We start from the raw sequence: 57,671 nt of genomic DNA on the forward strand, positions 1-57,671 counted from the left end.
ATTACGGATGCAAAAGGAACGCGCGTGTTTGAAAAGACTTTGCAACCCGGTGAGCAATATACTCTGCCTGCGGATGTTGACGCTCCGCTGTTGCGGGCGGGTAATTCAGGCGCGCTCTACCTCAAGCTTGGTGACGCGCTGGTTGGTCCTGTTGGGTCCGGTTCGGCAACTGCGCGCAATGTCTCGCTTACGGCTTCAGATATCAGTGCGAAATATTCGGTGGTGGACACGGACGCATCACCGTCATTGAAAGCGCTGCTTGATCAATAGACCGATTTGTAATGTGCCAAATTCCACTTTTCTCTGGCGTAAAATTTCGTATCACTGTGCAAGAAATCCGCTTGCGGTGAACTCTGACGTGGCGCTTGCCCGCGCGGCACTGTAAGGTAAGGTTGACACTTAAAGAAGGCCGCCAGATGTCCATCAATCACGTTCGTCCATGGAAAAACATTTACCGTCGTAAGAGCCGCCAGATTATGGTGGGCTCGGTTCCGGTGGGGGGTGATGCGCCGATTGCCGTGCAAACCATGACGAACACGCTGACCACGGATATCAAAGGTACTATCGCGCAAGTACAGGCGGCGGCTGAGGCGGGTGCTGATATTGTGCGCGTTTCGGTGCCTGACGAGGCGTCGTCAAAAGCGTTGAAAGAGATTTGCCGCGAAAGCCCCGTGCCGATCGTTGCGGATATCCACTTTCATTATAAACGCGGCATTGAGGCGGCTGAGGCCGGTGCCGCGTGTCTGCGCATTAATCCGGGCAATATCGGCGATGAAAAGCGGGTCAAGGAAGTTATCAAAGCGGCACGCGACCACAGTTGTTCAATTCGGATTGGTGTCAACGCGGGTAGTCTGGAAAAGCATTTGCTTGAGAAATACGGCGAGCCGTGCCCCGATGCGATGGTGGAAAGTGGTCTCGATCATATCAAAATTCTGCAAGACAACGACTTTCACGAATTCAAGATCAGCTGCAAAGCCAGCGACGTCTTTATGTCTGCTGCCGCCTACCAAAAGCTGGCGGATGCAACGGATGCGCCGATCCACCTTGGGATTACTGAGGCAGGTGGTTTGGTCAGTGGCACGATCAAATCGGCGATTGGCTTGGGCAATCTGTTGTGGATGGGCATAGGTGACACCATCCGCGTTAGCCTGTCTGCCGATCCTGTTGAGGAAGTAAAAGTCGGTTTTGAAATTCTAAAATCACTGGGTCTACGCCACCGCGGCGTTAATATTATCTCGTGCCCGAGTTGTGCTCGCCAAGGCTTTGACGTGATCAAAACCGTTGAGACCCTTGAGCGCCGCCTTGAACATATCAAAACGCCGATGTCGCTGTCGATTATTGGATGTGTCGTGAACGGGCCCGGCGAAGCGCTGATGACTGATGTCGGGTTTACCGGCGGCGGCGCGGGTAGCGGTATGGTTTATCTGGCGGGTAAGGCCAGTCACAAGATGAACAACGCGGAAATGGTCGATCATATCGTCGAGCAAGTTGAAAAGCGTGCAGAGGCAATTGAAGCGGACCAACCTGCCGCCGAATAACTTTCAAATTGCGCGTAATTAACATCTGACAGCTGTCAAAGCGGTGTATAAACTGCTGCGTGATGGTAGTTAATTTAGTGCAGCGTCGCTTTGATTTGCGCGGCGTAAAGTCCAACGATAATTTTAGCAATCCCGAAATGTGGCTGCGCCTTCTGATCATGGCGACGGCCTCAATCATGTTGTCTTTTTGGCTGGACGATGCGGCGTTTGTGCTGATGTTCGGCGCCTACGGGATTGCGGTTGTTGTATATGCCACCACGGTGAGTTTGATGCCGAGGTACGTCAACTTTGGGCTGTTTGTGTGGGTTGGCTTTTTGTTTGCGGTCACGGTCATCATCCTGCTTGGTCTGATCTTGTATCTTTTCGCATATCCGCAACCCACGGCACAGGTGTTGGGGATGCTGTTGTTTGCGGGTGAGACTGCGCGACTGGTGTCCATGAGGGCGATGAAAACGACGTTTTTGCGCCTTGAACTGATGCTTTTGATTTTATGTGCGGCTGGCATGGGAGCTGTGCATTCAGCGCGGGTTGGGTTTTACCCAAATGGTCTCATCATGGCCGTTTCAGTGGCTGGCTTTGGGATGTATCTTGCATATGCAGTGCTTAGATTATCGAAATTTCGCGACACCATCACCATCGTTCAGGAAGGTGAGCGTGACGCAGACCGTTTGCGTGCGGTGGGTCAGCTGACGGGGGGTGTCGCCCATGATTTCAACAATTTGCTCGCAGTGATTTTAGGCAACCTTGAGATGCGCAATACGGCCAAGAACCCGTGGGAGTTGGAAATACTGCTGCGTGAGGCTGAGGACGCGGCGTGGCGCGGGGCAGATCTGACAAGCCAGTTACTGGCCTTCTCGCGCCGTTCAACCCTTTTGCCGCGCAAGACCTCTGTTAGTGAGATTTGTGATACAGTCACCACCCTTGCGGCACGTTTGCTGGGCGACCGACATCAGATTGTACTTGGCATCTTTACGGGACTGCCCGCGATTTACGTGGATGCAGGTAAGCTTGAAACCGTGGTGCTAAACCTGATCCTCAACGCCCGCGATGCCATGAAAAACGGGGGGCACATCATGATTGATGCCAGTGCAACGCGCCTGCTTGATCAAGAAACACTCAGCCTTTGGATTAGTGACACCGGAAACGGGATCGAGCCGCATTTGCTGGAAAAAGTGTTCGAGCCGTATTTCACAACCAAGCCAGTCGGCGAGGGGTCCGGTTTGGGTCTGTCCATGGCGCGCGGCTTTATGGAGCAGTCAAATGGACGCCTAGATCTGGTCAGCACAGTGGGTGAGGGTACCCGTGTAGGCCTGCATTTTCCCGTCTACACCGGTGATGAACTTCCGATGCCCGTGTCCGCCGCTTAGCTGCGTTCTTGGCCCACGATATCGCGCATCCCGTCCAGTGGGACATAACCGCGTACCATTTGATCACCCATCACAAAAGTCGGCGTGCCCGTAATAGATAGACGCTGGCCTAGCAGACGGTTGTCGTCGATGATTGCCTTGACCTCTACACCGTTCATCTTTGCCAGCACCTCATCACCGTTGAAGCCAAGGCTGCTTGCAAGACGGCTCAATGTGGTGTCAGAGGTGCCTTGCTTTAGGCTAATCAGCGCATCATGGGCCAGTTTGTAGGCGTCATTTCCGTGCAGCAGTTTTACAGCAATCGCAAATTGCGAGCTGCGTAGACTGTCTTTGCCCAAGATCGGAAATTCTTTCACGATGAGGCGGATGTTTTTGTCCGATTGGACCAGTTGCTCAACTTCTGAGTGTGCTTTGCGGCAGTAGCCACAGCGGTAGTCGATAAACTCAACGATCGTCACATCACCCTCAGGGTTGCCGCCGACCCATGCGTTGGGGTCTTCATAAAGCGCCTTGGCGTTTACGGCTAAAAGCTGCGCATCGTTTTGAGCGGCTTGTTGCGCTTGGCGTTGCTCCAAAACTGCAAAAGCTTCCATCAACACATCTGGGTTCTCGAGTAGGTAGGCGCGAACTTCGGCCCGAAAATCAGCCCGTTCAGCGGCGGTTAACGCAGATAAATCAGTCGCCTGCGCGGCAGTTCCCAGTAGGGCGGTTCCCACCGTAAAGGCGAGGGCTTTGGCAGTTTGGCGGATCATCAACGTTTTCCTTTTTCTGAGGTCTTGGCAGCAGCAAGCACATCATTGGCTCGTTGCCAAGGGGCAGAGCCACGGGGCAACAACCCTGCAGCGCGGTTTGCATGTATGGCGGCGTCTTTCAAACGGCCCCGCAACGCATAGCGTTCGGCAATGCTAAGGGACGCCATCCCGTTGTTTCCGGTTTTGGCGTAAGCGGTGCCAAGATCACGCAAAATGCGCCCATCAAGAGGGTCGCGTGCGCGCGCCCGTTCAAGTGTGTCGCGGGCCTTTGCATTTTGGCCAACCGCCAACAGAGCACGCCCGTAGCCGCCCAGAATAAGTGGCTCATTTGGTGCAAGGCGCACAGCGCGGCCGTATGCAGCAACGGCCGCGTCAAAGTCACGGCCTTCCAGTTTCAGTTGCCCGTCAAGTTCGTGCACGTACGGATTATCCGGTGCTTTGGCGACAAGTCGCTTTAGTGTGGCGCGGGTTTTGTCGCGGTCGGGTTTGCGGTGGTGGGCAATTGCTTGGCGCATCAGCGCGACGTGGTCGTTTTGGCCGCGGGTCCGGCGCAACGTCCAGCTTGGTGCGCGGGAGTAGGCGCTGATCTTGCCTTGGATAATCTCGAACCACGCGGCGTTTAGTGCAGGGGTCGGGTAGTCGCCCGCGTTGCCTGCGGCAAATGCTTCAAGGGCCCGAATACGGTCACGGGTCAGCGGATGGGTGCGCACATAAGGGTCCTGACGTCCAATGTTTAGCGCCTCTTGCCCGCGAAAAAGGCGCATCACATCAACGGCGGCACTTGGGTCAATCCCTGCGCGCACCATATAGCGGCCTCCGGATTGATCTGCGCTGCTTTCTTCGGCGCGGGTGTGGCCGAAAAAGCGGCGAAGCGCGGACCCTGATGAACCGACAGCGGCAGCGGCACCTGCCTCGGGGCTGCCTGCTGCGGCTCCGACGATCAATGACAAAGCCGTTCCAATGCCCGCAGCGGTGCGCGCGTTTTGAAAGTTGGCGGCGCGGCGTGCCAGATGCCGGTTGGCAATGTGGGCCGCTTCATGGGCGATAACGGCCTGTAATTCCTCGACGCGGCCCATGCGCATGATCAGGCCTGAATGGATAAAAATAGCCGAGCCATCGATCACAAACGCATTGAGCGATTGGTTGTCGACCAGCAGAATTTTGGTCCGTGACGCGCTTAGGCCGGCGGCTTGGAAAATAGGTTGGGCAATCGACCGCAGGCCGCGTTCAACTTCTGCGTCGCGCAGCAATGTCACGGCGTAACTGGGGATGGCGGCAATACACAACGCACACGCCAAGATAACTTTCGCCCACATGATGATTGACCTTCGCGCATGGGTTTGGTCTTGAACTCACAAGCAGTATCGGAGGGCATCATGGGAACTTCAAGACAAGGATCGGTGCGAGGCACGGTTGATCCCTTTATTGTGATGGACGTGATGGCAGAAGCCGCAAGCCTTGAGGCCGAGGGCCGGACTATTATCCACATGGAGGTCGGCCAGCCCGGCACAGGTGCACCTGCGGGCGCACGCGCCGCAGCGGCAAAAGCGATGGAAGACGACGCGCTTGGCTATACTGTCGCCAAAGGCTTGCCCGCGCTTCGTGCGCGTATCAGCCAGCTATACATGGATTGGTACGGTGTTGCGGTAGATCCAGAACGCATCATCATCACCCCCGGTAGCAGCGGCGCGTTTGTCTTGGCATTTACAGCGCTTTTTGATGCAGGTGACCGCGTGGCGATTGGGGCGCCGGGCTATCCAAGCTACCGCCAGATTTTCAAAGCCCTCAACGTGGAACCTGTTGATCTGCAAACCCGCGCGGAAAACCGCCTGCAGCCCGTGGCGCACGATATTTTAGACGCTGTCAAAGACGGTGGGCGTAAGTTTGATGGCATGTTGGTGGCCTCGCCGGCCAACCCGTCTGGCACCATGTTGGACCACGATGCGATGCGCGCGCTCATCGAGGCCTGCGCGGCAGAGGGCGCTGCCTTTATCAGTGACGAGATTTATCACGGCATTGAATATGAGGCCAAAGCGGTAACGGCGTTGGAGATCAGCGACGACGCGTGGGTCATCAACTCGTTTTCCAAATATTTCAGCATGACCGGCTGGCGCGTGGGCTGGATGGTTGTGCCCCAAGATCAGGTTCGCCGCGTAGAACGCTTGGCCCAAAACCTGTTCATCTGTGCCCCTCATGTGGCCCAAGTTGCTGCTTTAGCCGCGATGGATTGTGACGAAGAACTGCAGGCGAATATGGATGTGTACCGCGAAAACCGCCGCTTGATGTTGGATGGGTTGCCCAAGGCGGGCTTTGACAAGATTGCACCGCCCGATGGTGCGGTTTATGTTTACGCGGATGTCAGTGAGTACACAGACGATAGCCGTGCATTTGCGTCAGAAATTTTGAATGAGGCTGGCGTTGCCGTAACCCCCGGTTTGGATTTCGACCCTGTGCGCGGTGCGACCACCTTGCGGTTTTCATATGCACGCGGCACGGCCGACATTATCGAAGGGTTGGCGCGACTGACTGCCTTTATGTCCGCGCGTGCGGGCTAAGCTTTGCGCCCACGCTGCATGTCCGCTACATTTGAAGAAACATCAGCACGGTTAGTCATGCCCCGTTTTTCAAACTGTATCTTTTTGGCAATTATTTTTTGTCTCGCTTTGGTTGTGCAGCCATTCGGCCTGTTGGCGCAAACGCTGACGGCGCGGGCGGATTTGCGGGTGCAGGACAGTTCTGTTTCTCCGATTTGGCGCGGTGTTGATGTGCAATTGTCACTAACCCAAGGTGTCCCTTTTCGTATTAAACATGTGAACGAACCTCATAGAGTTATAATTGATTTCAATGGCCTGTCTGGCGAAGCTAATGTTGATGATATGATCCGCTCACAACGTGTAACGGATGTTGGGTTCGGCCAAATTCGGGCTGGATGGTCGCGGATGGTGCTCACACTGGATGGGCCGATGATCGTTGGCAAATCGCAGATGCGGATCAAACAAGACGGCAGCGGCGCGATGCTTAGCTTTGTTCTACGCCAGACGGATGAGGACGGTTTTGCCGCAGCTGTTGAAGCAGATGGGCGCGGAGTTGCGTTGGCAATTGAGGGCACGGCAGGTGTCCAAGACAGCGATGCCAATGTGGCCGATCAGGGCCTGACCATTGTTTTGGACCCCGGGCACGGCGGTATTGATCCGGGCGCCGAGGTAGGATCCTACCAAGAAGCAGCTCTTATGTTGGGCTTTGCTCGGGCTTTGGGCGAGGCGCTGATACGCGATGGGCACCACGTTATTTTGACCCGCAACGATGATGTGTTTGTGTCCTTGCGCGAACGGGTTTCGATTGCCCATAAAACGCAAGCGGATGTGTTGATATCGCTACATGCAGACGCGCTAAGCGGCGGTGGGGCGCGGGGTGCTACGGTGTACACCCTTGCTGATGAGGCGACCGATGCGGCCAGCGCACAGTTGGCCCGCGGCCATGACCGAAGTGATATTTTGGGCGGCGTGGACCTTGTGGGGCAAGACGACACTGTAGCCGGCGTTTTGATTGATCTGGCGCGGCGTGAAACCCAACCGCGCGCGGATCGGTTGGCGGAATTATTAGTGGGCGGCATCAAAGCCAGCGTTGACGGGATCAACTCGCGCCCGCGCAGACAGGCGGGCTTTGCAGTGCTAAAGGCGCCAGATATTCCATCAGTCTTGGTCGAGTTGGGGTTCATGTCGGACGCCCAAGACCTTGCAAATTTAACCAACCCTGAATGGCGCGCCCAGGCAATTTTGGGGCTGGTGGCTGGGGTTCGCCTTTGGGCGGCTGAGGATGCGGAATTGGCCAAACGGACACGTCAGTGAGCGGCGGTCTTTCGCACAACTGTGATGCGGGTTGTTTTGACGCGCCTGCGCCCCCACTATATACCCTATTCAGAGTTCAGGGCATTCAGGTGGATTAAATGCTGCGGTCGATTTTTTCTTTCTTTGGTGCGATTTTCAGCAGTGTGACTTTGGCGCTTTTCTTTGGGGCGCTGACCATTGGGGCTGTCTTTTGGATGTACGGCCGTGATCTTCCCAGCCACGAAAGTCTTGCGCAATACACACCACCGACGATTAGCCGGATTTATTCCGGCGAGGGCCGCGTGATTGATGAATTCGCGCGCGAGCGGCGGTTGTTCTCGCCCGCAGATGAGATCCCTGAGCTGGTCAAGGGTGCGTTTATTTCGGCGGAAGATAAGAATTTCTACACCCATGCGGGCTATGATGCGCGCGGGATGGCGGCGGCTGCGGTTGATGCGGTGAAATCGCGTGGCTCTGATGTGCGCGGGGCTTCGACGATCACGCAGCAGGTGATGAAAAACTTTTTGCTGTCGGGGGACAGGTCGGCTGAGCGCAAGATCAAAGAGTTGATCCTTGCCACGCGCATCGAAGACACACTTAGCAAAGACGAAATTCTTGAGCTTTACCTGAACGAAATTTTTCTTGGGCAAAACTCATACGGTGTTGCCGCTGCGGCGCAGACCTATTTCAACAAGGGTCTTTCTGAACTGACTGTCAGTGAGGCGGCCTATCTTGCAGTGCTGCCAAAAGCGCCGTCGCGCTATCATCCGGTGCGGCAGGTTGAGCGCGCTGTGACGCGCCGCAATTTTGTCCTGCGCGAGATGATGGAGAACGGCTACATCACCCGCGATCAATATGAGTTGGCCAAAGAAGAACCCCTTCGCACGGTACAAAGTGGCGATTACGAAGGCTTTAAGGCGCAACTTCCGGACCGCGATTATTTCACAGATGAAATTCGCCGCCAGTTGAGCCGCGATTTTGGAGAGGACGAGTTTTTCAGTGGCGGCATGTCAGTCCGCGCCACAATCGATCCCGAGATGCAGGTTGAGGCCGCTGATGCCCTGCAGCGCGGTTTGGAAGCCTACGATCGCAACATCGGTATCTGGCGACCTACGGGTAAAACACTGCCTGAAGAAGTACTGGAAGATGAGGCGGCGTGGCGCGAGGCGCTCAGCAACGTTGATATTTCGCGCGATATCTCGCTTGAGAACAAATGGTATCCGGCGGTGGTCCTTAGTGTATCTGGTGACAGTGCACGTCTTGGGATCGAAGGGGTCGCAGATCCTGAAGCGGGTGGTGTGATCGCGGCCAATGACGTGACATGGGCGCGCCGCCAAAATGCCGATGGCAGTACCGGCCGCCAAGCCCGCGTGCCTGCAGACTTGCTAAAGGTGGGTGAGGTTGTGCACGTCCGCCGCATGACCGCAGATGCAGATGGCAGTTTTATCCGCTGGACCCTGCGCCAAGTACCCGAAGTGCAGGGCGGCTTTATGGCAATGGACGTCAACACGGGCCGCGTTCTGGCCATGCAGGGCGGGTTTTCATACCAGCATTCTGTGTTCAACCGTGCCACCCAAGCCAAGCGCCAGCCTGGTTCTTCATTTAAGCCGTTCGTCTACGCAGCAGCCTTGGATAGTGGCTACACGCCCGCAACAATCGTGGTGGATGCGCCAATTGAAATTGATACCCCCCAAGGGCTGTGGCGCCCGCAGAATGCCTCGAAGCAATTCTATGGCCCGACGCCTGTGCGCACAGGGATTGAGCAGTCTCGTAACTTGATGACGATCCGCCTGGCCCAAGAAACGGGTATGGATGTTGTGGGTGATTATGCGGAACGCTTTGGCATCTACGGCCCCGATGAGATGCGCCGCTTTTTGGCAAACTCTTTGGGCAGTCAGGAAACAACGCTGTTCAATGTGGTCGCGGCCTATGCAATGTTTGCCAACGGCGGTGAGCGTGTTGAGCCGACATTGGTTGACCGCGTGCAAGACCGGTTTGGGCGCACAGTTTATAAGCATGACCAGCGCGTCTGTGAGGATTGTCAATTTGCTAGCCTTGAGGCCGGTTTTGCCCCGCGGATCACTTCAAACCGCGAGCGGGTACTTGATCCTATCACCGCCTATCAGCTGACATCGATGCTGAGCGGTGTGGTTGAGCGGGGCACAGCGCGCTCAACGGTAAATCTGTCGGTGCCCGTGGCAGGTAAGACCGGTACGACAAATGACGCCAAAGACGTCTGGTTTGTGGGGTTCACGTCGAACATCGTGGCGGGGTGCTACATCGGGCATGATACACCGCGCGGCCTTGGGCGTGGGGCATCAGGTGGCGGTATGTGCGGACCGGTTTTCAATCAGTTCATGACAAAAGCGGTTGAGAAATACGGTGGTGGTTCTTTTGATGTGCCAAGCAGCTGTCAGTTTCTCAAGATCGACCGGATCACGGGTGCGCGTTTGCCCCAAGATGCGTCTGGTGAGGGTATCGTGTCGGAATGTTTTCGCGAGGGCGAAGAGCCGCTCTTTGGGGTGACGTTTGATGGTGGCTTTGCAATGGGCAGTGATCTTCCGCTCTTTGATGATGTGGCGGAAGCGACCAGCCGTGAGGTTACCACATCCAGCGGCAAAAAGGCCCGTGTTGCGCCCAAAGCGAGCTTTGGCTCACTCTCATCTGGTGGTCTGTATTAGACAAATGACTGCCGCCTGCGGGCGGCGCCTCTGCGGGTCCGGCTTGTGGGGCGCGCGCCCCTAGGCTAGAGCAGGGGCAGACAAGTTGAAGGCCTGAAATTTTATGCGCGCAGAAATCCAGAACATCGTTACTGAAATCGAAAAGTCCCTTGAGTTGGTCCGCCAACGTATGGATATCGAGACTGCGCCGTACCGCCTTGAAGAGTTCAATGCCCGCACGGAAGATCCAGACCTCTGGAATGATCCGGACAACGCGCAAAAGTTAATGCGCGAACGACAGGTTCTGGTTGATGCCATGACCGTTGAGAAAAACCTGACCCAAGCCTTGGCAGATAACATTGAGTTGATTGAATTGGGCGAAATGGAAGACGACGCGGATGTGGTGGCAGAAGCCGAGCAAGCCCTGCGCGACCTGAAAGAAACGGCCGCTGCGAAGGAGCTTGAGGCATTGCTGAACGGCGAGGCGGACGGCAACGATACCTTCCTTGAAATTAACGCAGGTGCCGGCGGAACAGAGTCGTGTGATTGGGCAAGCATGCTGGCGCGGATGTATGTCCGTTGGGCTGAAAAGAAGGGCTATAAAGTGGAGCTGCAATCGGAATCGGCAGGTGACGAAGCGGGTATTAAATCTGCGGCTTACAAGATCAGTGGTCCGAACGCCTATGGCTGGTTGAAGTCCGAGAGCGGTGTGCACCGTTTGGTACGCATCAGCCCGTTTGATAGCGCCGCCAAGCGGCACACGTCCTTCACGTCTGTCTGGGTTTATCCGGTTGTGGACGACAACATCGACATTGAGGTGAACCCCGCTGATATCCGGATTGATACGTATCGTTCATCTGGGGCGGGCGGACAGCACGTGAACACCACTGACTCGGCCGTCCGGATTACACACAACCCGACAGGTATTGTTGTGACCAGTTCTGAGAAATCCCAACACCAGAACCGCGATATTGCGATGAAGGCGTTGAAATCACGCTTGTATCAAATGGAATTGGATCGCCGTAACGCGGCCATCAACGAAGCGCACGAAAACAAAGGCGATGCAGGATGGGGCAACCAAATCCGCTCGTATGTGCTGCAACCTTACCAGATGGTGAAAGACCTGCGCACCAGTTTTGAGACGTCCGACACAAAAGGGGTTCTCGACGGTGATCTCGATGGCTTGATGGGGGCGACGCTGGCGATGAATGTTTCGGGTAAATCGCGCGCAGAAGCTAACGCAGAAGACTAACGTAGCCCCGCAGTTAGCTGGCCAATAGACGCTGCTCCGTGGCAAAGATTGACCGCTTTATCCACTGCGCGCTACGCTCGTCTTATGGATGACTACCTGAAAAATAGACCGCATGGTGTGACGAAGTTTCGTGCCCCTAAGCGCCGTGATTTTCTGCGTGCGCTTCGGGCAGGGGCGGTTGATATGGTGCGCTACCCAGCGTTTACACTGGTGTTTGCGGGGGCCTTTGTAATCATCGGCCTTGCGATTTCCACGCTGACATATGCCGCAGGACACAGCTATTGGTTGGTGCTTGCGGTTATGGGATTTCCAATGGTTGGCTCTCTTGCGGCACTTGGGTTTTATCTGATCAGTTGGCAACATCATCGTGGGCGACCCATCACAATGTGGGGCATTTTACGGGCTATCTGGGCGCTTAAAAATGGACAAGTGCCGTGGCTTGCGGTGATCATTGTGGTGATGCTGCTATTTTGGTTTTTCCTTGGGCATATGCTTTTTGCGCTGTTTTTGGGGCTACAGCCGATGGTCAACATTTCGTCCAGTGCAGAGGTGTTTCTAAGCGCCAACGGCCTTACGATGCTGGCACTCGGCACAGGCGTTGGCGCTGTCTTTTCGACGCTGATTTTCTCAATGACGCTTTTCGGATTGCCGATGCTTATTGATCGCGACGTTGATTTCATGACTGCGGGTCTAGCATCAATTGCTCAGGTGATGGCGTATCCCGTGCCCTATATGATCTGGGGGGCGGTGATTGGCTTGGCTACGGTTGCGGCTATTATCCCCGCATTTCTAGGAATGTTTATTATGCTGCCACTTTTTGGGCACGCCACATGGCACCTGTATAAAATCCAACAGATTTCAGATCATGCCTGCCCGCAAAAGTCCGGCTGACTTTCAGTGAAGGATAATAAGAAAAAGGCGCCCCGAAGGACGCCTTTTGAAACTGTATGTCGTCGTCTGTTATTCAGGTTTGGTTGGCGCAGGCTTTGGCGCGGGCGCTGATTTTGCACCGGCTGCCAGCGGGTCGTCCTGACGTTGAACAGAGCCCTCGAAATGCGCGCCGCTCTCGATTGCAATTGTCTTGTGGATGATGTCACCCTCAACGCGTGCAGTTGATGTCAGGCGCACTTTCAGACCGCGTACGCGCCCTACGATGTGACCGTGGATGACAACGTCGTCAGCAATCACTTCGCCGCGGATTGTCGCACTCTCGCCGATGGTCAGCAAATGGGCGCGGATGTCGCCTTCGACTTCGCCTTCAACTTGTATATCGCCAGCGGTGCGCAGGTTGCCTTTGACGTGCAGATCGCTTGAGATCAGTGATGCCGGCGCTTTCGGTTTGGGCGCAGACGGCTTGAATTCGGGCGTTGGCGCTTTGGCTGCCGCAGGAGCGGGGGCCGCAGTTGTGTCATCGCTTTTGGGTGCAGGATCGTTGATTTTGCTTTTAGAAAACATTTTGACCAGCCTTGATATAGATCATTGGGTTGATGGGACGCCCGCCAACGCGGATCTCGTAGTGTAAATGCGGTCCAGTGGACCGGCCAGAATTGCCAATATCACCGATCCGGTCCCCGCGCGAGACCCTTTGGCCTACTTTTACGCGAATTCTGGATTGGTGGGCGTATCTTGTCTCGATGCCGAAGTCGTGTTTGATCTTCACCAAACGTCCATATCCTGACGACCAGCCAGCAAAAGTTACTACACCGTCTGCCGGTGCATAGATCGGTGTGCCAACCGGTGCCGCAAAATCTGTGCCGTTGTGCATGCGGCCCCAGCGGGGGCCAAACCCAGAGGTAAAGCGGTAATTGTTCTTCACGGGCATGGTGAAAGGCGCTTTTTGTGCAGCGATTCGATAGAGGTTCAGCTCATCGAGTTTGCCGATGATGCTGTTGGCACGCTCGGTACTTGGATCAATCTCCCCGCGGGTCGAGAAGGACAAAGGGGCGAGGAGGCCGCCTTGTCCAGAATACCCGCGACGCACTTGTTTGAGAAGATTGTCCGTCGACAGGCCTGCCTTGCGGAACATTTTGTCTAGCGGCTCAACTGAAACTGTCATCGCTTCTTCTAGGGTGCGGAAAATCTCGTTGTTGCGGTCTTCAAGGATTTTAAGCTCTGCTGCCATTTCATCGGCGGCAATTAGCGCGGCCTGCGCGTCTGCCACAACTGTGTCCCGCTCGCCTGCGGTTTCAGAAAGTGCACCGGCTAAATAATCGACGGTGGTTTCAAGGTCGCGCGCAGCGCTCAGCGGGTTCTGTCCGGTTTCAGTTTCACCCTCAAGGGACGCGTTCAACTCTTGCAGCTTTTCACGGGCGTCTTCGCGCTCTCCGCTCACACGGCGCAGCGTTTCTTGGAAAGCTTCCATCCCAATTTCAAGCTCACGGCGCCGTTCCTGGGTTTCCAACAATTGCGTCTGCATCACAGAAATCTGGCTCAGGGCAGTGTTGAACCGTTCTTGAGAGGCAAGTGCTTCAGCCGCGCGGGTGTCACGTTCATCCGCAAGCGCGTTCAGCCGTTCAAGATAAAACGCCTGATCACGTTTCGCCTGCTCGCGGAAATTGCCAGCGCCGATGTTATCCATGATCAAAATTGAGGTGGCGATGATTGACCACGCGACAACGGCCGTACTGCCAACAATGCCAACCAATTGGGTCACGGGTTTGAGCAGAATGTAGCGGGTTTCATTGTCTGAACGCAAAAACAACCGCCGCTCTGGGAAGACGTTTTCAAGGCGGTGGTTCAAACGGTTCATCAAAGGTAGCGCCAAAAAACTGTTCCGTTTCTGTTTGTTACGTCACGATCGCTCTGCGACCTGTCTGCAAAGTACATCTTTCACAATGGTTTAAGGCTGTGGTTAATGGACCGCAAACAATTTTGGCCTCATGCAAAGGCGCTTGGGCTTGGGGCGGCTCAAAACTGGCGGGTTCTTGCCGAATACTAAAGTCAGCGTGCAGATACTCAGCGCACTGCAGCACTTTCGCTGAGCGGCCAGTAAAAATCCGGTGGAATACCTGCCTCCGCACGCTTTTCTTCGTTGAACGGGGGCTTTAGCGCGCTGTGGAAGTATTTGCGCACAAGGCCGTGAAATGTTGGCGTCGGATCAAGGTTTTGGCGGCCACACATAAAGTGAAACCATTTGGAGCCGTAGCTGACGTGGTGCACTTCTTCGGCGTAGATGACTTCCATCGCTTCAACGGCGGCGGTGTCTTTTGCCTGTTTGAATAGCTTGATCATACCAGGTGTGACGTCGAGACCGCGTGCCTCAAGCACCATAGGAACCACGGCGAGGCGGCCCAGAATGTCATCGGCTGTATCCTCGGCGGCGGACCACATACCGGCGTGCGCATCAAGGCTTCCGTAGTGCGCGCCGTAATTGGCCAAACAATCACTCATGAGGCCGAAATGTTTGCTCTCCTCATCGGCAGATTTCACCCAATCATCGTAAAAGCCGATGGGGAAGTCGACCCGCCCACCAAAGCGTGCAATGATATCCCAGTGTAGATCAACGGCGTTAAGCTCGATGTGGGCAACGGCATGCAACATGGCAACGCGGCCTTCGGGTGTGCCGGGTTTGCGGCGGGGCACATCACGCGGATCAAGCAGCGCGGGTTTTTGTGGGCGCGCGGGGCGCAACGGCGGCGTTGTCGTGCCAATTTCAATGGGAGCGCCCGCTTCGCGTGAGGCAAACCATTGCGCCGCATACTTGCGGGACAGGGCCGTTTTTTCCGCGCCATCTGCTGTTTGCAAAACATCTGTCGCCATTTGCGTGAGAGGGATCATGGGCGCTCCATTTATGTGGTTTTGGCCGTTTAGCGTCAGGGTTATTCGGCGTCTAGGGCGCGCGCGGCCTCAAGCACTGCTTCGACATGCCCCGGCACTTTCACTTTCCGCCAAATTTGCGCGATTTTCCCATCGGGCCCAATCAAGAATGTTGCACGTTCAATCCCCATGTAGGTTTTGCCGTACATGTTTTTCTCGGTCCAAACGCCATATGTCTCACACAAATCACTTTCTGCGTCAGATACCAACACAACGCCAAGGCTGTGCTTGTCGCGAAACTTGTCATGCTTTTTCACGCTATCCTTTGATGCGCCAATCACCACCGTGTTTGCGGCGGTAAACTCTGCGGCCATTTCGGTGAAGCCAATCGCTTCTTTGGTACACCCCGGCGTGTCATCGCGCGGATAAAAATAGAGCACGACAGCTTGGCCCGCATAATCAGCTAAAGAGACTTGTTTACCGCCATCGCGGGGCAAGGTGAAAGTAGGTGCGGTGTCGCCGATGTTGAGTTCTTTTTGTGTCATGATTTCTATCCTGTGTTTGTTTGTATTCGCGGGTGCGGATGCTACGGATACCGCTTAGTCGCGTGCAATGCGTTTCTGGTCTTTTGTTTTAGGTCATCAGCGGCGAATATAAAGACCACGTCACAGCGCAGCGGCCGTCTTTTCGATATGAACACTTCTCCCGATCCTGATTTGACCGACACTGCCGCCGTCGATGTGTCAAAGCGACGTGGTTCGTTCTTGGGAACGTTGCGTGGTATTGCCGCGATATCGTTCTTATTCGTCGTGGGTTTGGGGATCGCGGTTGGGGCCAATCTGGACCGTGCGATTACTGCGCCTGATTGGGTTCGCAAGGACGTCGAGGCCCGATTGTCCGAGATATTACCGCGCGCGAACGTCGCTGTACGTGGTCTTCAGGTGACACTTGATCGGCAATTGCACACGCACATAACCCTTCAAGACATGGAGCTGAAAACAGAAGACGGTGCGCGCCTTGCTGTGTTAGCGGATGTTCGTATTGATCTTTTGCGGCGAGCTTTAGCGCGGGGGGAGCTGGCGGCGAAACGTCTTGAGGTAAGCGGTTTACGCGCGCGGGTCAGCCGTAACATCGACGGTCGCTTTAACCTTGATTTCGGTTCGCAAAGTGTCTCGGATGCCTCTTTCGGTGGCCTTATGCTTGATCTTGCGACTGTGTTTGAACAGCCAGGGCTAACGACGCTTGATGCGATTGAGGCGAGTTCCCTGAGTGTTCGATATGAAGATGCGATCAGCGGCCAAGTACTGACCGTGGACGGCGCACGCGTCCTGCTTGAGCAAGATCGGACAGGTGTTCGAATGCGTGCGGATGCAGCCGTGCTAACAGGGGGGGCGGACGTCACCACGCTTACTGCCACATATGATGTGCCAAGGCGGGTTACGGAGGCAGAAACAGAGGCACCTTTGCCACTTGGCACTGTCGGGTTGAGCTTGACTGACGCGCGGGCCAGTCTTGTTGCGGGGCAGGTGCCAAGCCTCGCGTGGCTCGGCGTTCTTGACGCGCCAATTTCAGGTGCGCTTCGATTTGCGATTACGTCAAATGGCGAGGCTGCGGATGTGTTTGGCACACTTGATTTGGGTGCAGGGGCGCTGGCGCCTGTGGCGGGTAGCGAACCTTTGCCCTTTAACTCAGCGCGGGCGTATTTTCAGTATGATGCCCCTGCTGAAAAGCTGACGTTTGATGAGGTGCGCGTTGCTAGTGATTTGGTCACGGCCGTCGCGTCTGGAACGGCATATTTGCGGGATCAAACTAATGGTGTGCCCGAAACGCTTCTGGGGCAATTTGCATTCTCTAAATTGCTAATTGATCCGCCTGACGCGTTTGATGCGCCGATTGAAATTCAAGACGCGGGTATTGATTTTCGTATGGAAATTGATCCGTTTGCAGTTGATATTGGGCAACTTTACGGCAGGCCACAACCACTGGGAAATAATGCCGCTGTGGCACCAATGGTGCGAAGTGATGGGCGTGTTGCATCAAACATGGATGGTTGGTCTGTGGCCCTTAACCTTGAAGGGGACCGAACGGATGTTGCGACGGCCCTTAGCCTTTGGCCATTGACGGCCCTTCGACCTACCCGCAATTGGTTGGTTAACAATCTCGATGGGGGCACACTTGAAAATGGCCGCGCGGCAGTTCGAATTTTGCCGAACCAAAAGCCGATTGTGCAAGGCGGTTTTGATTTTTCAGATGCTACTGTTCACTATCTGCGGCCGATGGAGCCGATCAAAAATGGTGTCGGCGTGGCGAGCTTTGAAAGTGCTGCGTTTGCGTTAGCGCTTAGCAGTGGTGCCGTTTTGGCGCCCCAAGGCGGGGCCATTAATGCGGGTGGCTCTACCCTGTGGGTCGGTCCGAAAGACGGCAGAGCTTTGCTTTCGCTAGACCTGAAATCAGACAGTACAATAACCGCAGGGCTGGCCTTATTAAACCAAGACCCGCTGGAGATATTGAAGGATGGCGCTTTGCCTGTGACATTTTCGGATGGGCGCGCAGACGTAAATACGAGGCTCGACGTCCCGCTTGTAAAAGACCGCAGCAGCGACCCAATCACCTTTGGCGCTGAGGGCGTCCTGACTGGTGTTACCAGCGATACTCTTGTTGCGGGGCGTCGCCTTTCTGCAGATCGATTAGACATTAAGGTCTCTCCACAAAGTATTGAAATAAAAGGGCAGGCTAAGCTTGATGGTGTAAACTTCGGTGGAGTTTGGCAGCAACCCATTGGGAAGCCACAAGAGGATGATGCCGCTTCCCAACCAATTCTGCGTGCTGTCATTGATCTTACGGGCGACGCGTTGGCGGAGTTCGGGATCGTACTGCCTGAGGGGCTTTTTGTTGGGGCCACTAAAGCAGATATTGAAGTGGCGTTAGACGAAAACGGGGGCAGTTTTACGCTGCGCTCCGATTTGCGTGGTGCGAAACTCTCTATTCCTGAATTGGGCTGGCAAAAAGGCGCGGCTTCAACGGGCAGCTTGGTCGTGGAAGGCAGGCTTGCAACAGCAGACACTCCCGCAATTGTGGACCGGTTTGAGTTATCCGGTAGCGGACTTCGTGTAGCAGGGCAGATCACACTTGATAAAAGCGGCACACTTTCGGTGGCATCGTTTTCAAGTGTTGAGGTCGGTGATTGGTTCGCGGGCGCAGTTGAGCTTGTCGGGCAAGGTGTTGGCCAGCCTCCAAAGGTTAACGTGACCGGCGGACGGCTGGATTTGCGCCGTGCCCGTCAGGCTGTTGAAAGCGGCGGTGTGAATGGGGCGAGTGGTGGCGCGATGAACATTGCCCTTGACCGAGTGATCGTGAGTGACAGCCTTTCATTTACAGACCTACGGGGCGAATTAACTCCCCGTGGGGGACTTAATGGAAGTTTCAGAGCACGCGTGAATGGCGGTGCTGTAGTCACGGGAACTTTGGTTACGGTCGCCAATGGAACAGCTATTCGGCTGCGCAGTGATGATGCGGGCGGCGTTGGTGCTGCGGCAAAGTTAATAGAAACCGCTAAAGGCGGTGCGCTTGATCTGATATTGCAGCCAACGCCGAGGTCTGGGGTGTATGACGGAACGCTTTTGGTGACAGATACGCGCATTTTGGAAGCGCCCACGCTCGCAGGATTATTGAACGCGATTTCGGTCGTTGGATTGCTGGATCAAATGGCGCAAGGCGGCATTTATTTTAGCAATGTTGAGGCATCATTTCAGCTCTCACCTGCAGGGCTCACGCTTTATTCTAGCGCAGCAACAGGTCCGTCGATTGGGCTTTCCATGGACGGTGTTTACCGCTTTTCCGATCGTGCGATTGATATGCAGGGCGTGGCATCGCCGCTCTATGTTTTGAATGGGATTGGTCAGGTATTTACCAGAAGGGGCGAGGGGCTGTTGGGCTTCAATTTCGATTTGTCTGGCAATGCACCGAACCCCTCTGTGCAAGTCCAGCCATTGTCGATATTCACGCCTGGAATGTTTCGTGAGATATTTCGCCGACCACCGCCGCAGCGTGAAAACGACTAAAGGATTAAGACAAATTGAAACTCTCTGATTTTGACTTTGATTTGCCGGACAATTTGATTGCAACACGTCCTGCGGTGCCTCGAACAAGCGCGCGGTTGTTGGTGGCAAGCGGTGCAAACACAGGCGCCATTACGGATGCGCGGGTCTCCGATTTGACCAAATACCTGCGCAAAGGTGACCGCTTGGTTTTGAACAACACCAAAGTTATTCCGGCGCGCTTGACGGGGACACGGACGCGCGATGCTGGGCAGGGGCCGGTGAGTGCTAAGATTGAGATTACATTGTTGACACCACAGCCCGATGGTGGATGGTCGGCACTTATCAAACCTTTGCGCAAAGTGGCAGAAGGCGAAGTTATCGTATTTACCGATGATCTCACCGCGACACTTACCGCCAAGGCCGACGGTCAGGGGATTTTGGAGTTTAACCTTACTGGTGATGACTTTGACGCGGCGCTGAACGCGGCCGGTACCATGCCTTTACCACCATATATTGAGGCAAAGCGGAAGGCAGACGCACAGGATAAGACGGATTACCAAACTGTGTTTGCACGTCATACCGGTGCCGTTGCTGCCCCGACGGCCTCGCTTCACTTTGATAAACCGTTGTTGGAAGCGCTGGCCGGACAGGGCGTCACCTTTACCGAAGTAACGCTTCACGTGGGGGCGGGCACGTTCTTGCCCGTCAAAGTTGACGACATTTCAGAGCATAAGATGCACGCGGAGTGGGGTGAAATTACCAAAAGCGCGGCAGCCGAGATCAATCAGACCAAGGCAGAAGGCGGCCGCGTCATTCCCGTTGGGACCACAGCGCTTCGGTTGATCGAGAGTGCAGCAAAAAACGGCACTCTGGCTGAATGGCGGGGCGAGACGGACATTTTCATCACGCCAGGTTTTGAGTTTCAGATCACCGACGGTCTGATGACAAACTTCCATCTGCCGAAGTCGACGCTGATGATGCTTGTATCGGCCCTGATGGGACAAGAGCGGATCGTAGAAATTTACGACCACGCAGTGCACACGGGATATCGGTTTTTCAGTTACGGTGACAGCTCGCTTTTATTGCCAAACGGCTGAAACGGCGCTGCTTGCATGCAACGAAGCTTCTAAAACGACACTAAATGTCGATTTTGATTGTTGATTGTTGACGCGACTCAGATAGGGCGGGCCTCAACGGCAGCACTGTGTAAAGAGAGGCGTCATGCTACAAGTTTTTAAAGGGTCGTGGGCACTTTTGCTCGGAATGATGCTGCTGATGGTGGGCAACGGTCTTCAGGGGACGCTTCTTGGTGTGCGGGGCGGGCTTGAGGGCTTTGGCACGTTCGAGATGTCCATCGTGATGTCGTGTTATTTCGTTGGCTTTCTGGGCGGCTCCAAAATGGCGCCCGAAATGATCCGCCGTGTGGGGCACGTTCGGGTCTTTGCTGCGCTTGGAAGTTTTATCTCAGCCGTTTTGATCCTTTATCCGGCTTTTCCACATCCCGTTGCGTGGGCGCTTGGCCGCATCGTGATCGGGTTTTGCTTTTCCGGCGTGTACGTGACGGCGGAAAGCTGGCTTAATAATTCTGCAGACAACGCGCACCGCGGCAAAGCGCTGTCGCTTTACATGATCGTGCAGATGTTCGGGATTGTGGCCGCGCAAGGTATTTTGCTGACTGGCGATCCATCGGGCTTTGTTTTGTTCATCATTCCGTCTGTGTTGGTTTCCATCAGCTTTGCGCCAATTTTGCTGTCGGTTAGTCCAACGCCCGCTTTTGAAACCACCAAACCTATGACTTTGCGCGAACTGACGCGTATTTCGCCGTTGGGCTGTGTTGGCATGTTCTTGATGGGGGGCGTGTTCTCGGCACAGTTCGGGATGGCTGCGGTTTATGGCACGGAGCGGGGTCTAACGGTTGCTGAAATTTCAATTTTTGTGACGGCAATTTATCTGGGGGCGCTGTTGTTGCAGTACCCAATCGGCTGGCTTTCTGACCGGATGGACCGGCGGGTTTTGATCCTTGCTGTTTCTGTGTTGGGTGGCCTGGGTGGTTTCGCAGGCTTTCTTTATGACGATGTGTTTATCCTTTTGCTGGGGTCCGCTTTCATTATTGGGGGCATGTCGAACCCGCTTTATGCGTTGCTGATTGCCTACACGAATGACTTTTTGGAGCATGAAGACATGGCCGCTGCGAGTGGTGGTTTGATCTTTATCAACGGTATTGGCGCCATTGCGGGGCCGCTGATCACGGGGTGGATGATGGGGTTGGTGGGACCTGAAGGGTTCTTCTTGTTTGTGGCGGTTCTGTTGCTTGGGCTTGCCGCTTACGCAGGTTTCCGAATGACCCAACGCGCATCAACGTTCGATGTGGACGAAGCCACGCCGTACTCGCCCATTTTGGCTACGGCCAGCCCGGTGGCTGTTGAGGTTGCCCAAGAAATCTACATCGAAGCAGAGCTGGAAGAGGCGGAAAGTGCCGCAACGGAAACTCCTGCGGCCTAAATGCATCACTGCAGTAGGGATTAATTGAAAGATTGCGCAAAAGGGGGTTGTGCGGTTCTTTTATTACAGTAACGATTTGGTAACAGGCATGCATAGGAGCAGCTTCATGACCTCACCAGAAACCGTTCTTTCTTTTTGGCTTGATGAAATCGGCGAAAAGGGCTGGTACGCGGGGGGCGAGGCACTTGATGCCAAAGTCCGCCTGAAATTCAAACCCGCTTGGGATGAAATGATGGCTGGTGGGATGTCTATGTGGCTGACCTACCCGAGTGGGGCGCTTGCCTACATTATTCTTGCGGATCAATTTGCCAGAAATATGTTTCGCGATACTGCCCAAGCATTTGCAAGTGACCGCATGGCCTTAGCCGCTGCAAAGGCCGCTTTGAACAAAGGCTGGGATATGAAAATAGATGAGCCAGCGCGTCAGTTTTTCTACCTGCCTTTGATGCATTCCGAAAACCTGTGTGATCAGGAGCGGTCTGTGCGCTTAATCATGACGCGAATGCCAGAGACTGGCGCAGATAATTTACTGCACGCGCGGGCGCACCGCGATGTTATCCGCCGCTTTGGTCGCTTCCCCTTCCGCAACGCAGCACTGGATAGAGCTTACTCCGTTCACGAAGAAGCGTTTGAAGCAGAGGGTGGATATGGTGCGGCTGTCCGCGCAATTGCGGGATAATCACACGAATTCAGTGGCTTAAACGCCCATTCACAATCCTCGTGAGAGTGTTGCGATTTCTGGCGAATAAATATAGTTTAGCGTTAAACTATATTTGCCGGAGATATTATTATGGCCGCGACGTCCTTTGATTTAATCGTAATTGGTGCTGGCCCGGGCGGGTACGTGGCCGCTATACGTGGCGCGCAGCTTGGGTTGTCCGTCGCAGTTATTGAGCGCGAGCATCTGGGCGGCATTTGCCTGAACTGGGGGTGTATCCCGACGAAAGCGATGCTTCGCTCGTCCGAGGTTTTCCATTTGATGCACCGCGCCAAAGAGTTTGGGTTGTCTGCGGGTAACATTGATTACGACCTTGATGCGGTCGTAAAGCGTAGCCGTGGTGTTGCAGGGCAATTGGCTGGTGGTGTTGGTCACCTGCTGAAGAAAAATAAGGTAACTGTCATTATGGGCGAGGCGTCAGTCCCCGCGAAAGGCAAGGTGACGGTCAAGACTGACAAAGGTGTGCAGGACCTGACGGCCAAGAACATCATCCTTGCGACTGGTGCACGGGCGCGTGAATTGCCAGGTCTTGAAGGGGATGGTGATCTCGTTTGGACATATAAAACGGCGCTAACACCACCGCGCATGCCAAAGAAATTGCTGGTCATTGGATCTGGCGCAATCGGGATCGAATTTGCGAGTTTTTATAACACGCTTGGCGCGGACACGACTGTTGTCGAAGTGATGGACCGCGTATTGCCTGTTGAGGATGCTGAAATCAGCGCTTTTGCGAAGAAGCAATTCGAAAAGCAGGGAATGAAAATACGCGAAAAGACCATGGTCAAACAGCTTGATCGCGGCAAAGGAAAAGTTGTTGCCCATATTGAGAATGGTGGGAAAGTTACAACTGAAGAGTTCGATACGGTCATTTCTGCAGTCGGAATTGTTGGAAATGTGGAAGGCCTTGGCCTTGAGAAGTTGGGCGTAAAGATCGACCGCACCCATGTCGTTACGGATGAATTCTGCCGCACGGGTGTTGAGGGCGTCTTTGCAATCGGTGATATCGCAGGTGCGCCGTGGCTTGCGCACAAGGCCAGCCATGAAGGCGTTATGGTCGCGGAAATGATTGCGGGCAAAAAAGTTCACGCAATTAAGCCCGAAACAATTGCCGGATGTACCTATTGCCACCCGCAAGTCGCATCAGTTGGCTATTCTGAAGCCAAGGCAAAAGAGCTTGGTTATGATATCAAAGTGGGACGGTTCCCGTTTATGGGCAACGGCAAAGCCATCGCACTTGGCGAACCAGAAGGCATGGTCAAAACCGTGTTTGATGCAAAAACGGGCGAATTGTTGGGCGCACATATGATCGGTGCAGAAGTCACCGAGCTGATCCAAGGCTATGTGGTGGGCCGCAAGTTGGAGACCACCGAAGAAGACCTGATGGAAACAGTCTTTCCGCATCCAACTCTGTCCGAAATGATGCACGAAAGTGTGCTGGACGCCTATGGTCGTGCGATGCATTTCTAAAGGCGCACCCTTTCGTTTTGAACATCTGATGGGCGGTTGCAGTTTGCAGCCGCCCCTGTCATTTCACCGCCATGAAAATGAACATTGCGCAGGCAAGCGCCCCCTCTGAACGAAGTGATTGGACGTTGGTAGCGCTTGTGTTTGTCACAGGGCTTTTTGCAGCGGCGCAATTCGGCAAAATCTCTCTGACGCTTGCCCCATTGGCTGAACTCTACGGCACTGACATTGCCGGTGTTTCGTTTTTTGTCTCGCTCGTTGGGTTTTTGGGTATCTTTTTGGGTGTGATAAGCGGTGCCGTTGTTGCGCGTGCCGGCCCGACGCGCGTGTTCATTTGGTCGGCAGGTATTGCCGCGATTATATCTATCCTTCAGGCGTTGTTGCCGCCGTTTGCGGGTATGATCGTGTTGCGACTGCTCGAAGGGCTTACCCATTTGGGCATCGTCGTCGCAGGTCCAACGCTGATGGCGGCGGTGACCAATGACCGTGATCGTCCAATCGCGATGAGCTTATGGGCCATGTTTTTTGGCGCATCTTTTGCTGCTGTAGCACTTGTGGTGCCGCCACTGATGCAGGCCGGTGGTGTGGGGTTGGTTTTTGCAGCACACGGTCTGGGTTTTGCGGTAATTTGTGCGGTTTTGATTTGGCGCTTGCCGGTTGTTCCCGCAACACCGGGTAAAATTGCGTTTTGGGGCACTCATGTGGCCATTTACAGCAGCCCGCCGGTCATGGCCCCAGCGCTGGCTTTTGGAGCATACACGTTCATATATTTGGCGATCATCACATTTTTCCCTGTCACGCTTGAACGCCCTGAGTTGTTTCAGATTATCCCGCTGATTAGCCTTGTTGCCACGTTTACCACAGGCTGGGTCGCCCGCCGCGTGGCCCCGTATACTTTGGCGGCCGTTGGGTATGTTTGGATCATCTTGGCGGGGCTGGCGGTATGGTCGGGTGCAGGTTGGATGATCTATCTGCTGGCGTTCGGTTTGGGCATTGTGCCTGCTGCGTGTTTTGCTGCGATCCCGTCGTTGAACCCCTCTGCAAGTGACCGATCAAGGGCCGCGGGGGCGTTGTCACAGATGGGGAATATCGGCACCACACTGGGCACGCCGGTGTTTGCCTTTACCATGCTAAGCGCAGGAATGTCGGGCCTGTGGGTCGTCATCATGGGGGCCTGCGCGATTGGTTTGGGCCTGATCTATTGGATGACTGCAAAGATTGTTGCCCCGCAGAATTGACGTTCACTTTTCGTTCGCATTTTTCCCTTGGCCGTTTTGACCACGCCGCCTATGTAATACTTCAGACTTAAGGGGGCGATATGCCAGAGCTGAAAAATATCGAAGTACGCGGCGCGCGTGAACACAATCTCAAGAACATTGATGTTGATATTCCACGCGACCAATTGGTGGTAATTACGGGCCTCTCTGGCTCTGGTAAATCCAGCTTGGCGTTTGATACGATCTATGCGGAGGGACAGCGGCGTTACGTTGAAAGCCTTAGCGCCTATGCCCGCCAATTCCTTGATATGATGGAAAAACCTGACGTTGATCACATCTCAGGTCTAAGTCCCGCCATTTCGATTGAGCAGAAAACGACCTCAAAGAATCCGCGCTCTACTGTTGGTACGGTGACCGAGATTTACGACTACATGCGGCTGTTGTTCGCCCGTGTCGGGACGCCGTATTCACCCGCGACGGGACTGCCTATTGAAGCGCAGCAAGTCCAAGACATGGTCGACCGCGTTATGGCAATGGAAGAGGGCACCCGTGGTTATCTTCTGGCGCCGATCATCCGCGACCGAAAGGGGGAGTACCGCAAAGAGTTTCTAGAGCTGCGCAAGCAAGGCTTTCAGCGCGTCAAAGTAGACGGCACGTTTTATGAGCTTGATGAGCCTCCGACGCTGGATAAAAAGTTCCGCCATGACATTGACGTGGTTGTTGATCGTATTGTGGTCCGCGAAGGGCTTGAGACGCGGCTTGCGGATAGTTTCCGAACCGCGCTTGATCTGGCGGACGGCATCACCATTCTGGAAACCGCCGTTGCCGAAGGGCAGGAGCCTGAGCGTTTTACGTTTTCTGAAAAATTCGCGTGTCCTGTTTCGGGCTTTACGATCCCTGAGATTGAGCCGCGTCTGTTTTCATTCAACGCGCCGTTTGGTGCGTGTCCTGCGTGTGATGGTCTGGGGCACGAGCTCTTTTTTGACGAACGCTTAGTGGTCCCTGATGCGACGCTCAAAATTTATGACGGTGCGCTGGCGCCGTGGCGCAAAGGTAAATCGCCTTATTTTCTCCAAACAATTGAGGCCATTGCCAAACATTACGAGTTTGACAAGAACACCCGCTGGAAAGACCTATCTGCCAAGGTGCAGCAGGTTTTTTTGCGCGGGTCTGGCGAGGAAGAAATTAGCTTTCGTTATGATGAGGGCGGCCGCGTCTATCAGGTCAGCCGCACGTTTGAAGGTGTGATCCCCAACATGGAGCGTCGCTACCGCGAGACAGACAGCTCTTGGGTCCGCGAAGAATTTGAGCGTTACCAGAACAATCGCCCATGTGGCGCGTGTGGTGGATACCGCCTGCGTGAAGAGGCGCTAGCAGTCAAAATTGCAGGGCTTCACGTGGGGCAAGTCGTTCAGATGTCCATCCGTGAGGCTTTTGAATGGTGTCAAAGCGTGCCTTCTGAGTTGAGCAAACAGAAGAACGAAATTGCAAAAGCAATTCTGAAGGAGATCAGCGAGCGCCTTGGATTCCTCAATAACGTTGGCCTTGAGTATCTGACGCTGTCGCGCAACGCGGGTACGCTTTCCGGCGGGGAAAGCCAGCGGATCCGTTTGGCCAGTCAGATTGGGTCGGGCCTGACAGGTGTTCTTTACGTGCTGGATGAGCCTTCTATCGGGCTTCATCAACGGGACAACGACCGGCTTTTGACGACCCTGAAAAATCTTCGTGATCAGGGCAATACAGTGATCGTTGTTGAGCACGACGAAGAAGCTATCCGCGAAGCGGACTATGTCTTTGACATTGGGCCTGGGGCCGGTGTCCACGGCGGCCAAGTTGTTGCTAAAGGCACGCCAGCGCAGATTGCGAAGAACAAAAACTCCGTGACAGGTCAGTACCTTACGGGTGTGCGCGAAATTCCTTACAGCACGGACCGGCGTAGGGGTAACAAAAAGAAAATTACCGTTCGCAAGGCGACGGGCAACAACCTGAAAGATGTGACGGTTGATTTCCCGCTTGGTAAATTTGTCTGCGTTACGGGTGTGTCGGGGGGCGGTAAATCTACGCTGACGATTGAGACGCTCTTCAAGACGGCCTCCATGCAGCTAAACGGTGCGCGACAAACGCCGGCACCTTGTGAAACCATTCGTGGCCTCGAACACCTAGATAAGGTGATCGACATCGATCAACGGGCGATCGGGCGCACCCCGCGCAGTAACCCTGCCACCTATACAGGTGCTTTCACGCCAATCCGTGACTGGTTTGCTGGACTTCCCGAGGCCAAGGCGCGTGGCTATAAACCAGGGCGCTTCAGCTTCAACGTGAAGGGGGGACGCTGTGAGGCGTGCCAAGGTGACGGTGTCATCAAAATCGAAATGCATTTTTTACCTGACGTTTACGTGGAATGTGAGACGTGCCGTGGGGCCCGCTATAACCGCGAAACTCTTGAGATTAAGTTTAAGGGTCAGTCGATTGCGGATGTTTTGAACATGACAGTCGAAGATGCGCAGACGTTCTTTAAGGCGGTGCCATCAATTCGTGAGAAGATGGACGCACTTATGCGGGTTGGCCTGGGCTACATCAAAGTCGGGCAACAAGCGACGACCCTGTCGGGGGGCGAAGCGCAGCGCGTCAAGCTGTCCAAAGAGCTGGCAAAACGCTCTACGGGCCGCACGCTCTATATTCTTGATGAGCCGACAACGGGCCTTCACTTTGAAGACGTGCGCAAGCTGCTCGAGGTGCTTCACGAGTTGGTAGAGGCGGGGAACACTGTCGTTGTGATTGAACATAACCTTGATGTCGTAAAGACGGCGGATTGGATCATCGACATTGGCCCCGAGGGTGGGGACGGTGGCGGCACGGTTGTTGCCACCGGCACGCCCGAGGATGTGGCGGAAGTCGACGCCTCGCACACGGGTCGCTATTTGAAGCCCATGTTGCAACCGCGTTCCGCACCAAGCTAACCCCTAAGGTATCCAAACGAGGCTGCTCCATAAACCGCTTGCGGTTATGGTGTGGCTTGGTGCAGTTTGAGGCACAATTGACGACAAGGCGGCCCCCATGCGCATCGGACTTTACCCCGGCACTTTTGATCCCATCACATTGGGCCATATGGACATCATCCGGCGCGCGGCGGCCCTTGTGGACCGGTTGGTTATTGGGGTTGCGATCAACCGTGATAAAGGACCGATGTTTAGTCTTGAGGAACGTGTCGCGATGGTCGAGGCCGAAACCTCACCCTTGGCGCAAGCCGCGGGCGTTGAGATTATTGCTCATCCTTTTGATAACCTTTTGATTGATTGTGCCCACGATGTTGGAGCAGGTGTCATCATTCGCGGGCTACGCGCTGTTGCCGATTTTGAGTACGAATATCAAATGGTTGGGATGAACCGACAGCTTGATGACAGTATTGAGACAGTATTTCTGATGGCCGAGGCACAGCACCAAGCGATCGCAAGCAAGCTTGTCAAAGAGATCGCGCGTCTTGGTGGGGACGTGAACAAATTCGTCACACCAACTGTCGCAGAGGCTCTGTCCAAAAAACTGGCCTAGACCGCGTTTTAGCAAAGAAAAAGCGCGCATCCAAAGTTGAACACGCGCCTTTTGCATTGATCTGGTGCAGTAGTCTTAGAGAAACTTGCCCATAGCAACTGCCGTGTCGCTCATGCGGTTCGAGAAGCCCCATTCGTTGTCATACCATGTCAGAATACGGACCATGTTGCCGTCCATGACTTTGGTTTGATCGGTTGCGAAAATTGATGAATGTGGGTCGTGGTTGAAGTCCATGCTGACAAGCGGATCATCAGTTACGCCCAAAATACCCTTAAGCGGGCCCGAGGCCGCAGCTGCGCGGATCGCATCGTTCACTTCTTCAGCTGTCACATCGCGGGCCGCTTCAAATGTCAGATCCACAACCGATACGTTTGGTGTGGGGACGCGGATTGCAACACCGTCCAGTTTGCCTGCAAGCTCTGGCAATACAAGGCCAACTGCTTTGGCCGCACCTGTTGAAGTAGGGATCATGGACATCGCCGCTGCCCGCGCGCGGTAAAGGTCCGAGTGCATCGTATCAAGCGTTGGCTGATCACCGGTGTAGCTGTGCACGGTTGTCATCATGCCTTTGACGATTCCGAAGTTGTCGTTCAGCACTTTTGCAACGGGGGACAGGCAGTTCGTAGTGCAGGACGCGTTTGACACAATGATGTCATCTGCGGTCAATTCACCGTCGTTTACGCCATAAACAATTGTTTTGTCTGCATCTTTACCGGGGGCCGAGATCAAAACGCGGCTTGAGCCGTTTTCAAGGTGCGCTTGGCACGCTTCTTTTGAGGTGAAGATGCCTGTGCATTCCATGACAACATCGACGTGTGCCCATGGCAAATCAGCGGGGTTACGCATTGCCGTTACTGCGATGGGGCCGCAGCCTACGTCAATGCTGGTGTCGGTTGTTGTGACGGTCGCAGGGAAGCGGCCGTGAACACTGTCAAAACGCAGCAAATGCGCGTTTGTCGCAACAGGGCCGAGGTCATTGATGGCAACAACTTCGATGTCAGTGCGGCCAGACTCGACGATGGCACGCAATACATTGCGACCGATGCGACCAAATCCGTTGATGGCTACTTTGATTGTCATGGAACCCATTCCCTTACTGTTCGAATATCTGTTACCGCTAACAAAACGAGTTGAGACCAAAGGTCAAGGCTGAACCCCGTTTGTGATCAATTGTAAGCAAAGATTAGCGCCAAAAAGCGAGGTATTCGATAAGCTCGATACCTTTTTGCGCCATAAACACGGTCGCGGCACTATCGTTACGCAACACATCCCACGTGATGGCGCCAATGATCACAGCACCAAGAAGTATCGCCAGCCTGTTGGTCATTTGTCGTCTGCCACGTGCCGGCCGCCCTAAATATTCAGGCGCTCCGGCATGCTGTAAATAAGCGGAAAGAACCGAGGCGCTGGTTAGTGAACCAGACGTCCCATCATGCCTGCCACATCGGCCATACGCACAGAGAACGCCCATTCGTTGTCATACCATGCCAGAACGCGCACAGTGCGGCCACCCACAACTTTGGTTTGGTCAGGCGCAAAGATGCATGAGTGAGGGGTGTGGTTAAAGTCGATCGAGACTTTTTGCTCAGCATCATAAGCCAGAACGGCGCTCATTTGTCCGGCTGCAGCGTCGGCCATGATGTCGTTGATCTCTTGCTCGGTAACGTCGCGGCCCGCTTCAAACGTCAGATCAACCGCTGATACGTTTGGCGTGGGAACGCGCATCGCTGTGCCATCCAATTTACCCGCAAGCTCGGGCAGTACTTCGCCCAATGCTTTGGCGGCACCTGTGGATGTCGGGATCATTGCCATGGCCGCTGCGCGCGCGCGGTAAAGGTCTTTGTGGCGGCGGTCTAGAGTTGGTTGATCGCCTGTGTAGCTGTGAATGGTCGTCATCATGCCGCGCTCAATCCCAACAGTGTCATTCAGCACTTTGGCCAACGGAGCCAGGCAGTTGGTGGTGCATGACCCGTTTGAAATCATCCGCTCGTCCGCTTTTAGATCGCGGTGGTTCACACCGTATACGATGGTGCGATCTACATTTGTGCCAGGGGCGGACAGCAGCACTTTCTTGGCGCCGCGCTCAAGGTGGATCGCGGATTTATGGCCGTCGTTGAATTTGCCTGTGCATTCCATCAAGACGTCAACGCCGCTCCAGTCCAGCTCTTCCGGGTTATAGGTGCTTTGAACGTCAATCGGACCGCGGCCCAGATCAATAGAATTAGCGTCAGTGGTAATCGTGCCGTTGTAGCGTCCGTGAACGCTGTCATAACGCAGCAAGTGGGCGTTTGTCTCAATCGGGCCAGTGGCGTTGATCTTTACGACCTGCACATCGTTACGGCCCATCTCGTGAATGGCCGCCAAGGTGCACCGTCCGATACGTCCAAACCCGTTAATGCCTACTTTAACTGTCATGACCCGATCCTTTGGTTAGTGGCTCGTCTTACCATGGGCTTAGGGGGTCTGGGGGCAGGGGCCAAGACAAAAGGCGTTTTGCATCAACATGTTAGCGATAAAGGTGGCTTGGTGGTGTCTGTTCGCGCTAACGGTTTGCGCTAACGGATGCGGTCGTGTGTGAAGTTACGTACGGCGGCGGTAGATTTTGTATGCATTTGTATGCGATTTGTGCTGTTCGATAGAATCACAAACGGCGACCCCATGGTGAGGCCGCCGTAGTGTGTTGTGTCATCGAAAGTGCGAGACGTGCCGCGCTTATCGTCGTGTGATCAAAGAAGTGATTTTGCTTTGTCGGCCACGGCCTGTGCTGTGATGCCGAACTTTTCGTAAAGCACTTCTGCAGGTGCCGACGCGCCGAAGCCTTCCATACCGACAAAGCCAGCTTTTGCTGCTTTGCCGCGCTCACCGCTCAGCCATTGATCCCAACCGAATTGTACGCCTGCCTCAACGGCAACGCGCACGGGACCACCGGGCAGCACGCGCTTGCGGTAGCTTTCCTCTTGGGCTGCGAAAAGCTCCCAGCAGGGCATGGAAACAACGCGTGTGCCGATGCCTTCAGCTTGCAAAATATCCCGTGCTGCCATTGCGATCTCAACTTCTGAACCCGTTGCCATCAAGATCACTTGGCGTTTGCCCTCTGCATCAGCCAAAACATACGCGCCCTGGGATGTAAGGTTCTTGGTTTTGTGCTCGGTGCGTAGGGTTGGCAGGTTCTGACGGGTCAACGACAAGGTTGCTGGTGTCTTTTTGCTGCTCAGCGCAAGTTCCCACGCCTCGGCGGTTTCAACTGTGTCGCATGGGCGGAACACGTGCATGTTGGGCGTGGCGCGCAACATGGCAAGATGCTCAACCGGTTGGTGTGTTGGACCGTCTTCACCAAGACCGATGCTGTCGTGGGTCATGACGTATGTCACCGGAATTCCCATCAACGCAGACAAACGCATAGAAGGGCGTGCATAATCGGTGAAGCACATGAACGTCCCGCCGTAGGGGCGGATGCCACCGTGTAGCGCCATGCCGTTCATTGCAGCGGCCATGCCGTGCTCGCGGATACCGTAATACACGTAGCGGCCTTTGCGGTTGTCCGTATCAAAAACGCCCAGATCGGCAGTCTTTGTGTTGTTTGAGCCAGTCAAATCAGCTGAGCCGCCGATTGTCTCGCTGCAGATCGGGTTGACCGCAGCCAGCACCATCTCGGAGGATTTACGTGTCGCGACACTTGGGGCTGTTTCGCTGATGCTCTTTTTCAGCGCCTTGATCGTGGCCGATAGTTTCTTTGGGGCGTCACCGGCAAAAGCGCGATTGAACTCGGCTTGCTTGCCGCCTGACAGGGTTGCGAAACGCGCTTGCCACGCGGTGAAGTCTGCGTTGCCGCGGCTGCCGATGGCTTCCCATGCGGCTTTGATATCTGCGGGCACTTCGAACGGACCTGTGGTCCAGCCATAACGTGCTTTGGCTTCTGCCATTGCAGCGGCGTCCGTAAGCGCGCCGTGTCCTTTGGATGTGTCTTGTGCAGCGTGGCCCAATGCGATGTGGGTTTTGCAGGCAATCATAGATGGTTTGCCAGATTTCTTGGCAGCAACAATAGCCGCATCAATGGCAGCTGCGTCATGGCCGTCGATATCTTGGACGTGCCAGCCTGCAGATTTGAAGCGCATCACTTGATCTGTGCGGTCTGACAGCTCAACGGTGCCATCGATAGTGATGTTGTTGTTGTCCCAAAACACGATCAATTTGCTTAGCTCTTGACGGCCAGCAAGGGCGATAGCCTCTTGGCTGATACCTTCCATCAAGCACCCGTCACCGGCGATAACATAGGTGTGGTGGTCCACAACTTTCTTACCGTAATGTGCACGCAGGCTTTCTTCCGCCATGGCAAAACCGACAGAGTTTGCGATACCTTGACCAAGCGGGCCGGTGGTTGTTTCAACGCCTTTGGCGTGGCCGAATTCAGGGTGACCTGCGGTGATCGCGCCCCACTGGCGGAAGTTTTTTACCTGATCAAGGGTCATGTCCTCGTAGCCCGTCAGGTGCAACAGCGCATAGACCAGCATGGAACCGTGGCCTGCCGACAGAATGAAGCGGTCACGATCGGGCCAATCAGGGTTTTTTGCGTCAAACTTCAGGTGCTTTTCAAAAAGCACAGTTGCCACGTCCGCCATGCCAATGGGCATGCCTGTGTGACCGGAATTCGCTGCTGCAACACCGTCCAAAGCAAGCGCGCGGATCGCGGCGGCTTTCTTCCAGTGGTCAGGGTTCGCGCTGGCGAGCGTTGCAATGTCGACGGGCTCAAAGCTTGTATCAGGCACTGGGTGAATTCCTTTGAAGTGGCGTTGATAGTGGCATTCCCGTTCCCGATAGGCCGCAGATGGGTGAATATCAAGCGCGCAGGCCCGCTTTGGGCGCAAAAACTGGCGAATTGCTTGCAATTTCGTTGATCTTAGCAAAGATATTGAGGCGATAAGAAAAACAAGGATGCGAGCAGATGAGCGACATCGAAGATCTTGACCGACGCCTAAAAGCGGCCCTTGAGCGTATTGATCGCGCGATTGAAAGTGGTACGCCAACGCAACCTCAAGCTGAGCCTGCAACCGAGGCGGCCATTGATCAAGCGGCGCTTGATAATGCGATTGTACAAGCCCGTGATGCAGAAGCGCAGGTAGTTGCACTTCAATCTGCGGTAGATGCCGCGCACGCACAAAATGCGGAGCTGTCTGCACACGTTGCACAACTTGAGGCGGCCCAAGCCGAACATGTACCTCAGGTGAGCCATCCTGACATGACCGCAGATGTGGCGCGGCTCAGCGCGGATGTGCAAGCGTTGCAAGCGGCGAACCAGCAGTTGCGTGACAACAACACCGCATTGCGGGCCGCCAATGAGCAGAGGCTGGCGGATGCAGAACTGATTAACCAATCCGCCGAGGCCGAGTTAACGGCTTTGCGCGCGGCGCGTGCTGCAGACCGTTCTGAATTGGATATGATTTTGACCAACCTGCGCCCGATCATTGAGGAGACCGTATAATGGCTACAGTTGATATCACCGTTGGTGGCCGCACGTTCGAAGTGGCATGCCAGGTCGGCGAGGAAAGCTATCTGTTGGCGGCGGCGGGCATGCTCGACGTTGAGGCGAACGTATTGATCGAACAGATCGGACGGCTGCCCGAGGCGCGGATGCTTTTGATGGCTGGCCTTATGTTGGCGGACAAAACCGCGGCCCTTGAGGATAAGACCAAAACCCAAGATGCCAAAATCGCGGAGTTGGAAGCAGAATTAGCTGAGCTGAAGGGCCGTCCGGCGCCTGAGCCCGATCGGATTGAAGTGGCGGTCGTGCCGCCGTCCATCACAGACACTTTGCAAGAGCTTGCGGCCCGTGCTGAAAGCCTTGCCCAGAAAGCCGAGGAACGTGCGGCAGGTTAGGTCTGCTTCACCCGCAACTATAAACAAAGCCCGCCGCGAGGGATGTTCGCGGCGGGCTTTATTGTTTCATTGCCAGCGTTCGGAGCGTGGCAAAATCAAATACTTACGCGTTTGCTTCGCGAATTTGATCTGCTTTTTCTTTGTCAAACGTCACAGCGTTTTCTGCGAAAAGCGTATCCAGCTCACCCGATAGGGTCATTTCGGTGATGATATCGCAGCCACCGACGAACTCACCTTTGACGTAAAGCTGGGGAATTGTCGGCCAGTCGCTGAAGTCTTTGATGCCTTGGCGAATGTCTTCATCAGCCAGCACATTCACATCAGCGTACTCAACGCCCATGAAGTTCAACACACCTGCAACCCGCGATGAAAACCCACATTGGGGCATCTCTTTGGTGCCTTTCATGTAGAGCACAACATCATTGGCCGCGTTGGTTTCGGAAATGCGTGTCTTTGCGTCGCTCATCGTAAATTACCTTTCGGAAGTAATGCTTTAGGCGGTGATCTTAATGTTATTCAGGTGCCCGAGTGGTCAGCGCCAGCGCGTGCAGTTCACCGTGGCTGCCGTCCATCTTGCCTTTCAGGGCTGCGTAAACGGCGCGCTGTTGTTGGACGCGGTTTTTGCCTTTGAAACTGGCATCCACGACCTCGGCGGCGAAATGCTGGCCGTCATCCCCTTGGACGGTAATTGTCGCTTCGGGAAATTCGGCGCGGATCAGGCTTTCGATGTCAGTCGCTGTGATGGGCATGGTGGTGGTCCTTTTCGCTTGGGACAAGAGATAGGCAGGCCTGCGGCTCTATGCAAGTCATCGCGCCGCAGGACCGTATCTGTGTATGGGGCGGTTTAGGCCACGGAAGCCGCGAAGCTGGTACGGAAGACCTGTGACAGTTCCGCAAGAGGGGCTTCTGATCCGCCCATTTTGACTGTGTCGCCCGTAAAGCGGCCCACCGAGGTGATGGTGACGCCCGCTTGACCCGCTGCAATCATCAATGCTTCGGCTTTGTCGAATGAGGTCGCAATCAAATAGCGGGCCTGATCTTCACCAAACAGGGTCGGAGTGTCCGCACTGTCGAGAAGCACACCAACACCGGCGGTTTCGGCCATTTCAAATGCGGCGAGTGCGAGGCCACCGTCTGCAATGTCTGTGCAGGCATCGATCCATTCGGCGTTGGCGCGAATGAAGTCACCGTTGGCTTTTTCAGCGGCCAGATCAACTGCTGGCGCATCACCGTCCTCACGGTTGAAGACCTCAGCAAGTAGGGCGGATTGGCCCAAATGACCCTCGGCTTCGCCTACCTGCAGCAACACGTGGCCTTCGCGCACGTCGCGGGCAATCAGCGCTGCTTCGTCACGGATTAAGCCAACTGCGCCAATTGTTGGTGTTGGCAAAATAGCAGCACCGTCGGTTTCATTGTAAAGGCTGACGTTGCCGGAAACGATTGGCATATCCAGCGCCTCAACAGCCGCAGAGATACCCTGAATCGCGCCTACGAATTGGCCCATGATGCTGGGTTTCTCGGGGTTGCCGAAGTTCATGTTGTCAGTCGTAGCCAGCGGCGTCGCGCCCACGGCTGTGAGGTTGCGGTATGCTTCTGCAACAGCTTGTTTGCCACCCTCAACAGGGTTTGCGCGGACATAGCGGGGGGTCACGTCAGATGTGAAGGCCAACATTTTGTCTGTGCCATGTACCCGCACGATGCCAGCACCCGCGCCGGGGATGCGCACTGTGTCGCCCATAACCATGCTGTCATATTGCTCGTATACCCATGATTTTGCGCCGTAGTTTGGCGTCGAGATCAGCGCGCGCAGACCGTCGATCGGATCGATTTGCGGAACATCTTCAAGAGGAGCGGCCGCTGGTGTCGGTTCCCAAGGGCGGTCATATTCAGGTGCCGTTGATGCCAGTTTCGAGAGCGGAAGATCGGCTTTAATCTCGCCGTTGAGCATGATCAAGAAACGGTCTTCGGCGATGGTTTCACCGACGATCGCAAAATCGAGGTCCCATTTATCAAAGACGGCTTTTGCCTCGGCCTCAAGCTCGGGTTTGAGCACCATCAACATGCGCTCTTGGCTCTCGGAGAGCATCATTTCGTAGGCGGTCATATGCTCTTCGCGGACAGGCACGTCTTCAAGGTTCAGCTTGATGCCAAGGCCACCTTTGTCGCCCATTTCCACGGCTGAGCAGGTCAGCCCCGCAGCGCCCATATCCTGGATCGAGATCACAGCGCCCGTGGCCATCAATTCAAGCGTCGCTTCCATCAAACGTTTTTCGGTGAACGGGTCTCCAACCTGAACGGTCGGGCGTTTTTCTTCGATATTTTCGTCAAACTCGGCAGAGGCCATTGTTGCGCCACCTACACCGTCACGGCCTGTTTTCGCGCCCAAATAGACCACAGGCATGCCAAGGCCCGAAGCGGCTGAGTAAAAGATTTTGTCTGCATCTGCGAGGCCTGCGGCAAATGCATTTACCAAACAATTGCCATTGTAGGCTGCGTGAAAGCGGACTTCGCCGCCAACAGTCGGAACGCCAAAACAGTTGCCATAGCCGCCGACGCCCGCAACGACACCGTTGACCAGCTGCGGTGTTCTAGGGTGGCTTGGCTCACCAAATGAGAGTGAGTTCATCGCAGCAATAGGACGGGCACCCATTGTGAAGACGTCGCGCAAAATACCACCCACGCCAGTAGCAGCCCCTTGATAGGGTTCAATGTAGCTGGGGTGGTTGTGAGATTCCATTTTGAAAACAACGGCTTGACCGTCGCCAATGTCGACAACACCTGCGTTCTCACCGGGACCGCAGATCACTTGGGGGCCAGTGGTGGGCAGTGTACGAAGCCATTTTTTGGAGGATTTATACGAGCAGTGCTCGTTCCACATAGCCGAAAAAATACCCAGTTCAGTGAACGTTGGAGCACGGCCGATGATCTCAAGAATGCTGTCGTATTCGTCGGGGGAAAGCCCGTGTGCAGCGATCAGATCAGGCGTGAGTGCGGGTTCGGTCATGGCGCAAAAAGTCCCCTATGTGGCGTTGGGTATCTCTTAGAGCAGCTTTGAGAAAAGGGGAAGGGGCCACGCCTGTGGTTCTGGTTTGTGTTTCAGCAGGCGGGATCATGGTGCAAGAGCGGCAGAACAGGCGTGAGGGGCGTGTGATCTGGGCTTTCGCGGAGCAGGCTTTCAACAGGCAGATCATTCGCAAAGATGATGTGATGCCGCTCAAACAGTAAGTTGCAATAGAGCGCCGTTTGCCGTCCGCGCATCGCCCTGATGCCTTTGCGGTTAGTCAGTTTGGTCGCGGGCACCAGTGCACCATCGATGACAATACGGTGTTGCGGTGATGTGATAAGGTCTGTGCTGGGTACGTTGCCGAATGTATTTGCGCGGATGAGGATGGGTTTTGCGGGATCATCGGGGCTGTGAAAATGTAGCCTTTCCGAGGTGAGCCGCAGCAGCGGTTGCGGGCCAGCATCGTGGGTCGCGATCAGCTGCCCTTTGGTGAGTGTTTGAACGGGATGCGGACCATCGGGGGTACGGATTAACGTATCTGCCGCAAGACAAAGCGGGGCGGCAGAGAAACGGAAATTGGCACTGCTTAGGGTGCTGGCATCAACATTAACAAGGACGAGGCAGTCGGCGTTGTCATACGTGATGACCGCGTCCGTTCCCCATTGGCTCAGCCGGCTTTGTACATCTGAAAACGACGACATTTCTGCCATATCAAAGGCGATGATATCGGGTTCGGTATAATCGAAGTCATCAATCTGGTCACTGCCGTGCCCGTCGCGAATGATGAAAACATCATGTGTGGATAGGTTGCCGGCAACCATGCGATCATCGCCCGGTCCGCCTTCGATCGTATCTTGTTGGGCGCCCCCATAAATTGTGTCGTTGCCGCGCCCGCCGAGCAGAATATCATCGCCGTCACCGCCATAAAGCGTGTCATCACCGCGCCCACCGGTGATGTAGTCGTGATCGCTGCCGCCAAAAAGTGTATCATGACCGTCTTCGCCTCGGATCGTGTCGCGGCCGCTGCCACCATCAATGCTGTCGTTGCCGTCGCCACCATAAATGATGTCATTCTGGCCGCCGCCTGACACGGTGTCGTTGCCATGCCCTGCAGATATTTCGTCATCGCCATCATCACCGGAGATCGAATCGTCACCGGCTGACCCCCAGATGTCATCATTACCTTGGCCGGCAGAAATAGTGTCGTGGCCTGCACCGCCATCGAGTGTGTCGGCACCATCGCCACCGAATATGTGATCATTCCCTTCGCCGCCGTGAACGCTATCGTTGCCCAGCCCGCCGCTTAGGGTATCGTTTCCGAAATCCCCCCACAGATCATCATCGCCGTCGTCACCGCGAATGTTGTCGTTACCAGCATTGCCACCCAGAGCGTCGTTACCACGACCACCGGAAATGCTGTCATCTCCGCCACCACCCTCAATCCAGTCGTCACCGTCGCCGCCTGAAATGGAGGTATTACCGTTTCCAGATACGATAACATTGTCTGATCCGTTGGTGCCGGTGATTGTGGCAATGTAACTACTCATAGGCGCGCGATTAACTCATTCGTGGGGTAGGTCAGCTAGCGTGGCTAAAGCGTGCGGGTAAACGGGGGGTTACCAATTAAAATTGAAGTAATAATTAGTGCCAAGGTAATACTAAACTAACCATATGCCCGTGCGCTGGTGTGTAGGCGCCGCTAGCATTCGCCCAGATGCCTTGTTCACGCAGGCGAGAGGCAAAAAAAAGCCGGGCTCGCAAATTGCGGGGGCCCGGCGAAGTCCAACAGGGAGGTAGTTAAACAATCGCTTAACTATGCCGCCCAATTAGGGACTGTTTCCCATTGCCGCAAGAGTTAAGTGGTTAAAATTTGCGCAATGCTGCTATGCGTTTTTTGCATAGCTGACGGGTCATTGAGGCGTCTGAAAAGTACTACTCTTAGCGCATGACCGGTGCTGCAGCCTTTTGGCGATCAAGGGCGATCTGTTTTTGAACAAAATCGCGGAATGCGGCGATACGTTTGGAATGGCGTAATTCTTCAGGAAAAGCTAAATACACAGGGACTTCCGTTGATTGGACGTCTGGCAAAACGCGCACCAAATCGGGCGTGTCTACTTGGACGTAATCTGGCAGTACCCCAATCCCAAGGTTGTTCAAAACGCCCTGCAGCACACCAAAGTAGTTGTTCACTGTCAGCAAGCTAGTGATGTCTTGGGTCATTAATTCGGCTGCAAGCCGTTGTCCCGCGCCTACTTGGATGGAATCAGGTGACTGACAAATTAACCTATGATCCCCGAGGGATTTCAGGTCTTGCGGCGCGCCGTGTTGCTCAACATAGCTTTTGCTGGCGAATAAAACCATGCGCACAGTCATCAGCTTTTTGCGGATCAGGTCCGCTTGCGATGGCTCTTTCATCCGGATCGCGACATCCGCCTCACGCATAGGAAGGTCAAGCACGCGTTCTTCCAACATCAGGTCAATCTTGAGGTCAGGAAAATCCTCGTAAAGGGCGGGCAGGCGAGGGGCCAGCCACAAACTTCCGAACCCCAAAGTGGTGGTGACGCGCAGGTCGCCGAACACTTCTTCTTCGCTGTCACGAATACGGGCGGATGCCGCATCAAGACGCTTGTTCATGGCCTGTGTCGCATCGAAAAGCAGCTCGCCTTGTTCTGTCAAAATGAGACCACGAGCATGTCTGTGAAACAGCGTCGTATTGAGTGATTCCTCAAGCGCGCGAACTTGGCGGCTTACAGCAGACTGAGACAGGTGAAGTGTGTCTCCCGCGTGTGTCAGGCTGCCCGCATCAGCGACCGCATGAAAAATACGTAATTTATCCCAGTCCATCGCAGGCCCCGCGCCGTAGGTGTTTTGCCACTCTGCACAGAGCGGTATTTGGTGTTAAAATAGGGACTTAGCGGCCTACATGCAACGTAAGCTTGGTTTGGGTGTCTCAATAATCGGAAATATGGGTGATTACGCTACGGCATGATCAAGAATTGAGCGGCTTGATGTAAAATGCTGCGCGCAGTAACCAATTCCCGTGTGCGTTGCTAAACGTACTCTTGAACGGATCAGATCATGGTATCTTCACGCCTCCCACGCCGGCTGTCTCGCGATCATGAAGTCGCTCGTGAAATCACTTATGCCCACTCTGCGGCGTCTCGCGGCGGTAAGTTTTTGGTTCGTGCCACTGAAAATTTTACGGGCCGATTGGGCTTGATCCATCGCGCCCGCGGGTATGACGCAGACGTGGCAGCGGGAGGGGATTTTTGGGAAATCCTTGCGCGACGCTACGGGGTAAAGCTTGATGTGCGCGAGGGCAGCTTAGATGCCATTCCACAATCAGGCCCGTTGATCGTGGTTGCAAACCATCCGTTCGGTATTCTGGACGGGATGATGATGGGCTACATTCTGTCGCGCGTGCGGCGCGGGGATTTCCGGATTTTGGCGAACTCGGTGTTTCACAAGGCCGAAGACATCCAGCGCATTGTGCTGCCGATCAGTTTTGATCAAACCAAAGAAGCTATGCGCATCAACCTTGAGACGCGAAAGCACAGCCTTGAGTATTTAGCGCAGGGCGGTGCGGTTGGCGTTTTCCCGGGTGGTACCGTGAGCACGTCAGCACGGCCTTTTGGTCGCCCGCTTGATCCTGCATGGCGCAGCTTTACGGCTAAAATGGTGGCAAAATCTGGTGCCACTGTCCTGCCGATTTACTTTGAAGGGACCAACAGCCGGCTCTTTCAGGTTGCCAGTCACCTCCATCCAAATCTCAGAATGGCTCTTTTGATCAATGAGTTTCGCCGCCGCGTTGATAGTGCCGTTGGCGTGCGTATCGGTGCGCCATTGCCCCAGAGCGAGCTGGATGCCCGCGCAAAAGACCCCCGCGCGATGATGGGATATCTCCGGGCGCAGACATACGCCCTTGGGGATCCATCAGTTGGTGAGACTTTGGGGTATGAGTTTGAAAATAATCATAAAACAGCAGAGCAATTAATTGAACGGCGTGTATACTGATCCCATACGATGCAAGTCGTGTGTGGATGGATTTGGCCGCGTGGAGGGTGCGCATGGCAGTAGGTGTATTTGATAGTGGATTAGGCGGATTGACCGTGCTGCAGGCCTTGGAAGAGCGCTTGCCCGATGTGCCGTTTATCTATCTCGGTGACAACAAACACGCGCCGTACGGGGTGCGCGATGCAGATGATGTTTACCGTTTAACGCGCGAGGCCGTTTATGAGTTGTGGTCACGGGGCTGCAATCTTGTGATCCTTGCGTGCAACACTGCATCGGCTGCGGCGCTACGTCGGATGCAGGAAGAGGGCGTGCCACAGGGCAAACGTGTGCTTGGTGTGTTTGTCCCCTTAATTGAGGCGATGACCGAACGGGGCTGGGGCGATAACTCGCCGCCGCGCGAAGTTGATGTGAAACACGTGGCGCTTTTCGCCACCCCCGCAACAGTTAGAAGTCGCGCGTTTCAGCGCGAGTTGGCATTTCGTGCGATCGGCGTTGATGTTGAGGCGCAGGCCTGTGGCGGCGTAGTGGACGCGATTGAAGACGGTGATTTGATCCTGGCCGAAGCTTTGGTGCGCAGTCACGTGGACGCACTTCAACGCAAAATGCCAAGCCCTGATGCAGCTATTCTGGGGTGTACGCATTATCCCCTGTTAGAAGATATCTTTGCCAAGGCTTTGGGCGGCAATGTCAAAGTGTTCAGCCAACCGCGCGTGGTGGCTGATAGCCTTGCTGATTATCTTGAGCGACGCCCTGATATGATTGGTGATGCAAAGGCGCGCAGCTTTTTGACCACGGGCGACCCCGCAACTGTATCAAACCGCGCAACCCAATTTATGAAGCGCGGCATCACCTTTGAGGCGCTCTAGAGCGGATTTGGCAGTTGTGATTGAAACGCTGGCTGCTTTGCGCTTAAAGGGCGCCAAGGTAATTTAGAAAGGCGCATCATGGGCAAGAACGTCGTGATCCTCGGGGCATCTGGGTATACGGGTGCGGAATTGGTGCGCTTGATTGCAGGTCACCCTGACATCAATATCGTTGGTCTGTCGGCCGAACGTAAAGCCGGTCAGCAAATGGGCGATGTCTTTCCTCATCTGCGCCAGATGGATCTGCCGCAGCTTGTTAAAATTGATGAGTTGTCGTTTGAAAACGTTGATCTGGTCTTTTGCGCGCTGCCTCATGCGACGTCACAGGCTGTGATCCGTGCGCTGCCTGATGCTGTGAAAGTCGTTGATTTATCGGCAGATTTCCGTCTGCGTGATGAGGCTGAGTATACAAAATGGTACGGTCTGCCACACGACGCGCCTGATCTGCAAAAGATCGCGGTTTACGGCCTAACCGAATTTTACCGCGATGATATTGCGAAAGCCCGCTTGGTTGCGGGCACGGGCTGTAATGCGGCAACGGGTCAATTTGCGCTGCGTCCATTGATTGCAGCGGGCGTGATTGGGTTGGACGATATCATCATAGATATGAAAGTGGGCGTGTCCGGCGCGGGCCGTGCGTTGAAGGAAAACTTGCTGCACGCAGAGCTGTCCGAAGGCGTTCATGCGTATGGAGTTGGCGGTGTGCACCGCCACTTGGCTGAGTTCGATCAGGAGTTTTCAGCGGTTTCAGGCCGCAAGGTTGAGGTGCAGTTCACTCCACACCTCGCGCCGTTCAACCGTGGTATTCTGGCGACTTGCTACGTCAGTGGTGATGCCGCCGCGATCCATGAGACGTTTGTTTCACAATATGTAGACGAGCCGTTTATTGAAGTGTTGCCCCTTGGCAAACACCCGTCTGTTCGCCATGTGCGTGGCTCTAACTATTGCCACCTTGGGGTGGTTGCAGACCGTAAAGAAGGGCGCGCGATTGTGATTGCCGCTCTCGATAACTTGACAAAAGGTAGCAGCGGCCAAGCATTGCAGAACGCCAACCTAATGTTAGATTTACCAGAGACAGCGGGTCTTACGATGGCCCCTGTCTTTCCGTGATTTTCCTTAGGTAGCGCAATGAAAAGCCTGAAAAAGCAACGCCGTATCCAGATTATTGCACTCGCCGCGGGTGCGCTTGCGGTTTCGTTCGGCTTGATCTGGTACGCGAGCCAAGATGCGTTTCAATTCTTTCGCGCACCATCCGAGGTGATTGCCGCACCACCCCCCTCAAACGAAGTGTTTCGCATTGGTGGGCTGGTGTCAGAGGGGTCGTTGAAGCGTGGTGAGGGGGCTGCAATCTCGTTCAGCGTGACAGATGGCGGGGCAACTGTGCCCGTCGTTTATACTGGTATTCTGCCCGATCTTTTTGGTGAAGGCGAAGGCATGGTCGGCACTGGAAGCTATGTGAAAGGTCAATTTGTAGCGACTGAAATTTTGGCCCGTCACGACGAAACCTACATGCCGGCCGAAGTGATTGACGCGCTGAAAGAGCAGGGCGTCTATGTTGAGCCGGAAACATAATCACATTAATTCAAAGGCTTGTGGTGCAAAGTTGAAGCCTTAAGGGAACGTTGCGACCGCAGCCTTTCTGTCTTGTTAACCGCCGTCCCTCATTTTGATTATCCGTTACGAAACGTGAACGATGGTTAATGTGAGGCAGGTTAATGCAATCAATACATGAGATAGCGTCCGATATTGTGGCCCGCGAGGGCGGCTTTGTGAACGATACCGATGATCCGGGCGGTGCTACCAAATACGGGGTGACGATCCACACGATGCGGCGTCTGGGGCTGGATTTAGACGGTGACGGCGATGTGGATGTTTCTGATGTGCGCAAACTCAGCCGTGACCGCGCAACACAGATTTTCATTGATCACTACTTTCACCGCTCAAAAATTGCACAGTTACCGCAGGTGTTGCAGGCGTCTGTTTTCGACATGAACGTCAATGCAGGTGCGAATTCCGTAAAGATTTTGCAGCGCCTTGTCCGCCGTCTGGGGTTTCGCATTGGCGTCGACGGTCAGATTGGTCCGCAGACGATTGCTGCCGTGCGTCAAGCGACCCAAAACGCGCCGGATCATATCGGCGACGCCTATGGTATTGAGCGGCGCAACTATTACTACGCGTTGGGTGATCGGCGAAAGCGTTCGCGCAAATATGCCCGTCGTCAGGATGGCGGCAAAGGCGGCTGGATCGTGCGCGCAGAGGAATTCATCGCCTCAAAATATCACTTAACGGACGCTGAACATCGTGCGCGGGTGGCGTCATGGGGCTGATTGAACGGGTGTTTGAGGCGATATTCGGAGGCGGCAGAAATGTTGTCCGTGAGACTGCCGAGGTGTTTTGGGAAAACCGCGAAGCGGGCGCAACCCGCGCGGCGCAACGCCAAGCCGACGCCCTTGATCAATATGCAGCCGAATTCAGCGTGCCGCGAAGGGGCAGGTTTGACCGTGTGATGGATGGGCTGAACCGCTTGCCACGCCCCGCATTGGCGCTTGGTACGCTGGGGCTGTTTGTGGCGGCGATGGTTGATCCGGTGTGGTTTGCCAGCAGAATGCAGGGCATCGCCCTTGTGCCTGAACCGCTTTGGTGGCTGTTGGGTGCCATCGTCAGTTTCTATTTTGGCGCCCGTCATCAGGTGAAAAGTCAGGAGTTTCAACGCTCTATCCAAGCTACCACCGCGCAGGTACCGCATGTTATTGAGAACTTGACCGCACTGAATGATGTCGCACGGCAAAATTCTGCGGCGAACGAAGATGCCCCTGTTTCTGTTGCGGTCAGCGGGATTGGGGCAGGGACGCCCATACGATTTGGCCCTGACAGCTTTGAGGATAACGCGGCCCTGCGCGATTGGGCCAGACAGCGCGGTAAACGCAATGATCCGTGAATTTCTTACGTAAATCAGCCGTCTGACGCGGCCGTGTTGTCGCAGCCCATTGGCGAGGGGGCTGCGGCAGACTATACCAAGTTTATGATTACAGAACTTGGACATTTCGCCCTGATTTTGGCCCTGATGGTGGCCGTTTTTCAGATGATCGTGCCGATGATTGGTGCACAAAAGAATTGGGCTGGCTGGATGGCAACGGGCACCCCCGCGGCAACTGTTCAATTTGGCCTGACGCTGGCCAGTTTTGCCGCACTTACTTACGCGTTCGTGATCTCGGATTTTAGCCTCAGAGTGGTCACGCTCAACAGTCACACAGCCAAGCCGATGCTCTACAAAGTGTCGGGCGTATGGGGGAACCACGAAGGGTCTATGCTTTTGTGGATTTTGATCCTGACGCTCTTTGGTGCGATGGCGGGCTGGTTTGGCCAAGGGTTGCCGCCACGGTTGAAGGCCCGCGTCCTGTCGGTGCAATCAGCCATCGCAGTTGCATTTTTTATCTTCCTCATTTTTACGTCTAACCCCTTTGAACGTTTGGCGTTTCCGCCGCTCAACGGGCAAGACCTGAACCCGCTTTTACAAGACCCTGGCCTCGCGTTTCACCCGCCATTCCTATACGTGGGCTACGTCGGGCTCAGCATGGCGTTTAGCTTTGCCGTTGCTGCGTTGATTGAGGGAAAAGTCGATGCGGCATGGGGCCGGTGGGTCCGTCCGTGGACTTTGACAGCGTGGGTTTTCCTGACTGTCGGCATCGCGTTAGGGTCATGGTGGGCCTATTACGAGCTTGGCTGGGGTGGTTTTTGGTTCTGGGATCCCGTCGAAAACGCCAGCTTTATGCCTTGGCTTATTGCGGCGGCACTGCTGCATTCCGCCATTGTTGTTGAAAAGCGCGAGGCGCTGAAAAGCTGGACCATTCTGCTCGCTATTCTTGCCTTCGGGTTCAGCTTGATTGGCGCATTTATTGTGCGCTCGGGCGTTCTGACTTCTGTTCATGCGTTTGCCACAGACCCTGAACGCGGTGTTTATCTGTTGCTGATCACGGGTATCTTCATGGGTGGCGCGTTGGTGCTTTACGCCCTGCGCGCAGAGCGGATGGAGGCCAAGGGTGTCTTTTCTGTCGTGAGCCGTGAAAGCGCATTGGTCGCCAATAACATTTTGCTGGCGGTTGCTTGTTTCGTCGTCTTTATCGGCACCATCTGGCCCCTCGTGGCGGAGATGTTCTTTGACCGCAAACTCAGCGTTGGTCCCCCGTTTTTTGATGCAGCTTTCACGCCGTTCATGGTCGCTTTGTCGGTGATCTTGCCTGTCGGTGCGCTGATGTCGTGGAAGAGGGCCAAGCTAAAGCGGATCACTGTATCGTTGATGCCTGTTTTGGTGGTGTCGGTGGCCTTGGGGGGATTGGCATTTGCGATCCAAACTGGCGGTTCTGCGTTGGGACCAATTGGTGTGATCCTTGGCGCGTGGCTCGTGTTGGGGGCTGCGTTTGAAATCTGGCAGAGGGCGGGCAAAGCCAACAAAATCGCGCGCCTCAAAGGGCTGCCTCGCGCCGATTGGGGCAAGGCCGTTGCCCACGCGGGCATGGGAATTACCACCTTCGGAATCGCCGCGATGCTTGCTTGGCAGATCGAGGATATTCGTATTGCACAGATCGGTGACCGTTTTGAAGTTGGCCAACATCAGGTTGAGCTGATCGATGTGCGCGAAGTTGAAGGACCGAATTACATCTCAACCATGGCAGAGATGAAGCTGTACCGCGGTGGCCGTGAAGTGGCGCATTTGTTCCCTGAAAAACGTGTCTATCCGGTGGCGAATATGCCCACGACTGAGGCGGCAATCTCAAACGGTATTTTGCGTGACCTCTACGTTGTGATTGGTGATCCTCAGAATGATGGGGGATGGGCGGTGCGCACCTATATCAAGCCGTTCGCCAACTGGATTTGGGCGGGCGCAATCATTATGGCGCTCGGTGGTACGTTGTCGCTGACGGATCGGCGGATGCGTGTTGCAGGTGGTCAGCGGTCAAAGGCGGTTACGTCATGATCGCAGTTGCTTCACGCCTGTGCGGATTAGTTGGGCTGATCGTTTTGATGGCCATGCCTGCGTTTGCAGTGCAACCCGACGAAGTCTTGGATGATCCCGCGCTTGAGGCGCGCGCACGGGTTATCAGCAAAGAACTTCGCTGCCCTGTGTGCCAAAACGAAAGCATCGACGAATCCCATGCGGAAGTGGCGCGTGATCTACGCCTGCTGGTCCGCGAACGTGTCTCGGCAGGGGATAGCAACGACGAGGCGCTTTCGTTCATTGTTGCGCGGTACGGCGAGTTTGTTTTGCTCAACCCGCCCGCAAAAGGCTCAACCCTAATTTTGTGGCTTGCAGGACCTGCGATGCTTTTGATCGGCGGCATTGGGGCTGCGGCCTATTTGCGCGGGCGCGCAGCTCCTGTACCTGCGGATGAGCTAAGCGCGGATGAAACAAAACGCCTCACTGAGCTGCTGAATAAATAAGCTGGCACAAAAGCGATGTCGTGACGTTCTTGCGCACAGTGCCCAGTTCCTCTGGCAACTCTGGCGCATGGCCCTATTGTGCCTTCTAATGAATGGATTAATGAGGATGCTCCCATGATGTATGACGCGCTGGAATATGAGCTAAACGACGGTGTTGCGACGCTCACTTTGAACCGCCCAAAGGTGAAGAACGCTTTGAACGGTCAGATGCGCGCCGAGATCACCCATGCTGTGAAAAAAGCTGGTACCGAGGCCCGTGTTGTTGTCCTGACAGGGGCGGGGGATGCGTTTTGTTCGGGCCAGGATTTGGGCGACGGTGGTTCAGCCGCCCAGCTTGATCTTGAGCGCACCTTGCGCGACGAATACGTCCCGATGCTGCGTGCGATTATTGAGTGTCCTGTTCCAACGATTGCGGCAGTAAACGGTGCGGCAGCGGGCGCAGGTGCAAATCTGGCTCTGGCAGCGGATGTTGTGATTGCGTCTCAAAAGGCTGTTTTTGTTCAAGCGTTTACGCGCATTGGGCTTATCCCTGACGCGGGTGGTACATACTATCTGCCGCGCCAAATGGGGATGGCCAAAGCCATGGGAGCCGCACTTTTTGGTGAGAGCATTTCTGCGCAGCAAGCAAGTGATTGGGGCATGATCTGGGAAGCTGTGTCCGATGCCGAATTTGAGGCCCATTGGCGTGCACGTGCCGCGCATTTAGCCAAGGGGCCGACAGTTGCCTATGAACATGTGAAATCTGCGCTTCGGGCCAGTTTTGGCAATGACCTTGAAACGCAATTGGGCCTTGAGGCATCGCTTCAGGGGGCTTGTGGTGAAACGCGTGATTTCAAAGAAGGCGTGCTGTCTTTCCTTGAAAAGCGTCCTGCAAAGTTCGAAGGCCGTTAGGGATCAGACAGGCGGGGCAAGTACGACAGGCGGGCTGTAACTGACCAACTCGATATAGTTCTCAAAGGGCTGTGCGTTTTGGTCAAACTCAGGTCCAAGCTGTACCTCCGCAACTTTGAAATCATCGGCGAATACAGTCACGACTGTACCTGTTTGGGTAACGCTAACCGCAGGGTCGGGCGCGCCGGTTTGCGTAGCAATCATCAAAACATCGTCGTTTGAAAAATCAGTGACGCGCGTGCATGTCTCGCTTGCGCTGCCATCATCGCTACTTGGCTCCAGCAGCAAGACAAACTCATCCGCGTCACCGCCACCTGTGCCGATATCATTTCGTGCCAAAAATAGCGTGTCAGTGCCAGCCCCGCCGGTCAGCTTGTCTTCCACGCCGTCATCACGGAAATTGCTGCCCCAAGTGGGTGCTTCACCTTCCGGACGGGTGATTAGCGGTGGTCCAGATTGCAGCGCTGAAAGGTTGTCCGTCTCAAGAGTATCACTATCAAAAATGGCACCACCCCACAGCACATCCGTTCCGCCGCCGCCATTCAGAACGTCGGCATTTACGCCGCCAATCAACACATCGTCGCCGGTCTCACCGAGCAACAGGTCAGAACCGCTATCCCCAAAAAGTGTGTCGTCATTGTTGCCGCCCCGCAGTGTATCTGCCCCTGGACCACCGGCTAGAATGTCGTCGTTTACATTGCCGTTCAGGGCGTCATCACCTGCGCCGCCGTCAAACAGATCGTTCCCAGAGCCCCCAAAAAGCGTATCGTCCCCGCCGCGCCCGTCGATCTTATCGTCCCCTAAATTGCCGAAAATCGTCTCGCCACGAAAGCTGCCTTCAAAGTCATCAGACTGGTCGCCAAGACGAATTGTGTCGGTTGTTGTTTGAGGGGGCTCATCGATGGTCTCATCCTCAGACCTGCCGCCCGTGTCATCGTCACTACGCAGCGCATCAAGTGACTGATCAATAAGCGCCACATCAAGGGCAAGAGGGATAAGAAGCAAAAGAGCAAGAGCCAACATGGCGGGCAACCTGAGAACAAAATACCCGCACAGGATATGCAATTAGCCCTTTAATGCAAGTTCGTTCGTTTAAGTGACAGCAGGCTGTCTTCGCTTTGGTCAAAAATACTCAAATAAAAACGCCACCGAAGGATGTTCTTCGGTGGCGTTTTTTATGTCTGCTTGCCAGAAAGCCTAGCGTTTTTCGATGTCCACGTAATCGCGCAGGGTTTCGCCTTGGTAAAGTTGGCGAGGGCGACCGATCTTGAGCGCTGGATCGCTGATCTGCTCTTTCCACTGTGAAATCCAGCCAACAGTCCGGGCCAGGGCGAAGATCGGCGTGAACATGGATGTGGGGAAGCCCATCGCTTCAAGAATAATGCCTGAATAGAAATCCACGTTCGGGAACAGTTTCTTGTCTGCAAAATACGGATCGGCTAACGCTTGTTTTTCAAGCTCTTTGGCGACCTGAAGGATCGGGTTGTTCTCTACGCCAAGCAGATCAAGAACTTCATCCGCAGATTGTTTTAGAACTTTCGCACGGGGGTCAAAGTTTTTGTAAACACGGTGACCAAAGCCCATCAGGCGGAAGGGATCGTCTTTGTCTTTCGCACGGGCGATGAATTCAGGAATGCGGTCAACACTGCCGATTTCTTTAAGCATTTCGAGGCATGCTTGGTTCGCACCACCGTGGGCAGGGCCCCAAAGACACGCAATACCGGCCGCAATACAGGCAAACGGGTTCGCGCCAGAAGATGATGCCAAACGCACAGTCGATGTTGATGCGTTTTGCTCATGGTCTGCGTGTAGCGTGAAAATACGGTCCATCGCACGGCTCAGGATCGGGTTCACTTCGTAATCTTCGGCAGGCACCGCAAAGCACATACGCAGGAAGTTCGACGCGTAATCCAGATCATTACGCGGATACACAAATGGCTGACCGACAGTATATTTGAACGCCATCGCTGCGATTGTTGGCATTTTGGCGATCAAACGGATCGTTGCCACTTCGCGCTGATGCGGGTCAGTGATGTCGGTACTGTCGTGGTAGAACGCAGACATTGCACCAACAACGCCGGTCATGATGGCCATCGGGTGCGCGTCACGGCGGAAACCACGGAAGAAGTTGATCATCTGCTCGTGCAGCATGGTGTGGTTTGTCACCATGCTCTCAAACGATTCCAACTCGGCCGCGGAGGGAAGCTCGCCGTACAGCAGGACATAGCACACCTCGAGGTAGTGTGATTTTTCCGCGAGCTGATCAATAGGATAGCCGCGGTGCAGCAGCTCGCCCTTGGCGCCATCGATGAATGTGATGGTGCTGTCGCACGCCGCAGTTGAAGTAAAGCCGGGATCGTAGGTGAACACGTCGCCTTGGGCGTAAAGTTTGCGGATATCGAGCACGTCAGGACCCGCAGTAGGCGAGTAAATCGGCAGTTCGATTGTTTTGTCGCCAATAGTAAGCGTCGCGTTCTTTGTCGTTTCGGCCATATGTTCCCTCATTATCCAGCAGCGGCGCAGTACGCCATTTTCGTATGTTGAGCGGGCTTCGTTACAGATTTGTAAACGGCTCCGTCTATTATTGTGTTGCGTCACCCAAGCGCGCGAGAGTTTCCTCGCGGCCCAAAACCAGCATCATATCAAAGACCGATGGTGTGGCTGCACGTCCGGCAAGGGCGGCACGCAGCGGCGCTGCAAGCTTGCCAAAACCGATGTCGTGCGATGCCGCAAGCGCGTTGGCCACGGCCTCCAGTTGGTCACGCTCCCAGCTAGCAGCTTGCAACTGCGGCGTCAATTCTTTCAGTATACCAATGGATACCGTATCAAGTGCCTTAGCCGCTTTCTCTTCTATATCGAAGGGGCGCGCGCTAAGCGCAAAGTGCGCTTTTTCAATAAGTTGCGGGAATGTCTTGGCACGTTCTTTAAGGCAATACATCGCCCGCTCGAATGCAGTTGACTGCGCGTCAGTAAGCGCAGGAAGCGCTGCTGCGGCCAAAAATGCCTCTGCTTCTTGCCGCAATGCGGCATCATCGCCCATAGCGATCTGTGCGCCACAGATTGATTCCAGTTTCTTAAAGTCCAATCGTGCAGGGCTTTTGCCAATGCCACCAAGGTCGAACCACTCGCGCGCTTGGGTGTCTGTGAAGACCTCATCGTCGCCGTGGCTCCACCCCAAACGGGCGAGATAGTTACGCATACCGGCGGCCGGATAGCCCATGACCTGATATTCCTCAACGCCAAGCGCGCCGTGGCGTTTGGACAGCTTTTTACCGTCGGGGCCGTGGATCAGGGGGATGTGCGCATATGTCGGCACCGGCCAGCCCATGGCGTTATAGATCATCATCTGACGCGCCGCGTTATTGAGGTGATCATCCCCGCGAATAACGTGGGTCACGCCCATATCATGGTCATCCACAACCACCGCCAACATGTAGACGGGCGTGCCATCACTGCGCAGCAAGATCATGTCATCAAGCTGGTCGTTACGAATGTTGACGTCGCCTTGGACCTCATCGTGGATTACTGTGGCGCCATCTTGAGGGGCCTTGATGCGGACCACAAAGGGTGCATCGGGGTGCTGATCCGCAGGGGCGTCACGCCACGGGCTACGGTACAGCGTGCTTTTTCCCTCAGCACGGGCCGCATCGCGGAACGCGGAAATTTCATCTTGGGTAGCAAAGCATTTATAGGCTTTGCCTTCGGCCAGCAGGGTGTTGGCGATTTCTGCATGTCTGTCGGCGCGCTCAAACTGGCTGATGACGTCGCCGTCGTGGTCTAGGCCAAGCCATGCCATCCCTTGCAAGATCGCTGCAGTTGCTTCGGGGGTTGAACGGGCGCGGTCAGTGTCTTCGATCCGCAGCAAGAATTTGCCCCCACGGCCGCGCGCGTAAAGCCAGTTAAACAGCGCAGTCCGCGCGCCACCAATGTGCAGATAACCAGTGGGCGATGGGGCGAAACGGGTCACGACGGTCATGTGGAATTAACCTTTTAGCAAGAGAATAGGGGAGCAGTTGCGCATCGGTCTAATCTGGCGGGAAGGCGGTGACAAGTGGCGGCAGCGGCCCTTCTGGTCGAAGCATTCGCAGTTCAGCGTGAACGGGTCTTTTTGTGGGTGCCCGTGGCCTTTGCGTGCGGTATCGGTGCGTATTTTGGCTTACTATTCGAGCCAGATTTTATGCTGCTTGGTCTGGTGGCGGCTAGTGCTGTAACGCTGGCTGCCGCAGCGTTTCTAACCCCAAGGTTTGCGCCACTTCTCGTGCTGACCTTTGTCATTTTATCTGGCTTTTTAACGGCGGCGGCGCGCTCGCATTTTGTGGCGGGCCCCGTGCTTGAATGGCGTAGTTACGGCAGCGTACAGGGCCGCATTATCCACATCGATAAAAGCGCGTCCGATGCTAAGCGGCTGACAATGGACCGCGTTGTGATGGCGCGACTGCCTCCGCAGAACACACCACGCCGCGTTCGGGTTAGTCTGCACGGCGACGCGGCTGAGCAGGGCGCGGAACATGGCGCGTTAGAGATTGGTCAGATAGTTCTGCTGACCGCAAATATGTCGCCACCCAATGGTCCTGTTGAGCCTCAGGGTTTTGATTTTCGCCGCCACGCGTGGTTTTTGAAGTTGGGCGGTTTTGGCTATACCCGCACCGAAGTTCTTACGTTGTTACCTGCCGAACGAAGCGGGGTGGGGCTATTTACGTCCGCGTTACGGCAGAAAATTTCCCGAACGGTGCAGCGGGATATGGCGCCGGAGCTTGGTGCTTTCGCAACTGCGGTGACTACGGGCGATCGTTCCGCGATGCCCCAAGAGGTTCTGCAAAATCTTCGTCGGACGAATTTGGCGCATCTTTTGGCGATTTCTGGCCTGCATATGGGGTTGCTAACGGGGTTTGTGTTCGCGTTGGTGCGCGGTGGGCTGGCGTTGATCCCAAGCCTCGCGTTGCGGCTGCCGACAAAGAAAATCGCGGCAGTTGTCGCAATGGCGGCGGGAGCGGTTTATCTGGCAATCTCTGGTGGCTCGGTCGCAACAGAACGGGCGTTTGTCATGGCGTTGGTGATGTTGTTGGCTGTCGTTTTGGACCAGCGTGTGCTAAGCCTTCGGTCCGTTGCCACAGCCGCGCTAATCGTGTTGCTGCTGCGCCCAGAAGCATTGGTTGGGCCCGGTTTTCAGATGTCGTTCGCGGCGACCATCGCGCTTGTGGTGGTGTTTCGGGTGCTAAAAGACCGTCCGATTGCATGGCTCGAACGGCGGTCGCGCTTTGTGAAATCCGTAGCGGGAGTGGTGATAACCTCTGCGGTGGCGGGCTTGGCCACAGCGCCGGTGGCGGCTGCGCATTTTAACCAATTTGTCCACGTGGGCCTGTTTGCCAATGTGATCGCAGTCCCAGTGATGGGCGCCATTGTAATCCCGGGTGCGGTGTTAAGCGCCCTTTTGGCCCCGATCGGGTTGGGGTGGATCGGGCTTAAAGTAATGTCGGTTGGCTGTTGGTGGATCCTGCAAGTAGCTGCGTTTTTTGCGTCGCTGAACGGTGCTGTATCTGGTGTACCGTCCCCGCCGTTGTGGGTCTTGCCGCTGATCGGCTTTGGCGGGGTGGTCGCTGTGCTTTGGGTAGGGCGTGGAAAATGGGCAGGAGTGTTCGTCGTGTGCTGCGCGTTGTTTGGATGGGGCAAGTCAGAACGTCCGGATGTGTTAATCGCGAGTTCCGGCGGCTTAGTGGGCATTATGCAAGACGGGACACGGCGGTTAAGCCGTGAGAAGGGGGAGGGGTTTGCCGCTCAAAACTGGCTCGAAAACGATGGGGTGTTGTCATTTGATCGTGGTGACTTGGCGGATAACTTGCCTAATAGTGTAATCATCAATTTAGTTGGAAAAAGACAAATCGGCCTGCTGGAAAGCTGTGATCTTGAGGATGTTTATATTGTGAAAGTGCAAGCGCCTGAGAGCAGTGATTGTGCTATTTGGGGACAAGACATGCTGCGCATGACTGGCAGTGTCGCAATCTATGCACGGCAAACGGAGCAACTTAGCAGAGCCAGTTTACAGAGTGGATCTGTAAATTGGCGCATCCAAACCGCAAATGGGATCTCTGGCAATCGACCTTGGAGCGCGCACGATCCGACAGCGCTAGCTAATGTGCACGCTCAAATTGAGGCCGATCTACGTGGCAAAAACCTTTGGCGAATTGATCAGTAGCTGCGGATCAAACCCACTAAACGCCCCTGAATTTTCACCTGATCGGCGGGCAAAATGCGTGTTTCATACGCAGGGTTTGCCGCCTCAAGCCCAATTGATGCTCCGTTTTTGCGCAGACGCTTTAGGGTTGCTTCTTGATCTTCGACCAAGGCCACAACGATGTCTCCGTCGTCTGCCGTAGATGTCTCGCGGATCACAACCACGTCACCGTCGTTAATGCCCGCGTCGATCATTGAATCGCCTTTAACTTCAAGCGCATAGTGATGACCGTTTCCCGACAGCATTGTTCCGGGAACAGCCACGTTGTGTGAGGCATGTTGGATCGCTTCAATCGGTACACCGGCGGCAATTTTACCCATTACAGGCAATTCAACTGCTTGAATTTGCACAGATTGCGCCCGTGGTGGCGTCTGATCAGGTCGGTCACCATCAATAACTTTGGGTGTGAAGCCGGCAGTAGGGGCACCGCCCATGCTTTCGGGCAGTTTCACAATTTCCAACGCACGGGCTTTATGGGCCAAGCGGCGGATAAAACCGCGCTCTTCAAGGGCGGTGATCAAACGGTGAATCCCCGACTTTGACCGCAAATCCAGTGCTTCTTTCATCTCATCAAAACTGGGGGGGACGCCGTCTTTTTGAACACGTGCTTGAATGAACTCAAGTAAATCCAACTGTTTTTTAGTCAGCATAATGCACCCCTGTAAGCGTTTTGTTTACAGATGTTCTATCGATGTTCTTGTTTTGTGTCAATCTTTAGATCAAGATGATCTCAACGGGCGCACCAACGGCGATCTCGGGGGCGTTTGGCGCGCGTTTGATCAGGCAATTCGCGACGTGCAGAACTTTGAGTAAGCTGCTGTCTTGGCGATCAAATACTTTGACGGTGCCGTCACGGTAACGCCCCCGCATATAGTGTTCGCGCGGGCCATTTTTGGGAATGATTTTGTTGGTTGGGGCTGTGATTGTTTCGCGTGCAGTGGCAGGCAGGCCCAGCATCTGATCAATCAATGGCTTAAGAAATATCTCACCGCAAACCATGGCTGACACGGGGTTTCCAGGCAGACCCAGCATCGCCATGCCGTTTATTTTTCCAGCCATAAGTGGTTTGCCCGGGCGCATGGCGACTTTGTAAAACGCGCGTTCAAGTCCCATGTCAGCGGCTACAGCGCCCACCAAATCATGATCCCCAACAGAGGCGCCACCCACAGTCACGATCAGGTCGGCACCGCGCGCCAGATCGAACGACTGGCGTAAGGACGCCTGATTATCGCGCGCGATCGGCAACATCCGGGCGGTTGCGCCCGCGGCTTCCAACATCGCTGCAAGGCCAAAGGTGTTCGACGCGATGATTTGGTCATCGTTTGGCGCTTCACCGGGCATGACCAACTCGTCACCAGTGGCCAACAATGCCACTGCGGGTCTGCGGCTCACAGTTACCTCGGAGATATTCATTGAAGCCAAAAGGGCGACGTCAGCGGGTGTCAGCCTTTTGGGGGCTTTGACAACGTGCCCCCGTTTGAAATCACCACCAGCGGGGCGGATATGTGTTGCCGCCTCAAGAGACGCCCCAAGCGTGATGCTGCTGTCGCCCACAGTTACATCTTCTTGAATAACGACGCGCGTTGCGCCGTGGGGTAACGGCGCGCCGGTGAAAATACGTACTGCCTGACCTTGCTGAACGACGCCCTCAAATCGGTGTCCTGCGGCGGCTTCCCCGATAACGCGCAAGGTGTTGCCCGCAGCATGGTCGGCGTCTTGAATGGCGTAACCGTCCATTGCTGAGCTGGAAAAAGGCGGTTGAGCGCGCTCGGCCGTGACAGCTTCGCGCAGGACACGACCTGATGCGTGACGTAGTGGGACCACTTCGGTCTCAAGCGGTGTGCCAAGGGTAAGCACCGCCTCAAGTGCTTGGGCAACGGTGATCACGGCGCGGTAAACCTGCCGGACTTGCCGCCGTCTTTCAGTGTGACGCGGACCGCGCCAATTTCCATGTCTTTTTGAACGGCCTTCAGCATATCATAGGCGGTAAGCCCCGCGACACTGACGGCGGTCAGCGCTTCCATTTCGACGCCGGTTTGCCCTTTGGTTTTGACCTCGGCGGTGATGCGTAGCCCGGGTAGGGACGCATCAGCTACCAAATCGACAGCAACTTTTGTGATGGGAAGCGGGTGACACAGTGGTATCAGTGAAGCGGTTTGTTTTGCGCCCATGATGCCCGCAAGACGTGCGACAGAAATCACATCGCCTTTTTTGGCCCGCCCTTCGTTCACAATTTCAAGAGTTTGGGGTGACATCTTAATGTAGCCTTCGGCCACGGCGATGCGCGATGTTTCAGCTTTGTCCGACACATCGACCATTTGTGCGCGGCCTTCGGTGTCAAAATGCGTAAGCTTTGCTTGGGTCATGACGACACTGGTGGAACGGGATTGCCAATAAGTGCGTTGGTGGCAGCGGCCACATCTGACTGGCGCATCAGGCTCTCACCAATCAAGAACGCACGCGCGCCATAGCTTGCCATATCGGCCAACTCGGCGGGGGTGTTCAGGCCACTTTCACACACAATCGTGCGGTCTGCTGGCACCATCTTTGACAGGGTGCGTGTTGTATCAAGAGTGGTCTCAAACGTTTTGAGGTTGCGGTTGTTGATGCCCATCAGCGGGGATTTCAGCAGGCAAGCGCGCTCAAGCTCTTCGGCGTCATGGACCTCAAGCAAAACCGACATACCCCATTCGGTCGCGGCGGCCTCAAGCT

At 55.0% G+C, this 57,671-nt stretch carries 50 protein-coding genes (2 of these 50 only partly in view); 28 read left to right on the forward strand and 22 right to left on the reverse strand.

Features of this window, described 5'->3' with window-relative positions; translation table 11 throughout:
- The 3 genes from NeNHUV3_RS00295 to NeNHUV3_RS00305 all read left to right on the forward strand — a co-directional run.
- Positions 1-270, forward strand: partial view of a helix-turn-helix domain-containing protein gene (locus NeNHUV3_RS00295; protein WP_391481739.1) — the 3' end only. It extends 1,272 nt beyond the left edge of the window; the window shows 270 of its 1,542 coding nt (coding positions 1,273-1,542); its start codon lies beyond the left edge, outside the window; its stop codon occupies positions 268-270.
- 146 nt (positions 271-416) lie between these two features.
- Positions 417-1,538, forward strand: a complete 1,122-nt coding sequence (gene ispG, locus NeNHUV3_RS00300) for a flavodoxin-dependent (E)-4-hydroxy-3-methylbut-2-enyl-diphosphate synthase (RefSeq protein ID WP_391481741.1) — start codon at positions 417-419, stop codon at positions 1,536-1,538.
- A 62-nt stretch (positions 1,539-1,600) separates the two neighbouring features.
- Positions 1,601-2,905, forward strand: a complete 1,305-nt coding sequence (locus NeNHUV3_RS00305; protein WP_391481743.1) for a sensor histidine kinase — start codon at positions 1,601-1,603, stop codon at positions 2,903-2,905.
- Here NeNHUV3_RS00305 and NeNHUV3_RS00310 read toward each other — a convergent pair.
- Positions 2,902-3,657, reverse strand: a complete 756-nt coding sequence (locus NeNHUV3_RS00310; protein WP_391481744.1) for a DsbA family protein — start codon at positions 3,655-3,657, stop codon at positions 2,902-2,904. The genes NeNHUV3_RS00305 and NeNHUV3_RS00310 overlap by 4 nt on opposite strands.
- Positions 3,657-4,973, reverse strand: coding sequence for a M48 family metalloprotease (locus NeNHUV3_RS00315; protein WP_391481745.1), 1,317 nt, complete (start codon positions 4,971-4,973; stop codon positions 3,657-3,659). The genes NeNHUV3_RS00310 and NeNHUV3_RS00315 overlap by 1 nt, the downstream gene beginning before the upstream one ends.
- A gap of 60 nt (positions 4,974-5,033) precedes the next feature.
- Here NeNHUV3_RS00315 and NeNHUV3_RS00320 point away from each other — a divergent pair, with 60 nt between their 5' ends.
- From NeNHUV3_RS00320 to NeNHUV3_RS00340, 5 genes are all read left to right on the forward strand, one after another.
- Positions 5,034-6,212, forward strand: a complete 1,179-nt coding sequence (locus tag NeNHUV3_RS00320; protein ID WP_391481746.1) for a pyridoxal phosphate-dependent aminotransferase — start codon at positions 5,034-5,036, stop codon at positions 6,210-6,212.
- Between the two features lie 57 nt (positions 6,213-6,269).
- Positions 6,270-7,505, forward strand: coding sequence for an N-acetylmuramoyl-L-alanine amidase (locus tag NeNHUV3_RS00325; RefSeq protein ID WP_391481747.1), 1,236 nt, complete (start codon positions 6,270-6,272; stop codon positions 7,503-7,505).
- Positions 7,506-7,603: 98 nt separating this feature from the next.
- Complete coding sequence (locus tag NeNHUV3_RS00330; protein WP_391481749.1) at positions 7,604-10,165, forward strand: penicillin-binding protein 1A; 2,562 nt, start codon at positions 7,604-7,606, stop codon at positions 10,163-10,165.
- 103 nt (positions 10,166-10,268) lie between these two features.
- Complete coding sequence (gene prfB, locus NeNHUV3_RS00335) at positions 10,269-11,396, forward strand: peptide chain release factor 2 (RefSeq protein ID WP_341246597.1); 1,128 nt, start codon at positions 10,269-10,271, stop codon at positions 11,394-11,396.
- A gap of 84 nt (positions 11,397-11,480) precedes the next feature.
- Positions 11,481-12,287, forward strand: a complete 807-nt coding sequence (locus NeNHUV3_RS00340) for a DUF2189 domain-containing protein (protein ID WP_391481750.1) — start codon at positions 11,481-11,483, stop codon at positions 12,285-12,287.
- A gap of 69 nt (positions 12,288-12,356) precedes the next feature.
- Here NeNHUV3_RS00340 and NeNHUV3_RS00345 read toward each other — a convergent pair whose 3' ends face one another.
- The 4 genes from NeNHUV3_RS00345 to bcp all read right to left on the reverse strand — a co-directional run bounded on the left by NeNHUV3_RS00345 (position 12,357) and on the right by bcp (position 15,697).
- On the reverse strand, positions 12,357-12,851 hold the full coding sequence (locus NeNHUV3_RS00345) for a polymer-forming cytoskeletal protein (protein ID WP_048599096.1): 495 nt from the start codon (positions 12,849-12,851) through the stop codon (positions 12,357-12,359).
- Positions 12,841-14,145: a DUF5930 domain-containing protein gene (locus NeNHUV3_RS00350; protein ID WP_391481752.1), complete on the reverse strand. Its 1,305-nt coding sequence runs from the start codon at positions 14,143-14,145 to the stop codon at positions 12,841-12,843. The genes NeNHUV3_RS00345 and NeNHUV3_RS00350 overlap by 11 nt, the downstream gene beginning before the upstream one ends.
- A 206-nt stretch (positions 14,146-14,351) precedes the next feature.
- On the reverse strand, positions 14,352-15,173 hold the full coding sequence (locus NeNHUV3_RS00355) for a ferritin-like domain-containing protein (protein ID WP_391481753.1): 822 nt from the start codon (positions 15,171-15,173) through the stop codon (positions 14,352-14,354).
- 41 nt (positions 15,174-15,214) lie between these two features.
- On the reverse strand, positions 15,215-15,697 hold the full coding sequence (gene bcp / locus NeNHUV3_RS00360) for a thioredoxin-dependent thiol peroxidase (protein ID WP_391481754.1): 483 nt from the start codon (positions 15,695-15,697) through the stop codon (positions 15,215-15,217).
- 147 nt (positions 15,698-15,844) lie between these two features.
- On the opposite strand from bcp, the gene NeNHUV3_RS00365 reads away from it, so the two are divergent.
- The 8 genes from NeNHUV3_RS00365 (at position 15,845) to coaD (ending at position 28,642) form a co-directional block, all read left to right on the forward strand.
- Positions 15,845-19,213 carry a DUF3971 domain-containing protein gene (locus tag NeNHUV3_RS00365; RefSeq protein ID WP_391481756.1) on the forward strand — a complete coding sequence of 1,123 codons (3,369 nt, stop codon included), beginning with the start codon at positions 15,845-15,847 and terminating at the stop codon, positions 19,211-19,213.
- Between the two features lie 14 nt (positions 19,214-19,227).
- Positions 19,228-20,289, forward strand: a complete 1,062-nt coding sequence (queA, locus tag NeNHUV3_RS00370; RefSeq protein WP_391481757.1) for a tRNA preQ1(34) S-adenosylmethionine ribosyltransferase-isomerase QueA — start codon at positions 19,228-19,230, stop codon at positions 20,287-20,289.
- Positions 20,290-20,413: 124 nt separating this feature from the next.
- Complete coding sequence (locus tag NeNHUV3_RS00375) at positions 20,414-21,694, forward strand: MFS transporter (RefSeq protein ID WP_391481758.1); 1,281 nt, start codon at positions 20,414-20,416, stop codon at positions 21,692-21,694.
- Between the two features lie 106 nt (positions 21,695-21,800).
- Positions 21,801-22,373: a DUF924 family protein gene (locus NeNHUV3_RS00380; protein ID WP_341246589.1), complete on the forward strand. Its 573-nt coding sequence runs from the start codon at positions 21,801-21,803 to the stop codon at positions 22,371-22,373.
- 111 nt (positions 22,374-22,484) lie between these two features.
- Entirely contained in the window at positions 22,485-23,879 is a 1,395-nt protein-coding gene (gene lpdA, locus NeNHUV3_RS00385) for a dihydrolipoyl dehydrogenase (RefSeq protein WP_391481761.1), read from the forward strand.
- A gap of 71 nt (positions 23,880-23,950) precedes the next feature.
- Positions 23,951-25,114, forward strand: coding sequence for an MFS transporter (locus NeNHUV3_RS00390; protein ID WP_391481763.1), 1,164 nt, complete (start codon positions 23,951-23,953; stop codon positions 25,112-25,114).
- A gap of 80 nt (positions 25,115-25,194) precedes the next feature.
- Entirely contained in the window at positions 25,195-28,053 is a 2,859-nt protein-coding gene (gene uvrA, locus NeNHUV3_RS00395) for an excinuclease ABC subunit UvrA (RefSeq protein ID WP_391481765.1), read from the forward strand.
- A 97-nt stretch (positions 28,054-28,150) separates the two neighbouring features.
- A complete protein-coding gene (gene coaD / locus NeNHUV3_RS00400; RefSeq protein ID WP_391481766.1) occupies positions 28,151-28,642 on the forward strand; it encodes a pantetheine-phosphate adenylyltransferase in 492 nt (163 codons plus the stop codon).
- A gap of 75 nt (positions 28,643-28,717) precedes the next feature.
- Here the strand turns inward: coaD and gap (NeNHUV3_RS00405) are convergent, their stop codons facing one another.
- The 4 genes from gap (NeNHUV3_RS00405) to tkt all read right to left on the reverse strand — a co-directional run bounded on the left by gap (NeNHUV3_RS00405) (position 28,718) and on the right by tkt (position 33,408).
- Positions 28,718-29,722, reverse strand: a complete 1,005-nt coding sequence (gene gap / locus NeNHUV3_RS00405; protein WP_391481768.1) for a type I glyceraldehyde-3-phosphate dehydrogenase — start codon at positions 29,720-29,722, stop codon at positions 28,718-28,720.
- A gap of 103 nt (positions 29,723-29,825) precedes the next feature.
- The gene (locus tag NeNHUV3_RS00410; protein WP_391481769.1) at positions 29,826-29,969 is read right to left on the reverse strand and encodes a hypothetical protein; all 144 of its coding nucleotides are present in this window, start codon (positions 29,967-29,969) and stop codon (positions 29,826-29,828) included.
- A gap of 83 nt (positions 29,970-30,052) precedes the next feature.
- Positions 30,053-31,057 (reverse strand): type I glyceraldehyde-3-phosphate dehydrogenase, encoded by a 1,005-nt coding sequence (gene gap / locus NeNHUV3_RS00415; protein WP_048599082.1) that lies wholly within the window; start codon positions 31,055-31,057, stop codon positions 30,053-30,055.
- A gap of 311 nt (positions 31,058-31,368) precedes the next feature.
- Positions 31,369-33,408, reverse strand: coding sequence for a transketolase (gene tkt / locus NeNHUV3_RS00420; protein WP_391481771.1), 2,040 nt, complete (start codon positions 33,406-33,408; stop codon positions 31,369-31,371).
- Between the two features lie 176 nt (positions 33,409-33,584).
- On the opposite strand from tkt, the gene NeNHUV3_RS00425 reads away from it, so the two are divergent.
- Both NeNHUV3_RS00425 and NeNHUV3_RS00430 read left to right on the forward strand, forming a co-directional pair.
- Positions 33,585-34,121 carry a hypothetical protein gene (locus NeNHUV3_RS00425; RefSeq protein ID WP_391481772.1) on the forward strand — a complete coding sequence of 179 codons (537 nt, stop codon included), beginning with the start codon at positions 33,585-33,587 and terminating at the stop codon, positions 34,119-34,121.
- Positions 34,121-34,516 (forward strand): cell division protein ZapA, encoded by a 396-nt coding sequence (locus NeNHUV3_RS00430; protein ID WP_391481775.1) that lies wholly within the window; start codon positions 34,121-34,123, stop codon positions 34,514-34,516. Before NeNHUV3_RS00425 ends, NeNHUV3_RS00430 begins: the two co-directional genes overlap by 1 nt.
- 103 nt (positions 34,517-34,619) lie before the next feature.
- Here the strand turns inward: NeNHUV3_RS00430 and grxD are convergent, their stop codons facing one another.
- The 5 genes from grxD to NeNHUV3_RS00455 form a co-directional block, all read right to left on the reverse strand.
- Complete coding sequence (gene grxD / locus NeNHUV3_RS00435) at positions 34,620-34,982, reverse strand: Grx4 family monothiol glutaredoxin (RefSeq protein WP_391481777.1); 363 nt, start codon at positions 34,980-34,982, stop codon at positions 34,620-34,622.
- 46 nt (positions 34,983-35,028) lie between these two features.
- Positions 35,029-35,265 (reverse strand): BolA/IbaG family iron-sulfur metabolism protein, encoded by a 237-nt coding sequence (locus NeNHUV3_RS00440; RefSeq protein ID WP_341246582.1) that lies wholly within the window; start codon positions 35,263-35,265, stop codon positions 35,029-35,031.
- A gap of 95 nt (positions 35,266-35,360) precedes the next feature.
- Positions 35,361-37,520, reverse strand: a complete 2,160-nt coding sequence (gene purL / locus NeNHUV3_RS00445; RefSeq protein WP_391481779.1) for a phosphoribosylformylglycinamidine synthase subunit PurL — start codon at positions 37,518-37,520, stop codon at positions 35,361-35,363.
- A 92-nt stretch (positions 37,521-37,612) separates the two neighbouring features.
- Positions 37,613-39,067, reverse strand: a complete 1,455-nt coding sequence (locus tag NeNHUV3_RS00450) for a Hint domain-containing protein (protein WP_391481780.1) — start codon at positions 39,065-39,067, stop codon at positions 37,613-37,615.
- Positions 39,068-39,458: 391 nt separating this feature from the next.
- Complete coding sequence (locus NeNHUV3_RS00455) at positions 39,459-40,364, reverse strand: LysR family transcriptional regulator (protein WP_341246579.1); 906 nt, start codon at positions 40,362-40,364, stop codon at positions 39,459-39,461.
- 234 nt (positions 40,365-40,598) lie between these two features.
- Between NeNHUV3_RS00455 and NeNHUV3_RS00460 the strand changes: the two genes are divergently transcribed.
- The 9 genes from NeNHUV3_RS00460 (at position 40,599) to NeNHUV3_RS00500 (ending at position 48,727) form a co-directional block, all read left to right on the forward strand.
- Complete coding sequence (locus NeNHUV3_RS00460) at positions 40,599-41,534, forward strand: lysophospholipid acyltransferase family protein (RefSeq protein WP_391481782.1); 936 nt, start codon at positions 40,599-40,601, stop codon at positions 41,532-41,534.
- A 53-nt stretch (positions 41,535-41,587) separates the two neighbouring features.
- Positions 41,588-42,400: a glutamate racemase gene (locus NeNHUV3_RS00465; RefSeq protein ID WP_048599073.1), complete on the forward strand. Its 813-nt coding sequence runs from the start codon at positions 41,588-41,590 to the stop codon at positions 42,398-42,400.
- A 78-nt stretch (positions 42,401-42,478) separates the two neighbouring features.
- Positions 42,479-43,507 carry an N-acetyl-gamma-glutamyl-phosphate reductase gene (argC, locus tag NeNHUV3_RS00470; RefSeq protein WP_391481784.1) on the forward strand — a complete coding sequence of 343 codons (1,029 nt, stop codon included), beginning with the start codon at positions 42,479-42,481 and terminating at the stop codon, positions 43,505-43,507.
- 18 nt (positions 43,508-43,525) lie between these two features.
- Positions 43,526-43,969, forward strand: a complete 444-nt coding sequence (gene ccmE / locus NeNHUV3_RS00475; RefSeq protein ID WP_391481785.1) for a cytochrome c maturation protein CcmE — start codon at positions 43,526-43,528, stop codon at positions 43,967-43,969.
- A gap of 143 nt (positions 43,970-44,112) precedes the next feature.
- On the forward strand, positions 44,113-44,724 hold the full coding sequence (locus tag NeNHUV3_RS00480; protein ID WP_391481787.1) for a holin-associated N-acetylmuramidase: 612 nt from the start codon (positions 44,113-44,115) through the stop codon (positions 44,722-44,724).
- Positions 44,715-45,335 carry a holin family protein gene (locus NeNHUV3_RS00485; protein WP_391481788.1) on the forward strand — a complete coding sequence of 207 codons (621 nt, stop codon included), beginning with the start codon at positions 44,715-44,717 and terminating at the stop codon, positions 45,333-45,335. The genes NeNHUV3_RS00480 and NeNHUV3_RS00485 overlap by 10 nt, the downstream gene beginning before the upstream one ends.
- Before the next feature lie 84 nt (positions 45,336-45,419).
- On the forward strand, positions 45,420-47,372 hold the full coding sequence (locus NeNHUV3_RS00490) for a heme lyase CcmF/NrfE family subunit (RefSeq protein WP_391481789.1): 1,953 nt from the start codon (positions 45,420-45,422) through the stop codon (positions 47,370-47,372).
- Entirely contained in the window at positions 47,369-47,836 is a 468-nt protein-coding gene (locus tag NeNHUV3_RS00495; protein WP_391481790.1) for a cytochrome c-type biogenesis protein CcmH, read from the forward strand. The genes NeNHUV3_RS00490 and NeNHUV3_RS00495 overlap by 4 nt, the downstream gene beginning before the upstream one ends.
- Positions 47,837-47,950: 114 nt before the next feature.
- Positions 47,951-48,727, forward strand: coding sequence for an enoyl-CoA hydratase-related protein (locus NeNHUV3_RS00500; protein WP_391481792.1), 777 nt, complete (start codon positions 47,951-47,953; stop codon positions 48,725-48,727).
- Between the two features lie 3 nt (positions 48,728-48,730).
- Here NeNHUV3_RS00500 and NeNHUV3_RS00505 read toward each other — a convergent pair whose 3' ends face one another.
- From NeNHUV3_RS00505 to gltX, 3 genes are all read right to left on the reverse strand, one after another.
- Positions 48,731-49,750 carry a calcium-binding protein gene (locus NeNHUV3_RS00505; RefSeq protein WP_391481794.1) on the reverse strand — a complete coding sequence of 340 codons (1,020 nt, stop codon included), beginning with the start codon at positions 49,748-49,750 and terminating at the stop codon, positions 48,731-48,733.
- A gap of 174 nt (positions 49,751-49,924) precedes the next feature.
- Positions 49,925-51,220 carry a citrate synthase gene (locus NeNHUV3_RS00510; RefSeq protein WP_048599066.1) on the reverse strand — a complete coding sequence of 432 codons (1,296 nt, stop codon included), beginning with the start codon at positions 51,218-51,220 and terminating at the stop codon, positions 49,925-49,927.
- Positions 51,221-51,308: 88 nt separating this feature from the next.
- A complete protein-coding gene (gene gltX, locus NeNHUV3_RS00515; protein WP_391481796.1) occupies positions 51,309-52,703 on the reverse strand; it encodes a glutamate--tRNA ligase in 1,395 nt (464 codons plus the stop codon).
- Positions 52,704-52,778: 75 nt separating this feature from the next.
- Between gltX and NeNHUV3_RS00520 the strand changes: the two genes are divergently transcribed.
- The gene (locus NeNHUV3_RS00520) at positions 52,779-54,920 is read left to right on the forward strand and encodes a ComEC/Rec2 family competence protein (protein WP_391481797.1); all 2,142 of its coding nucleotides are present in this window, start codon (positions 52,779-52,781) and stop codon (positions 54,918-54,920) included.
- Here NeNHUV3_RS00520 and lexA read toward each other — a convergent pair.
- The 4 genes from lexA to trpC all read right to left on the reverse strand — a co-directional run.
- Positions 54,914-55,609 carry a transcriptional repressor LexA gene (gene lexA / locus NeNHUV3_RS00525; protein WP_074842058.1) on the reverse strand — a complete coding sequence of 232 codons (696 nt, stop codon included), beginning with the start codon at positions 55,607-55,609 and terminating at the stop codon, positions 54,914-54,916. The genes NeNHUV3_RS00520 and lexA overlap by 7 nt on opposite strands.
- A gap of 64 nt (positions 55,610-55,673) precedes the next feature.
- Positions 55,674-56,846 (reverse strand): gephyrin-like molybdotransferase Glp, encoded by a 1,173-nt coding sequence (gene glp / locus NeNHUV3_RS00530; RefSeq protein ID WP_391481798.1) that lies wholly within the window; start codon positions 56,844-56,846, stop codon positions 55,674-55,676.
- On the reverse strand, positions 56,843-57,325 hold the full coding sequence (moaC, locus tag NeNHUV3_RS00535) for a cyclic pyranopterin monophosphate synthase MoaC (protein ID WP_391481799.1): 483 nt from the start codon (positions 57,323-57,325) through the stop codon (positions 56,843-56,845). Before moaC ends, glp begins: the two co-directional genes overlap by 4 nt.
- On the reverse strand, positions 57,322-57,671 hold the 3' portion of the coding sequence (gene trpC, locus NeNHUV3_RS00540) for an indole-3-glycerol phosphate synthase TrpC (RefSeq protein ID WP_391481800.1). The gene runs 463 nt beyond the window's last position; the window shows 350 of its 813 coding nt (coding positions 464-813); its start codon lies beyond the right edge, outside the window; its stop codon occupies positions 57,322-57,324. The genes moaC and trpC overlap by 4 nt, the downstream gene beginning before the upstream one ends.

Origin of the sequence: Nereida sp. NH-UV-3 (assembly GCF_042939535.1) — a bacterium.
Taxonomy (GTDB): Bacteria; Pseudomonadota; Alphaproteobacteria; order Rhodobacterales; family Rhodobacteraceae; genus Nereida; species Nereida ignava.

Excerpts from the sequence above, each read along its gene's own strand:
- ispG (WP_391481741.1), top strand. The coding sequence starts at position 417 with ATGTCCATCAATCACGTTCGTCCATGGAAAAACATTTACCGTCGTAAG.
- NeNHUV3_RS00305 (WP_391481743.1), top strand. The coding sequence starts at position 1,601 with ATGGTAGTTAATTTAGTGCAGCGTCGCTTTGATTTGCGCGGCGTAAAG.
- NeNHUV3_RS00310 (WP_391481744.1), bottom strand. The coding sequence starts at position 3,657 with ATGATCCGCCAAACTGCCAAAGCCCTCGCCTTTACGGTGGGAACCGCC.
- NeNHUV3_RS00315 (WP_391481745.1), bottom strand. The coding sequence starts at position 4,973 with ATGTGGGCGAAAGTTATCTTGGCGTGTGCGTTGTGTATTGCCGCCATC.
- NeNHUV3_RS00320 (WP_391481746.1), top strand. The coding sequence starts at position 5,034 with ATGGGAACTTCAAGACAAGGATCGGTGCGAGGCACGGTTGATCCCTTT.
- NeNHUV3_RS00325 (WP_391481747.1), top strand. The coding sequence starts at position 6,270 with ATGCCCCGTTTTTCAAACTGTATCTTTTTGGCAATTATTTTTTGTCTC.
- NeNHUV3_RS00330 (WP_391481749.1), top strand. The coding sequence starts at position 7,604 with ATGCTGCGGTCGATTTTTTCTTTCTTTGGTGCGATTTTCAGCAGTGTG.
- prfB (WP_341246597.1), top strand. The coding sequence starts at position 10,269 with ATGCGCGCAGAAATCCAGAACATCGTTACTGAAATCGAAAAGTCCCTT.
- NeNHUV3_RS00340 (WP_391481750.1), top strand. The coding sequence starts at position 11,481 with ATGGATGACTACCTGAAAAATAGACCGCATGGTGTGACGAAGTTTCGT.
- NeNHUV3_RS00345 (WP_048599096.1), bottom strand. The coding sequence starts at position 12,851 with ATGTTTTCTAAAAGCAAAATCAACGATCCTGCACCCAAAAGCGATGAC.
- NeNHUV3_RS00350 (WP_391481752.1), bottom strand. The coding sequence starts at position 14,145 with ATGAACCGTTTGAACCACCGCCTTGAAAACGTCTTCCCAGAGCGGCGG.
- NeNHUV3_RS00355 (WP_391481753.1), bottom strand. The coding sequence starts at position 15,173 with ATGATCCCTCTCACGCAAATGGCGACAGATGTTTTGCAAACAGCAGAT.
- bcp (WP_391481754.1), bottom strand. The coding sequence starts at position 15,697 with ATGACACAAAAAGAACTCAACATCGGCGACACCGCACCTACTTTCACC.
- NeNHUV3_RS00365 (WP_391481756.1), top strand. The coding sequence starts at position 15,845 with ATGAACACTTCTCCCGATCCTGATTTGACCGACACTGCCGCCGTCGAT.
- NeNHUV3_RS00375 (WP_391481758.1), top strand. The coding sequence starts at position 20,414 with ATGCTACAAGTTTTTAAAGGGTCGTGGGCACTTTTGCTCGGAATGATG.
- NeNHUV3_RS00380 (WP_341246589.1), top strand. The coding sequence starts at position 21,801 with ATGACCTCACCAGAAACCGTTCTTTCTTTTTGGCTTGATGAAATCGGC.
- lpdA (WP_391481761.1), top strand. The coding sequence starts at position 22,485 with ATGGCCGCGACGTCCTTTGATTTAATCGTAATTGGTGCTGGCCCGGGC.
- NeNHUV3_RS00390 (WP_391481763.1), top strand. The coding sequence starts at position 23,951 with ATGAAAATGAACATTGCGCAGGCAAGCGCCCCCTCTGAACGAAGTGAT.
- uvrA (WP_391481765.1), top strand. The coding sequence starts at position 25,195 with ATGCCAGAGCTGAAAAATATCGAAGTACGCGGCGCGCGTGAACACAAT.
- coaD (WP_391481766.1), top strand. The coding sequence starts at position 28,151 with ATGCGCATCGGACTTTACCCCGGCACTTTTGATCCCATCACATTGGGC.
- gap (WP_391481768.1), bottom strand. The coding sequence starts at position 29,722 with ATGACAATCAAAGTAGCCATCAACGGATTTGGTCGCATCGGTCGCAAT.
- NeNHUV3_RS00410 (WP_391481769.1), bottom strand. The coding sequence starts at position 29,969 with ATGACCAACAGGCTGGCGATACTTCTTGGTGCTGTGATCATTGGCGCC.
- gap (WP_048599082.1), bottom strand. The coding sequence starts at position 31,057 with ATGACAGTTAAAGTAGGCATTAACGGGTTTGGACGTATCGGACGGTGC.
- NeNHUV3_RS00425 (WP_391481772.1), top strand. The coding sequence starts at position 33,585 with ATGAGCGACATCGAAGATCTTGACCGACGCCTAAAAGCGGCCCTTGAG.
- NeNHUV3_RS00430 (WP_391481775.1), top strand. The coding sequence starts at position 34,121 with ATGGCTACAGTTGATATCACCGTTGGTGGCCGCACGTTCGAAGTGGCA.
- grxD (WP_391481777.1), bottom strand. The coding sequence starts at position 34,982 with ATGAGCGACGCAAAGACACGCATTTCCGAAACCAACGCGGCCAATGAT.
- NeNHUV3_RS00440 (WP_341246582.1), bottom strand. The coding sequence starts at position 35,265 with ATGCCCATCACAGCGACTGACATCGAAAGCCTGATCCGCGCCGAATTT.
- purL (WP_391481779.1), bottom strand. The coding sequence starts at position 37,520 with ATGACCGAACCCGCACTCACGCCTGATCTGATCGCTGCACACGGGCTT.
- NeNHUV3_RS00450 (WP_391481780.1), bottom strand. The coding sequence starts at position 39,067 with ATGAGTAGTTACATTGCCACAATCACCGGCACCAACGGATCAGACAAT.
- NeNHUV3_RS00455 (WP_341246579.1), bottom strand. The coding sequence starts at position 40,364 with ATGGACTGGGATAAATTACGTATTTTTCATGCGGTCGCTGATGCGGGC.
- NeNHUV3_RS00460 (WP_391481782.1), top strand. The coding sequence starts at position 40,599 with ATGGTATCTTCACGCCTCCCACGCCGGCTGTCTCGCGATCATGAAGTC.
- NeNHUV3_RS00465 (WP_048599073.1), top strand. The coding sequence starts at position 41,588 with ATGGCAGTAGGTGTATTTGATAGTGGATTAGGCGGATTGACCGTGCTG.
- argC (WP_391481784.1), top strand. The coding sequence starts at position 42,479 with ATGGGCAAGAACGTCGTGATCCTCGGGGCATCTGGGTATACGGGTGCG.
- ccmE (WP_391481785.1), top strand. The coding sequence starts at position 43,526 with ATGAAAAGCCTGAAAAAGCAACGCCGTATCCAGATTATTGCACTCGCC.
- NeNHUV3_RS00480 (WP_391481787.1), top strand. The coding sequence starts at position 44,113 with ATGCAATCAATACATGAGATAGCGTCCGATATTGTGGCCCGCGAGGGC.
- NeNHUV3_RS00485 (WP_391481788.1), top strand. The coding sequence starts at position 44,715 with ATGGGGCTGATTGAACGGGTGTTTGAGGCGATATTCGGAGGCGGCAGA.
- NeNHUV3_RS00490 (WP_391481789.1), top strand. The coding sequence starts at position 45,420 with ATGATTACAGAACTTGGACATTTCGCCCTGATTTTGGCCCTGATGGTG.
- NeNHUV3_RS00495 (WP_391481790.1), top strand. The coding sequence starts at position 47,369 with ATGATCGCAGTTGCTTCACGCCTGTGCGGATTAGTTGGGCTGATCGTT.
- NeNHUV3_RS00500 (WP_391481792.1), top strand. The coding sequence starts at position 47,951 with ATGATGTATGACGCGCTGGAATATGAGCTAAACGACGGTGTTGCGACG.
- NeNHUV3_RS00505 (WP_391481794.1), bottom strand. The coding sequence starts at position 49,750 with ATGTTGGCTCTTGCTCTTTTGCTTCTTATCCCTCTTGCCCTTGATGTG.
- NeNHUV3_RS00510 (WP_048599066.1), bottom strand. The coding sequence starts at position 51,220 with ATGGCCGAAACGACAAAGAACGCGACGCTTACTATTGGCGACAAAACA.
- gltX (WP_391481796.1), bottom strand. The coding sequence starts at position 52,703 with ATGACCGTCGTGACCCGTTTCGCCCCATCGCCCACTGGTTATCTGCAC.
- lexA (WP_074842058.1), bottom strand. The coding sequence starts at position 55,609 with ATGCTGACTAAAAAACAGTTGGATTTACTTGAGTTCATTCAAGCACGT.
- moaC (WP_391481799.1), bottom strand. The coding sequence starts at position 57,325 with ATGACCCAAGCAAAGCTTACGCATTTTGACACCGAAGGCCGCGCACAA.